The sequence below is a fragment of the Paenibacillus sp. FSL A5-0031 genome (assembly GCF_001956295.1).
Lineage (GTDB): Bacteria > Bacillota > Bacilli > Paenibacillales > Paenibacillaceae > Pristimantibacillus.
The window spans coordinates 57,672-115,342 of the sequence record NZ_MRTD01000008.1; the positions used below are offsets into that span (position 1 = coordinate 57,672).

Here is a 57,671-nt window from a genome sequence, read left to right on the forward strand (position 1 = left end):
CTTCGCCTTGACCGCCTGTAACGATAGCGATGCCAGAGCTTGCTCCAATACGTGTTGCGCCCGCTGCGAACATTTGCAGAGCAGTTTCCCGGTCGCGTACGCCGCCCGATGCTTTCACACCGAGGTCAGGACCTACCGTACGGCGCATCAGCGCGATATCCTCTACCGTAGCGCCGCCCTTGCCAAAACCTGTCGATGTCTTCACGAAATCTGCGCCAGCCTGTTTGCAAATTTCACATGCGGCAACCTTTTCTTCATCCGTTAGAAGTCCCGTTTCAAGAATAACTTTAAGCAGGGCTTGTCCTTTAACCGCCGCAGCTACACCCTCAACATCACGCTTCACGCCTTCAAGATCGCCTGATTTCATCAAGCCGATATTTAGTACCATATCCACTTCCGTTGCTCCAGCTTCAATAGCAAACTTCGCTTCTGCTGCCTTAGATGCCGTCATCGTCGCTCCTAATGGGAAACCAACGACTGTCGTTATGCCTACTCCCGATCCCTTTAGTTCTTCAGCAGCTGTTGCTACCCAGCCTGCATTTACGCAAACCGTCGCAAATTGATACTGCTTAGCCTCGCGGCAAATTTGAAGTACCTCATCCTTTGTTGCATCGGCTTTAAGTATTGTATGATCGATCATCGCCGCTATTTGCGCTGGCGATAAATTCATATCGTTGCTCATTTTGCTGCTCCCCCTCTATCATTTTGATTGACCCAAATATTGCTCTGCCGGTACGTCTCATCCCTATCCTATCCAAACGAATGGGCGAGATACGCATGATACGTTTCATTATACGAAGCTTTGTTCAAAACAACAATAATATAGCGCCGAAAATACCACATGCTTACTTTTTTGCAGACGATCTTTCCTACAGAAGTCATGTGGACAAACGGATGGTTGTGTTCTATTCTTTACTATGTACTAACAAACTTATCCAGTCTGAACCGCAGAGAGGTGCGCAGCTTGACCTTGTTTTCGAAATCAAAGCGCGAAGCTGATTTATTCGGCAGCGCTTTTCATTATGCCTCAATAGGCATGGCATTAGTAGATTTAGATGGTCGTTTTATCGTAGCCAACCCTTCCGCTCAAACGATGCTGGGTTATGAGGAGAAAGAGCTTATCAATCTTACGTTTGGCCAAATTACCCATCCGGATGACTTGGAAGAGGATTACCGCTACGTGAAACAGCTGCTCGAGGGCGAAATCGACACCTTTCAAATGGAGAAGAGATACTTCAAAAAGACCGGCGACATTGTAACCGTGCTTCTTTCCGTATCCCTTGTATATGATAGGCATGGCGCCCCACGTCATTTTATATCGCAAATGATGGACATTACAGAGAAGACGCAAGCCGTGTCGGAAGTAAGGCAGCTTACGATGCGTATCTCCACTATTTTGGAGAGTATCTCAGATGCATTTTTCTCACTGGATCATGAATTTAGGTTTATCTATACGAACAATGCGGCTCAAGAACTATTTAAACGAAACAAGGAACAAATGATTGGTTATAGCATATGGGAGCTATTCCCTTGGCTCGCAGAGTCCATAAGCCATCTAGAATATAGATTGTCTATGGAAACCAATCAGCACCGCATGTACGAGCAATTTATTCCACGGCTTAATAATTGGTTTGAGTCGAATTTATACCCGTCCGAATTTGGGCTCTCCGTTCATTTTCGCCAAATTACTGAGAGGAAGCGAATCGCTGACAAGCTTCTGGAGAGCGAGAAGAGCTTCCGGCTGTTAGCTGAGAATTCAAGCGACATGATCTCCAAGCATGATCGAGATGGGTTATTTACTTATGTATCCCCTGCTTGCTATATGCTGCTAGGCTTTCGCGATGACGAGCTGATTGGATCGTCACCGTTTGTTTTGTATCATCCTGATGACAGAGGGAGAATGCTCGAAAATCAGGAGCTCATTTACAGCAACGTTGAAGCCAATACCATTACGTATCGCATGCGCCGCAAGGAAGGCGTTTATCGCTGGCTCGAAACGACCTCCCGCGTCATTTATCATGATGGTGATCGCACGCAGACGATCGTTTCTGTCTCCAGAGACGTAACCCCTCGCAAAGAAAATGAGTTGAAAATGATTGAGAAATATCAATTATTGCATAAGCTCTCGCATGTGGATGAGTTGACTAATATTGCAAATCGGCGAGTGTTTGATGAGTCTTGGAACAAGGAATGGCTGGAAGCACAGCATCACCATATGCCGATCACGCTGATGCTTGGCGATATCGACAACTTCAAATTATTCAATGATACGTTCGGGCATCAAAAAGGCGACGAATGTCTCAGACAAATCGCCGCCGCATTGCGAAGCGCCCTGAAGCGTCCGCTTGATATTGTCGCCCGCTATGGGGGCGAGGAATTTGGATTTATTTTACCTCAAACGAGTGAAGAACGTGCCGCCAATATTGCATCTAGACTTCTGGAAGCGGTCAGACAATTGAAAATACCGCATGCAGAATTATCCGGCTGCCAACAGGTTACGATAAGCTTGGGCTCAGCAACATGGAAGCCTGGCTGCTCCGCTAAGCAAGATGAGCTGTTTACCCATGCGGACAAAGCGCTGTACCAGGCGAAGCGCGAAGGAAAAGATCGATACGTATCACACTAATTCCACGCGATCGTCGCTGCTGTTCTTCTCGGCTACGATCGCTTTACTATTTTCGCCAAACCCGCTTGCTTAAGCTGCTTCTCATATATGAAATATACAACTAAGTAAATGACGAAGAACAGACTGGATACGAGATACATCGTCGCATAATTCGACCATGTCGCGACTAGACCAAGCAGCATGGCTCCGCTTCCGATTCCGATATCGAATGCATTATAAAAAGTTGCAGTCGCCACCCCTCTTCGCTGCGGCTCCACCCTGTCAATCACCCAAGCCTGCAAGCCTGGGAAAATAGCCCCGAAGCCCGCTCCATAAAACACCGCTGCAAGCAGCAATGTTCCAGTAGATTTCGTCATATAAAGGATTATGCAGCCCACGATACAAGATATTGCCGCAGGAAACAGTACCCAGAATCTCCCCTTCGAATCGAAAATCCGTCCGCTGATAAAACGTATTAAAAATTCGCTTATAGCAAGGACAAGGAAGAAAAATCCTATATTTTGCACGCCTGTTTCTTTGCCGAACAATGTGATAAAGCTGATAACACCGCCCAGGGACAAACCTACAAGCAGTCCTAATAAAGAAGGCATAAGTGCTTTCGGCTCAATAAACCGCAGCATGAATGAGGTTTCCGTGGCGGACGCGATTTGCGCCTTTGCCCTCTCCTCTTTGGTGTCACCTTTGACGAAGGCCGTACAAACCATCGCAATCAGCAGTATACATGCGCCAACAATGAACAATACGGAGAAACCAAACTCCTCCATCAACCATATGCCAAGGAAGGGCCCGAGCGAAATGGCTACAGCATTTCCTGTACCAAAAAACCCCATGCCCTCTCCTCTGCGGGAGGCAGGTATTATGTCTGATGCAACCGTCCCGTACAGGGTTGTTGAAATACCGAAGCCTACACCATGTACGATACGAAGCATAAGCATCATCGTAATCGTCACTGCGGCGTAATAGCTGGCCGTACCGATTAAACAAATGGCTACACCGACGAGGAGAAGCAGTTTTTTGCCAAACTTATCTGAAGCCATACCAACAAAAGGTCTTAATAAAACAGCTGAAAAAGTAAATAAACCAATAATGAGTCCGATCTCAGCATCCGAGCCGCCTTTATTTGCCGCAAACATCGGAAGTGTAGGCAGCAGCATCTCCAGTGATAAGAACAAAAATAAATTAGATAAAATCAACAAAACAAACGGTTTGGTCCAGAGTGATTCCTTCACCTTATTAATTCCTCTCTTGTTGCTAATAGTCGTGCCTATATTTCCTATAATGGCAAATTGATCTTCTGCACAAAATGGCACTCCTACATGATATCAGCAAAATTGATGTTCGTGACGATGTTTTATTCAAAGAAGGCAAGCTGACCGACGAAGAGTTTGATCAAATCAAGCTCCATCTATTATATTAGGGAAAGAGTTCTGTTTGGAATAATATTTGACAGAACCTATTAAAAAAAGCTCCAAAAGGAGCCTTATCATTACTCTTCTAGTTCACCAGTTTATTTATAATACCATGTTATCGACATAAAGGATTACTCTGTTAATAATTTACTTTTTTTCGTTTGGAAGTAGCTGCAAAAAAACAAACGTCAGTCCATTATTGGTCTGACGTATGTATGTGAATATTATTTCAAGCCCGTATTGGCAATGCCTTCAATAAACTTATTTTGAGCCAGGAAGAAAACAACCAGAATCGGGACAGTTGCTATGGTCGAAGCGGCAAGCAGCAGCGGCCAGTCCACGCCGGTATCCGTAGTCAGCAGCGATAAGCCGATCGGCAGCGTGAACAATTCCTTCGTATTTAAATAAATTAGCGGTTCAAAAAACTCATTCCAGCTATTCATGAATGTAAAGATGCTTACGGTTGCCAATGCGGGCGTGGCAATCGGGAGCATAATCGACCTGAACGTGCGCCACGGCGAACACCCGTCTACTTTGGCTGCTTCATCCAGTTCAATAGGAACTGTAATTAGAAACTGACGTACGAGAAATACGCCAAACATCCCTCCCGCTCCAAGCATTGGCGGAAGAATCAGAGGAATATGCGTATCGATGAATCCGAGTTTTGATATCCAGCTGAATAATGGAATGGCCGTAACTTCCGTAGGAATCATCATCCCGCTGAGCAGGAACAGAAAGATCGCGTTTTTGAATGGAAAGTGCAATCTGGCAAACGCATAGCCTGCCAATGCGGACAAGAAACAAGTGCCTGCCGTGACGAGCACCGCGATATATATACTATTAAAAAAGTAGAGATGAAACGGCATTTCCGTAAACACGCGAATATAATTGAACCATTCCCAAGCTTCGGGTATCCACTGGGGCGGAAATAGAAACACCTCGGAATCCGTCTTCAAGGATGTGCTGACCATCCAAAAAAAAGGGAACAACACGATGAAGGAAACGATTGTTAGAACCAGATAGGATGCAAGGTTGGATGTTATCTTTTTATTGTTCATAATGTACCCATCTCTTTCTCAGTTTCCACTGTATCAAAGTCAGAACCAGGATAATGCTGAACAAAATAAATGCCAGTGCCGATGCATAACCGAATTCGTAGGAGCGGAACGCTTGTTTGAATATGTAGAAGACCATCACGTACGTGCTAGTTCCCGGCCCTCCGCCTGTCATCACATAGATTTGTCCGAACACTTTAAGAGAACCGATAACGGTTATTATCGTTACCATGAATACGGCTGGCGTAATCATTGGCAATGTAATGGATTTAAAGGTTTCCCAGCGCGAAGCACCGTCAATTTTGGAAGCCTCGTAATAATCCTTCGGCACATCGTGCAGTGCAGCCAGGAAGATGACCATGTTCATACCCACGCCTTTGAGCGCACTGACCACTATAACGGTAGGCATCGTCCAAGTTTCCGAGAAAAGCCAGGCAATCTCCGTTCCGCCAAACGTTCGGATCAGCAGATTGACTAATCCGCCGTCCGTAGAGAAAATAAACTTCCATACGATCCCCCAAACCACGAGGGAAACGACTACCGGCGTAAAGATCGCGGTCCGAAACAAGCCGATGCCCCAGATTTTCCGTTTCAGTAGCATGGCCAGCAAAAGCGATAAAACAATGTTCAGCGGGACCAAGCCCGCCGAGAAATATACGGTATTCACGACCGTATCCCAGAAGACGGGATCATCGCGCATGGCGTAAATATAGTTATCTAAACCAATGTACGCTGTATTTCCAAATAACGACCAATTGGTAAAGCTCATCATGAAAGCGTACACGATCGGGCCAAACAGAAAGATTATATATCCTGCCACAATAGGCAGTATGAATAAATATCCCATCCACATTTCTTTTGATTTCAAAGATGCTAAACCCGCAGACTTACCTCCGGCCATTCGCGCCTACCTCCTGTTGTCAATATGACGCAACCCTCCCTATAATTTACGAGATCGCCCTATTGTTCATATGGCGATCTCGCAATGCTCCATCGTTCTGGAGGGTTATTTCAATAGTGGATTAATGCTGTCTTCCATCATTTTCAACGCTTGCTCGGTTGTCGTGGAACCGAGCAAAATCGCATCCATGTTTAATGTCACCTGCTCGTCAATCTTGACCCAGTTCGGATGAGAAGGCCGGATTGTACCTTCAGCCAACCGATCATACGCAGCCACTTTCATCGTTTCAACAGTCGGGAATGGGAACTTGTTAAGATACTCATCGGAGTACAGGACAGACTTTCTCTGCGGCACAAAAAACTGGGCTACTTTAGCTGCATTTTCCTTATTACTAATAAATTTTAAATATTCCAATGCTTCTTCCGGATACTCTGCGTCTTTGAAGATCGAATAGCCTCCAAAGCCGATAGGCACCGTGACGCCATGGTCACCTTTCGGAAGCGGAGCAATATCCCATTCGAAATCGACTTTGTCACGGTAAGCGCTTGTACGGGTAACGTTCTCAAACGCCATACCAAGCTTACCTGTATCGAAAGTTAACTGCTCGCCGATGCTTGGATGCGCTTTCTTATCGAGCAGCCCTTTAAAGAGATTGATCGCTTTGGCTGTCTCCGGCGTGTTCATAGCGAATTGCGTTGTGTCTTCGTTAAATATTTCGCCACCCATCGCCCAAATCAATGGAATCAGATTGTCGGACCAGTTGGAGGAACTTTGTATGAACTTCACGCCGTATACCCCTTCTTGCGGTTTGGAGATCGCTTCGGACGCTTTGACCATCTCATCGTAAGTCCAGTTGCCCTCTTCATAAAGCTGCATTGGCGACTTCAACCCATTCGCTTCAAACAGTTTTTTATTGTAGAAAACGACCTGAGGCGGCGTGGAGAATGGAATGCCGTAGAGTTTGCCGTCCTTTTCAAATGCAGTGAGCGTGGATGGTATTATATCACCGAACGCATAAGCCGCGTCCTCTTTCACGGACGAAATATCGAGCAGCTGGCCCCCATTCATAAATTGCGGAATCATGCGCTCTGAGATCCATACGATATCAGGCGAGGTTTTGGTCGCTGCCATGATCGCTAGTTTCTGCTGGTAGTCCGCCCATGGAATCACGGAAGTTTTGACTGTCACATTCGGATGAAGCTTCTTGTATTCCTCAGCAAGCTCGTCATACAACGCCACCTGGGCATCACTGCCCCAAACGGACATCTTAAGCTCGATAGGATCTTTTGACTCAGCAGCCGCTTCCGCACTCAGCGTATTGTTCGCTTTTTCCTTTGCGGCGCCATTATTGTTATTGCCTTTTCCTCCACATGCGCTCAGCAACCCGAGCAGCAATACCATTGACAGCAAGACAAACCCGTATTTTTTCATTTTTATGCCCCTCTCTACGTTTGTAATCGCTTTCTATCACTAGTATAGATCTGATGGCTTCCAGAAAAAATAACGCGAAATCGAGAAAAACTATGTAAATTCGAGTACTTTAATAGAACCAGCTTAATAACAGAACTTCGGCCTAAGCCCGCGTAACAAGGACTTAGGCCGAGATGGTTCCTAATCGTTGACGAAGCCAACAAACACCTCATTGATTCTGGCCATCATATCGTTCAAATTGCCGTTGCCCCATGACGGACGGACAAAATGGAAGCGCAATGCAGTCGTCACGATTGGGTTTTCCAAATTCAACGTCGTATACTGACCCAAAAAAGCATCCTGATCATTATCTCGGACTTCAGCTATCGTCTTCCACTCTCCGTCTTCCAAAATCTGCAGATCAAAATCTCTGACATGCCAGTTGGCCGAGCCTATAACCGGCACATGTCCGCTCCACAGCTTCACTTGGTTAATCGTTTGCTCCGTTGTCCAGTCCAGCATCAGATAAGGCGTTTGGGAGCCTTTTGATATCCACCTTGTTTCCAAGCTTCCGTCAAGCACTCTATCTTTTGTATTTGTACCCAGCGTGGAGTCGACCGTCAACTGCGCAGTAATCGCCAGATTATTGGTTACATTAAGAACGAGCTCTCCAGTGCGAGCAACGCCATCCAAGACGACAGTTGCCTGTAATGCTGCTTCTCCAGCTTGAATCGCAGTAACCACGCCCGTATGATCAATAGTCACTAGATCCGGCGTCAGACTTATGAAAGATATGTCCGCATTTTCTAACGAAACGTGAGATCCTGTATTGTATGTGCCGGTCACATGCAGTTGGGTAGTCATGCCCGGCACCAGCTGCGAACGATCCGCCTTTACCGCTACGGCGGCAAGTTCGACAGGAGGGTAAGTTTCAACCCGCAGGTAAGGCCTATAGCTGGAGTCTTGTCCATTATATAGCTGCGTCAGATAACCGGTTTGATCGGCATCCTGCGCAAAAGCAAGCGATATCGTACGATCGCCGTCCAGTCGTTCTTGCACGAGCACAGACGCATCGAATACATACCAGGCGTTCTCGCTGTTATTATTCAGTTGCACAGTCGAAAGCTTCTGGCCAAGCTCTGGCGGAGACTGGAACGTATTCCATTGCATGGTATCGCTGTCCCAGTCATTGCTATCCACTGCATAAAGAAAAGTTGCAGCTCCCGTCTCTCCAGCAGGGCTCTCAAGCGCTTGTCCATACACGTAGAGCCATGCGGTAGCCAGCTTTCCTTCAATGGAATTCAGATCAAATTGCAGATAGCTTCTCGCCGATTCGCTATCATCTCCGCCTTTAATTAGTAAAAGATCTGCAACCGGAGCGTTCTGAGCATTTTGCTGTACGCTTGCCGCCTTGGTTGCCGGCAGCAGTTCGGAAACCGCCACTTGATTCTCATAATCCGTCCCGGTATTTCCGCTGATCTCATTGCCGGAGAGAAGAATATTCGTGCCGTGCGAAATCTTAACGCCATTCGTATTCCCCGTAACATGATTATCCTGAATGACAATATTCTCAGGTATGCCTGCGCCGTTCCCGGCGTTGGTCGGATCGCCGTCGTCTTTCATTGCAATGATACCCCAGAAGTCGGAAGCCGTATTGTTTACGATCTGATTGCCCTTCACAATCGTTCCGGGCGCATTTTTCAGACGTATTCCCTGGCTCCCCGCGTTCGTAAATCCGGTAATGATATTATTCTCGATAATCGTATCAGGAGATCCCAAGTACACCTGTACCCCATACCGTTTCACATTCTCGATTAAATTGTTATGAATGTAATTGCCTGGTCCAGCGGCATCATGCGTAGCGCCCGGATTGCCGACGCCGACAGCCGCTTCGCCGCCGCCAACGATATGATTGCCGCTTACTTCATTCATATACTCGTCTTCTCCGTGGAAATCGATAGCGTCTAATGCCGAGTTCAAGTAGTAGTTGTTTTCAATGAGATTGTTATGCGTGTAAGAATGCGCCATCGTTCCGTGACGCAGATAGGGACCGATAAACTCGTTGTTGCGAACGACATTGAAACGAGAGTCGTCCTCTCTGCCGAGCCGGCTTTCCTTGGATTTGCCTTCGATGGAAACGCCATATCCGTTTCCGCCCTCGGCTAAGTTCGTCGCATTGCGAAAAAGCGAATTTTCCACAATAACATCATGACTGTTCGTAATGACAACGCCGATCCGTTGAAACTTCTCGATCGTCAGTCCGTCCAGCGTAATGTTATATGACGGTTTGCCGGAAGCGGCGGTAATCATGATCACCTGCTTAGGTCCGCCCCGTTCGGGATTCGCAACCGACGTATTCGTTGAATAATTCAAGTCCCAGCTGGACGTAATTGTCATGTTGCTGATCTTAATATTGTTTTGTCCGGCCATGCGGAATACGATGCCTTCAACCGTAGCATATTCTTCCTGTTCATTAGCATGGTCGGAGACAAGCAGAACGCCATCCTGGCTCTCGCCGCGCATCTGCACGCCGGATTTCATAATGAAATGGGTAACTCCGTCCATATCGGTGCTCGTTAGCTGATAGTGTCCGTTCGGAAGATACACTTCGTCCCCAAGCTTCGCTGCAGCCAGTGCAGCCCGGATAGCTTGCGCGTCATCTATTCCGTTATCGGCAGGATCGGCGCCGAAGTCCAGGACATTATACGTAGAGCCGGTCACTGTCTGAGCCTCATGCGGTACATGCGGTGTGCCATCCGCATAATAGAGACCAGCTTTGGTCGGAATTGGGGAATCCGGATCCGGTCCCGTTGGCGGAATCTCCACATCCCTTAATATAAATCCGTCCACATGGGGAGGGTAAACCTGAATTTCTGAAATGCTTGTCCATTCGCTTGCTCCGCGCCCGACAACCCGTACATAACGGGCGGTGACGGATTCAAAACCAAAGGCCTCAACCTGGATCGTAGTGCCGCTGCTATCGCCGCTGTATACGCGGCTCCAGTTGGTCTGGTCGTTCGAAACCTCGATAGCAATGGTCTTGCTGCGATTGTCTCCCCGGTAGAAAGCGACTCCCAGATAAGAAATCAGCTGTTCCGAGCCCAGATCCAGTTCGATCCATTGCCCGTCATCATACGCCGACCACCTTGTCTGAATATCACCGTCAATGGCATATTCCGGAATATTGGAATCGCTGCCGCTGGCCCGATAACCCGCGATCGTCAGCGGGGTTGCACTCGTCGTCTCCATGACGTGAACAACGAATGATGGTTCCGCCTCAACACTGTAATCGTCCGAAGCGCCGTTCTCGAAATCCTCCAATACAATTCGGTTGGCAGACTCCGCTTCGGCTTCGGCCTGCACGCGGCTCGAGCCCATCAAACCCGTAAACAGCATACTCAGGATTAATAATAACACTGTAGATCTTTTTGTAAGACTAGTCATTATCCACCACATCCTTTCTTTCATGTCATTTCATTAGCTCTTCTCTTGCGGTCTTATTGTAAACGCTTCCAACAAAAACCAGCCCAAGCTTCCTCTTACACCTCCCGAATATCCGAATGTAATCATTCTGTCGCAATAGATGAAGTCTCTGCACCAATTGGGAGCGCTTAACAATAAGTATACAAGTCAGCCTGTCAGTGAAAAACAATGCATTTTCGAGAAAAACTACGATATTCATAGCATCTGTTTTGTTTTGTGCTCAATGATCTGACCGGCCTAACTCAGCGGCCTTTTTCTATATTCGGTAGGCTTCGCTCCGCAATGCTGCCGAAACACGGCCATAAAGTGATTGGCGCTGGCATAGCCGCAAAGGTTGGCGACCTCGTAAATTTTCAGATGTGTATGGGTCAGCAGCTCCTTGGCTTTACTCATCCGGCAGGCCGTCACATAATCAGAATAGTTTTGTCCGGTTTTCACTTTAAACAATGTGGATAAATATTGATGATTCAAATGCACCTGCTCCGCGATGAATGGAAGTGAAACATCCTGATCCAGACAAGAGACGACCAGTTCCTTCACTCTTCGAATTGTCAGATCTTCATGGGCTGCTTCGGCGTTAGGCATCTCTACCGCCCGCTCGCGGTCCAGCCGCGCTTTCAAATTCAATAGAAAATGGGAAAGCTCAATCCGGTCCACCGGCTTCAGGATGTAATCCGACGCATTGTGACGCATCGCCGCCTTGGCATAAGTGAAATCCTCATAACCGCTGATGATTAATACAGGAAGGCTCGGATACAATCCCCGGACATGCCGCAATAACTCGATTCCGTTCATCTGGGGCATACGGATATCCGTAATCAGCAAATCCACCGATTGCATTCTGAGAAGCTCCAGCGCAGCGAAACCGTGTTCCGCTTCTGCGGTTACCCTGTAACTGCCGATCACTTCCTCGATCATTATTTTCAACCCTTCCTGAATTTTCTTCTCGTCTTCTACCAGCATCACATTGTACATTCCATTTCCCCCTATCGTAATGGCAGCCGAATTCTCCATTGTGTTCCGGAAGCCTCATCGCTCTCCACGCTTAAGCCGTATTCCGCGCCATAAAGCAGTTGAATGCGATGGTGAATATTTTTGATGGCATAACCTTTAAGCGTATCTCCAAACTTTGGACGGCTGCCGTCCCGCTCCGGCTTGCACAACATCTGATGGCGAACCGCCAATAAACGTTGCGGCGGCATCCCCACCCCATTATCCTGTACAGTCAGGAGTAAGTCCTGATCCAGAACGGATGCCCTGATCGTTATCGTTAATCCGCTATTGCCCATTCCGTGCTCCAATGCATTCTCAACCAGCGGCTGAAGCAGCAGCTTTGGTACAAGACAAGATTCGAAGGAAGGATCCACATACATTTCCGAACTCAGCTTCTCGCCATGCCTGGATAACTGAATTTGCAAATAAGCGTTAACGAACCGTATCTCCTCCTTCAATTGCACCGGTCGTTCCTGTTTGTCAACCGTGTATCTCAGCATTCTCCCCAAACTGGCAACAATGTCGCTGATTTCGAGATTTCTCTCCTTCAGCGCCTGCATGCTGACCAACTCCAACGTGTTGTACAGAAAATGTGGATTAATCTGGCTTTGCAGAGCCGACAGCTCGGCTTCGCGTTCGCGCAGTTTCGTTTCATATACCTCCTTGACCAGCCGCTCCACTTCCGTCACCATCAGATTGAAACCCTGGGCCAATTGCCCGATTTCATCGCGATTCATCAAGCTCAAATCTGCCCGTTCGCTGAAAGCCCCGTCCTTTACCCGCCGCATGCGCGATTGAAGATAACGGATCGGCCTGACCAGCCGCTCTGACGTGAAAATCGCAAACAAATAGGCAATGATAAGCGATATGGCTGAAATGAGAACCGTAAATCCGACGATTTCCTTGCCGCCCCGTTGCAAATCAGCCATCGGGATAAGTCCGTGAATATTCACTTTCGTTGATTTGGAGTGCATGGTTGTGTACAGATAAGTCTGACCGTTCCAATCTATCGTTCCGTCCCCCGGACCATTATCCGGGAAATTAACCGGTTTATCCGGAAATAACAGCTCGCCGTTATCCTTTGTCAAGTAAAACTGGCTGTTTTCGCTGAGCCATACTTCTGACAATAACGCCTCGAGCTCTTTCATGTTAAAATCAATTTTGACGACCCCAATGCTTTGGCCCGTTGCAGGGTGATTCAACGCTCTGGCAGCGGAAATAACCCGTTCCGATCGTTTGTAATAAGTCGTCTCGTGAGGTTCGATAATGACAAGCCTACCTTCCGCATCCAGCACCTCCTGCATCCAGCTATTCCCTTTCTCGTTCCAATAGCGCTGCGTCAGTTTTTCTTGGACGCTGTACATAATGCCGTCGCGGGTGAAAAAGATCATTCGTTCAATTCCGGGCTGATCCAATGTGAGCGAAGCCGCTACTCTTGCCATTTTGGTAATTTCCGCCGACGGAATAAGCTTCTCCTCGCCTGGTTCTTCATAACTGTGCTTCTCCAGAATCCGCAGCACGTCTTCGTTATACAAGGGAGCCACAGTTATTCTGTCCGCGTCTTTTATCGTATTTTCCAAATTAATTTTCACTTGATTCATAATTTGCATGGAGTACGCCCTGGAGTTTTTTTCGGTTTCCTCCGCAAATTTATTGTAAGTGCTGATTCCACTTATCAGGAATGGAATGGTGATAAGCAGAACGAACATGGTAATAAATTTGGCTCGTATCGAAATATACCGCTTCATTCACCCATTCCCCCTGACAGATTCTAAACGCACACATGTACTATCTCATGGTAAAAAAGGCCGCTCATCCGGTAGAATGTTTGTTTTCCAACAAACTTCCGATACGAGGCGACCTTATGAGAAAGTCTACCATGGCCCAATTATTACTTCAATTGAATTTAGCCGTTATCTCGCTGGCGGATGCGCGCTATACAGTCTGCCCACTGCGCAGCAGCGCGCCGTTATGAATTAGACGCTCCTGCAGTTGTCCAATGTCGATTTTTCCCGGTGATATCCCCTGCTCCCATGCCATTGCTGCCGCCGTACCCGCAGCCTGTCCCGTCGCCATGCAGCTAGGTGTCAGACGCGTCGTTGCCAGTGCCTCATGCGTCGTCGAGATGCAGCGGCCTGCTACGAGCAGATTGTCAATCCGCTTCGGCAGCAAACAGCGGTAAGGAATATCGTACGCCCCGTCGCCCTGTACCCATGCGGCCTGTACGCCCTTGCCGGACGGATCGTGAATGTCGATGGGATAGCCGCTTCGTGCAATGCAATCATCGAACGCGCGTCCTTCTACAACATCCTGTACCTGGAGTGAATAGCAGCCGTCTATTCTGCGGCTTTCACGTATGCCGATTTGCGCTCCGACCGAAGAAATGGAAGCGTTCTCGAAGCCTGGCAAGCAGCGGGTCATGAAATCCGCGACCATGCGCACCTGCTTCCTGCCCTGCACTTCTCCTTCCGTCAAATCCTCCAATTCAGTTCCGTCCAGCCCTTGAACACGAGTCGTATTGACAAGCACTTCGTCCGGCCCCGGACCTGTGAAAAAAAGGACCTGGTCTCTGTTAATGGGCAGATCAGCCTCCTTCCAATGCTTGAAGTAACCCAATACGCCGGACAATGGCAGTTCCTCCAGCTCATCGAAAGGCGTCTTCTTGTAAAACTCGTCCGGATGGTCGATCATATACCGTTTAACTCTCGCCAGGTCAACGCCTCTCATTCGGAACTTCATCGTCATCGGCTGCGTCAATTTATCGCTGTCGCGTCCTTGCAAGCACGGCGCACCTGAAAGATAGGCCAGATCGGCGTCCCCTGTCGCATCGATGAACTGCTTCGCCGAAATTTCGTACTTCCCGGACTTAGTAGCGAGTCGTACCGTTTCAATGAGGCCTTCCCCGGTCTGCACTTCGTCCATGAAGCTGTGCAGCAGCACCTTCACGCCCGCCTCGCGCAGCATATCAATAATTAACACCTTATACACTTCAGGATCATAAGGGGTGATCGTCTTTACAAAGCCTACCGTATCACGAACGTGTCCGGGCGATGCTCCCTCGGCCATCAAGCGGTCTACAATTTCCTGCGCCGTTCCGGCAATGACCTGTTTGCCATCCATCGTGTGAAAGGTCATCCATGGATAGACCAGAGCTGCAGTCGACATGCCGCCAAGAAAACCGTATCGTTCAATCAGCAGCGTTCGTGCCCCGCTTCTTCCAGCTGCCAGCGCCGCATTGATCCCCGCCGGCCCTCCGCCGCATACCACAATATCGGTCTCTATTTTTCTCATGCTTAACCCCTCCTCTGAAAGTACTCTCATTATAGGAGCGGGGGGGACTTCTAAAGTAGTTTAACTTTAGTTTAAAATAGAACTGTCGAGCGTTAGCGTGGACGATAGCTTTACGTACGCATCCCCTAACCAAACGGAGAAAAGAGGAAGGCGGTTTTGAAATTGGGAACTCGTAAATCGATTACTCTGCACGATCTTTCCAAAGAACTTGGTCTTTCGATTCAGACCCTATCCAAGGCGCTGAGCGGACGAGCCGGCATGTCCGAGGAAACGCGGAGCCGCATTATTCGAACAGCCTTCGTACGCGGCTATTTGACTGTATTTCAGGCACGTGAGATGGTCAGCCGCGGCATCACGCCCTATCCTACCTTCCAGTTTCGATTTGTATTGATACAATCCCGGCAATCTATGAATTACAACGTATTGTTGACAGAGGGGATAAGAGAGAGGCTCGATCAATTGGAGCATCGACTGGATAGTTATGTGCTGGATGAGGATGTGCCGGATCACGCATTCTCGGACTGGATGGAGCAGCGCAATTTGCCGACGGCCGACGGTCTGTTCATCGCGCCCCGACTACTCTCGGACTCCACGGAGCGCAAGCTGTTCGAGCTGCCTTTACCCAAGGTGCTGATTAATTATCCGAGACCGCTTTCCCGAATCGACAGCGTAATCTGGGATGTGTTCGAAGCCGTCTGCATGGCCGTGGACCGACTCGCGCAGCTTGGCCATACCCGTATTATGTACGTAGGAGATATTCACAGCCAGCGGGGGTATACAAGAAGGTGGCAGGCGTTTGAGGAAATGATGGGTGAGCTTCAGTTGGATCATAAAGCAGATCTGCATATAACGGACGTTTGGGACGAGTGCATGCTGATTAACAAGCTGCGCATCAGCCAACCAACAGCAATCATTGCCGGCATCGATGAAGATATCGTAAGGCTGTACGACAGCCTTACCTCCCTCGGCTATCGCATCCCGGAGGACATCTCCCTAGTCGGCTTGGCCAACGGACCGGTGGCGGCGCTACCGCATTTAAGCCGCCCCCAGCTTCTGATCAAGGAGACCGGATATAAAGCGGCTGACAAAATGCTGTGGCGCCTCGCCAACAATGGCGAGCCTTGCGAGCATATCCGTATTGCCGGCCCTTTCCATAACGGGCAAACCATCCGGCGCTTCAGCTGAGAAGCGCCGTTATCGTTTGATGTTCGGACGAGCATTAGGTTGCAGATTTGACATTAAATGATATAGATTGGTAAAGCTAGTTTGCACGCAGCTCATCGGTGCTGTTCTGCAAACATCCTGTTCTACTACGTACCACTCGACTCCATTCTCCTCTCCCCAGCGAATAATCGGTTCGAATTCAATCGATCCTGTACCGATTTCCGCGAATGCCTGCTCACCGTCTGCGGTCATATCCTTCATATGGATAATCGGCATTCTGTCCGCGTAGGGCTTGAAGAATGATGCAGGCTCAAAACCGCCCTTCTGAAGCCAATATACATCCAGCTCTGCAAGGATTTCATTGTCTACACCAGGCTCAAGCAAGTACGAAAGCGCATCCTGCCCCTCTATCACCGTTTCAAATTCAAAAGCATGATTGTGATAGCTGATTCGGAAGCCTTCACCCTTCAGCTGCTTCGCAATACCGTTTAAATCTTTCTTCAGTTGTTTGTATCCGCCTTCGTTTCGCAGCTCAGCGGGAATACTCGGGCAAATAATATCCCTTGTGCCAAACAGCCTGGCGTCCGAGACCACTTTGCTTGTGTTCGCAACAATGTCATGGAAACCAACATGCATGCCTGCGGTCTTCAATCCAACTTCGTCCAAAACCGCTTTGAGTTCCTGTGGGTCATAGCCTTGAAAGCCCGCAAACTGTACGCCGCCATAGCCAATTTGACTTATTTTACGAAGAACTCCCGGGAAATCTGCAAGGCATTCCTCGCGAAGCGTATACAATTGAACCGCAATCTTATCCTTCAACAAACTATCATCTCCCTTCACTTCATTAATCCCCAGTATAGTGACAACTGATTTAGAAGTGAATATCCGATTCTCTGCTTGTTGACTTATTTTGCAATATTTATGATAGTAGAAATAGTTTACTCACTTGGAGGTGGCAGCAAATGATGGACGCATCGTGGATCGATTGCCTGTTGATCGGCTATTCTCATCATACTTCTCCATTCACCGGCTCCTTGCAAAAAGGCACATACGACAATCGCTTGCTCCTGCGCTTCCAGGTAAAAGGGACATGCCGTGTCGAGATTAATGATGAGACATATGTCGTACAGCCCGGTGATCTAATCATCCGCAAGCCAGGGGAATACTACCGATTAGTGGTTGAGGCCGATAAAGACACTGAAGATTCTCAGCCAATTGAGAGTGCCGATTACTACTTATCCTGCAGCGGAGTATGGGCTCAGCAGTGGTGCATCAGAAATGATTTTCCAAGCAAGGTTCATCTGGATACAGCGGAAGACTTCTTGGCATTGTGGAGAAAACTGATTTATGAGAAGCGGAATATTCATGGGGATAATGCGGAAATGATGGACGCTTTGATCAAAGTTTTATGTCTAACTATCGAGAGGTATGTAAAGATGGCGGCGGCCTCCAGACCGGAGCTCAACATTCCTTACAAAATGAAGCAGTATTTGGAGAAGCATGCTACCGATCCGCTGAAGCTGACCCATATCGCCGAACGTTATGGCATCAGCGTATCGACAGCCTCCCACTTGTTCAAGCAAGCGTTCGGGCAATCTCCAATGCGTTATGTCATTGAGATCAGGCTGTCTATTGCCTCGGAGAGAATTCTATATAGTGACATGAAACTGGAAGATATCGCCGAAGCCGCCGGGTTTCACAGCTATCCTTATTTTAGCCGCGCCTTCCGGAATCATTTTCACACCAGTCCCAGCAAATACCGCGTTCGGAACCAGCTTCGCAAGGCAGAGAATCCTTAATTGGAACGAAGCATCTATTCTATTACCGCTGCTCCCCGCTACAGCCTAAGGCGGTATTGATGCGGAGATACGCCCATAATCCGTTTGAACAGGCTAATAAAATAAGAGGTGCTCGTAAACCCTACCTGCTCGCCGATCACTTCTACGGATTTGTTCGTCGTTTGAAGCAGACTGCAAGCCTGCTGCATTCTGCGGGCTGTCAAATAACCGGTAATGCTGCTACCCGTCTCTTGCCGAAACAGCCGGGACAAATAAGATTTTGACATATGAAGCTCGTCCGCAAGCAACTCAAGCTGAAAGGGCTCCCCGTAATGATTTTCAATCCATGCCATAACACGTTCCGATTGGCGAATCGGCTTCATATATTCATCCTGCTTGGGCCCCGGAATAACCTTTCGTTTAATTAACGACAACACCTTTAACAAATAAAGCGCGCTCTGTTCTTCTTGGCTGCTGGCGGAGGAAGCGAGTAGGCCATTCTGGAATGCGGAGCAAGCGGCATTCAACTCTTCATTGCAATCGATCATATCTATGCCCTGCAAAGCGATAAGCCCTTGAAGCATTCGTTTATAGACGTCATAAAGAGCCGGAAACGTTCTTAAGTAGCCCTTCATAACTACAGGGTCGAAATGAAAGACGCTGCGTTCATATGGCCGGCTTTCATCCACTTCCACATAAACATTATGCAGCTGATAGGGCTCGAAATAAAACAGCATGCCTGGCTTAAGCTCGTACGTCTTCTGATTAACGGTAACCATGCCGTGTCCCTGATGCACAGCCAGCACCTCGAAACCCCTATGAAAGTGGTAGTACCCCTCGAAATCTTGCTGCGACCAGTTGCGATATGACCAAAGAAAAGACAGTCCCCCATAGTCCATTTCCTGAAACAGCGTCCCCTTCACTGACTGCACCCCTTCATTTCAACAAGTCAACAGAACAACATTTTTAATCATTGTAGCGTAACTTTGTCCATTTGTCAGAGACTATAATGATAGCAAGCAGCTTAACCACAATCATGGGTCAACGAGGAGGCTTACTACAAAATGAATCAGGCATACAAAGAAAAAATATTGGTGCAATTAACCGAAAAGGTAGAGCACATGATAAACCAAATTGGAGATAAAACGCCTCATGCGGCAAAAACCAACGGCATCTATGACAACACAGACGATAACTGGTGGACGTCCGGCTTCTGGCCCGGCATGCTCTGGGTTATGCATGATGTAACAGGGAAAGAGTCATTCAAAGCAGCTGCTTGGGAATGGGACGCCAAGCTGGAGCGCTGCTTCTGCGAGCATCCGGTACAATTGCATCACGATGTCGGCTTTCAGTTTCTGCCGACTGCTGTTATCAAATACGAATTAACGGGCGATCAGGAAGGTCTGCGAATCGGTTTGGAGGCGGCAAACTTCCTAGCGGGCCGCTTCAACGTGAATGGCGAGTTTATTCGTGCGTGGAACGTGCAAGAGGCTCTCGGCTGGGCCATTGTTGATTGCATGATGAATATCCCCCTATTGTTCTGGGCAAGTCGCACGACAGGCGACCCTCGTTACAAGCATATCGCGATACGTCACGCGGATACCTTCCTCCGTTACGCCATTCGCGAGGACGGCTCGGTATGTCATATTTTATCTTTTGATCCGGAGACGGGCGCGTTTATAGAACCGCTGGGCGGTCAAGGCTTTTCCAGCTCTTCGGCGTGGAGCCGAGGCAATGCCTGGGCACTTTATGGCCTCGCGATTGCTTACCGATGCACCGGGCTTGAGCGTTATTTGCATGCAGCGAAGCGGGTAGCGCATTACTTTGTCGCCGCCCTGCCGGAAGACTATGTGCCGTATTGGGATTTTCGCGTAGAAAACATAGAAAATGAGCCGCGCGATACTTCCGCTGCCGCCATCGCAGCATCCGGTCTGCTTGAACTTACCGAGCTGGTTCCATTCGCGGAACGCCGGATCTATAACGCGGCTGCCGAGAGAATCCTGTACTCACTAAGCGTGAATTATGCGACCTGGGACAATCCGGACCATGAAGCAATTCTTCTCCAAGGCACCGGACATAAGCCTGAAAACGCCAACATCAACGTATCACTTATTTACGGAGACTACTACTTCGTAGAGGCATTCGCCAAACTTAACGGCTGGAGCCACCGAATCTTTTAGCCAGCCTCGTTCCTTTGGTCATAGCAGGCCACGTACGAAGCTTCTTAATTGCAAAATAAGAGCCATCCGGGAAAGAAACTTTACTCCTCGGATGGCTCTTCAACATTTATTTAATGATCGTAATTATCGCTTAATGAGCTGGAAATCATCATAATGAAAACCCGGAGCAACGACACATGAAACAAGTACAGGCTCGTCCCCTAGCAGGTGGGACATTTGCCATTCGTTAGCCGGCACTAATGCTTGCGGCTGATGACCTGCCAGCACATCAGGTCCAACAATAATTTCTTTTCTAGTTTCCGGCGCATCTTCGGTACCGCCAAGCGTAAGCATTAATGGACTGCCCGAATGCCACATCCACAGCTCGTCTGAATAAACCTTATGCCAATCTGAAAACTCACCTGGATGAAGCATAAAATAAATTGATGATGCTGCGAAGCGTGGTCCTGAATAAGGAGCTCCAAGCACCTCCTGCGGTATTGTGAAACCAGCCTTCCAAATTTCCTTGTACCAGCCACCCTCGATATGCTCCTTCAAACCAAGCGTTTGTACGAGCGGTGACAATTGTTTCACTTCTGCTCCCATCCATTTCAACCTTCTTTCTCTCTTTTTCGTTCTATTCGCCTTAAAAAAATCGTTTACTTATTTTATAACGCTTATGGTTTATCGTCAATTTATTAAACAGCTGGGAATAGAGGGCAATAACCAATTTTTCTTTGTTAATATGTAACATCGCCTTTTTAATTTTCAATTTATAAGTTATACTTATATTAACGAAATCTTTGGAGGTGGACAGATGAACAATGGCGTACATGATTTCAGCCCTATTAGCCGCAAGCATTTAATGAACTTGTTCCTTATTGTTCCGCTGCTGCTCGCAGCGCTGTTCGCCTACCAAGCAGGCAATATGTTTGAGTTAACAGCTGGTGCAAGCCGCATTACTGCGGCAGCCAAATATGCGACGTCAACCGTACGCAAACAGAGCACCACTGCCACAACATTTTTACCTGAAAACGCACTCGTTGCCGCCTATATGCATGCTCTCATGCTTATCTATTGGCGTTCCACAACCCTATCCGCACTCGTCACTACTTATCGACAGAGATTGCGCGATCTGCTCATGACTCCGATTAAATTCACTTCTCATTTCGTTGGTTAATCCTCTCATTTTGTTCGTATACTAACAACAAATGAGGAGGCATACACAATGAATATTAGAGAATCCGATCTGCCCGGCATTGGCCGAAAGTACCAAGTTATGGCGAGGAGCGGCGATAAGTTTGTCATTATTATTCATGATGACGGACGCCGTGAGATGTATCACTTTGACTATGAGGATCCAGACGATAGCATTTCCATGGTTACCCTAGAGGATGAAGAAGCAAGACAAGTCGCTGCCATCATTGGCGGTATGACCTACAAGCCGAAAGCGCTTGAAACGATTGAAGTTGCACTTGATGATCTAACGATTGAGTGGTACAAGATTGAACCAAATGCTGCATGCATTGGCAGAACGATCGGTCAGGCCGATATTCGCCAAACGACTGGAGCGACCATTATCGCTGCGGTTGAGAAGGAAGAAAAACATATTAATCCCGGCCCCGACTATATATTCAAAGCGGATACTACCCTCATTGTTGCAGGTGAACGCCAGCATCTGAAGCTTCTTAAGCTGATGCTGCAAAATGGGAGCCGTTAATTATGGATCACATGGTGCTGGAGATCGGTCTTGCTGTTATACTCATCGCCTTAGTCGGGCTGTTAGCTGCAAAAATTCGGTTTTCCGTCATCCCGTTTTATATATTAATCGGCATGGCCGTAGGTCCACATGCTCCGCACGTAGGCATACTGGACTTTAGGTTTATTCATAGTGCAGAACTAATTGAATTCATGGGGCGGCTAGGCGTGCTGTTCCTCCTGTTCTATTTAGGTCTGGAGTTTTCTGTGGGTCGATTAATGAAATCGGGTCGCTCAATAGCGGTAGGCGGAACGATCTATATTCTAATCAACTTTTCACTTGGCTTATTATTTGGCTGGATCAACGACTTCCCTGTAGCGGAAACCATGGTCATCGCCGGCATTACAACGATCTCATCGAGCGCTATCGTCGCGAAGGTGCTCGTCGATTTAAAGAGGACTGCCAACCCGGAGACAGAAATGATTCTCGGCATCATTATGTTCGAGGATATCTTCCTTGCTGTATATATTTCCGTGCTCTCCGGACTCGTGCTCAGTGATTCATCGTCTTTAGGCGGAGTACTCCTGTCTGCTTCCTATGCATTAGGATTCATGCTGCTCTTCTTGATTATCGGCAGGAAGGCTGCACCGCTTCTGAACAAAATTCTCAATATTCGCTCGAATGAGCTGTTTCTGCTGCTCGTATTCGGCTTCTTGTTCCTCGTAGCAGGCTTCTCCGAAACGATTCACGTAGCTGAGGCGATCGGTGCTTTGCTTGTAGGCTTAGTACTAGCTGAGACTGTTCACATGAAGCGGATTGAGCATATGATTTTGCCTTTCCGTGACTTCTTCGGTGCTTTATTTTTCTTTAGCTTCGGACTGACCATCGACCCATTCGCACTTGGCGGAGCCGTATGGCTGTCACTTGGTGCGGTTGCCGTTACACTATTCGGCAACTTCTTGGCAGGCATGTTAGCCGGTAAAAGTGCTGGCTTAACGCCGAAGGCATCGGCTAATATAGGTTTGACCATCGTATCTCGCGGCGAGTTCTCCATCATTATGGCGAACCTCGGCAAAGCAGGCGGCTTGCTTGAGCTCCTGCAGCCATTCGCTGCCTTGTATGTACTCATTCTGGCGATATTGGGACCACTTCTGACTAAGGAGTCGAAGTGGGTATTCAAAGTATTAAACAAAGTATTTAGGTGGGAAAAAGGAAAGAAAGCACGGGAGCCTGGAAGCAAGGGCTGACCACGCAATGAATAGAAAGGGATCTAGCCGTTGTCGGCTAGGTCCCTTTCTTTATTTTCAAATAAATTCCTATTGCTTATCTACATCAAACGCTGCTTATGGTATGCATTCCGCCAAGCTCTGCCGTATAATCGAAGCAGACCAGTTAAAATAAGGAATCAAAATGAATGAACGAAAGGAAATTTATAAAAATGACGGCATCACTGCTATATATTGAAGATGATATCGAAATCGGAAGCTTTGTCTCACAGCATTTGCAAGAGCAAGGCTATAAGGTTGAATGGTTAAAAAACGGCGAGCATGCACTCGAGGCCGCTGCAGGCTGCAGACTCGTCATCCTAGACGTTATGCTGCCGGGACTCGATGGTTTTACTATTGGACAACGGCTGAAAAAAGCAGCGCCGGATGTCCCGATTCTTATGCTTTCAGCGCGCACCTCCATCGATGATAAGCTACAAGGGCTGCAGTTCGCTGACGACTACCTCACCAAGCCATTCCATCCCGACGAGCTGACCGCACGCATCGAAGTGCTCCTTCGCAGGTCAGGCGCACGGCTTGCAGAACCTTTGGCTATTAAGCATCTGCTTGTCTATGAGCAGCAAAACCGGGTGGAAAACCGCGAGACCGGGGAAGAAATTATGCTGACAGGCAAACAGTTTCACATTTTCAGCTATCTACTGCGCCATTTGGGACAATTGCTTACGAAAGAGCAAATCTATGAGGCCGTATGGGGAGAATCTTTTATTGATGGAGATAAAACGTTGATGGTTCATATCCGCTATTTGAGGGAAAAAATCGAGCGAAACCCCGCTGCTCCTGAAATTATTGAGACGGTACGCGGCATTGGCTATCGGGTGCGCGCATGAAGAAGTCCAAACCACACACGGGAGGCATGAAGTTTCGCCAAACCTTGTTATCTCGCTACCTGCTTATCATTTTGTTTGCTTTTCTGTTTATTCCAATCATATTTCCGGTAGCTTCTATTCTTTATATGCTTATTCAAGAAAATACGCAAACCGCTAATATGGACTATTTAAAGTATGGCAGCGGAAAAGAATTAACCACAATATGGCATAATCAGGCTGCTGAATTAACAGAGAAGGATCCCGCTCAAATCGACAAAAGATTGCGCGAGCTAAAACAAACTTACCCCGAGGCTTCCCTCTTCTGGGTTGACTCTGCTGGATCAACAAGGCTGCAGCTTCCTGTACAAGAGCAGCTTCCAAACAAGTGGACGCCTGCCAGCTCCATTCAATTTATGAAAGCAAGCATCGACAGCGATCCCTTTACGGTCGTGTCCTTCCTTGGAGCGGACCATAAGGAACCTGGGTTTATGGTAATGCAGCTGCAGCGCTCCATCATTCAGCTCGATAAGCCGATCGGTTCAGGCACACCCTTTTATTTGGCGTTTCTATTTATTATGTTCGCCTTCTTCTTCTTGATATCGCTGCTGTTCTTCCGGCACATTCGCAAACGTCTGCTCAGTCTGCAATCAGCGATGACGCTGCATGGCGACAACGGTCTTCCGATGCCGATCCTTATTAACAAAAATGATGAGATCGGGCAGCTGGAGACAGCTTTTAATGAGATGGTTGAACAGCTTAAGGAGAGCAAGGAGCGCGAGCGTGCAGAGGAGGAGCTTCGCAAGCAGCTCATCGCCAGCCTGTCGCATGATCTGAGGACGCCCTTAACCGTCATGAACAGCCATTTGTATTCGCTGCATAAGGAACCGTTAAGTTTGAATGCTCAAACAGCTGTGAAGCAAATGGAGCAAAAAATAACCAGCTTAGACAGTCTCATTGAAAACTTACTTTCCTACACGCTCATGACAAGCGGACGATATCCACTTAAGCTGGAGCCACTGGATCTGCTGCGATTAGTTCGTGAAAGCGCCGCGTCTTGGTACCCTCTTTGGGAACAGGAAGGAATCGTCGCTGATGTGGAGCTGCCTGATGGCACTATGCTTCGTGTTGTCGATAAGGCAGGTTTCCGCCGCGTGCTGGATAATTTATTTCAAAATGTGACGAGGCATGCGAACGGCGGCAAATACATCGGCATTACCGTTGAGTATTACCAAGGCCAATCTGCGCTCATTATTCGCGATCATGGCAACGGGCTAGAGACTGCTCCGATGGGCAAAGGTGCAGGCATTGGGCTAGCCATTGTCGATTATCTTCTGAAAGAAATGAAGCTCGAATGGCATAGGGATACCCAAGCTAGTGGAACGACCATATACATTTATTCAAATTGATTTTATTTTTTTAAACAAAATTTAAACTTGGGGAGCCCTTCGTTTAACCTTCACCCGTTAATGTAAGTACTGAGGTGATTAACGTGAATGAATGGGTAATCGAAACGAAAGGACTAAGCAAACGTTATAAAGGGCGTTATGCGGTGTCCAATCTAAATTTGAAAATTGCAAAAGGAGATATATATGGCTTTCTTGGGCCGAATGGCGCTGGTAAAACGACGACAATCCGCATGCTGCTCGGATTAATCCAGCCCTCGGGCGGATCGGTCCATATTTTTGGGAAGTCATTGAATAAGGAAAGGTTATCCATATTACGCCGGGTCGGCTCGCTCGTCGAATACCCTTCGTATTATGGTCATTTAAGCGCCGTCGACAACCTCGAAGCTATTCGCCGCATACTCGGTGCTCCTGTCTCCAAAATTGCTGAAGTGCTCGACATCGTTGGACTGACCAAGGAAGCGCGGCGTCCAGTGAAAGGCTTCTCGCTTGGAATGAAGCAGCGACTAGGTATCGCAAGCGCATTGCTTGGCAGCCCGGAGCTGCTGCTGCTCGACGAGCCGACAAATGGACTAGATCCATCCGGCATATTGGAAATTCGTGAATTAATTAAAGAAATGCCTAAGCAGCATGGCATTACCGTCCTTATATCCAGCCATTTGTTAAGCGAGGTTGAGCTTACAGCAGGAACCGTCGGTATTATTCGTCAGGGGGAGCTTGTCTTCCAAGATACGATCAGCCATTTGCATGCACAGGCACAAGGCACAATATCGCTGGTCGTGTCTGAGCCAGAGCTAGCACTTGCTGCCTTGCAGCGGCAAGGTGTGGGCGCTGTACAAAATGGTTCCGCCATTATGCTGGAGCATACCGATAACCCTGCACTTGCACGCATTATCAAAAATCTCGTAGAGCGAGATCACTCTATCTACCGTGTCGAGGAGAAACGCAAATCACTGGAGGATCTCTTCCTGCAAATTGTCGGGGAGGGTAAGCTATGATGCTCAAAGCACTTTCAGCTGATTTTTTGAAAATACGCGGCAAAGGGCTATGGTTTCTTATCTTTATTGGTCCTATCGGATTGATTGCTATGCAAGCTCTTAATTACGGACTTCGATATGATTATTTAACGAACAAATATGCAGGAAGACTCTGGGAGGTCTTGCTTCAGGACATCCAAATGTTTGTTCCAATCTCGCTATTCCTTGGAGTGACACTTGTCTCTTCCCTGCTAGCAAATATCGAACATAACACAAATGCGTGGAAGCAGCTGCTCGCCCTTCCTATTTCCAAGGGTGCCGTGTTCCGCTCCAAATTTGCATTAAGCTTCTTGTTGCTGCTCTCGTCATGTGTTTTGCTGGCAATAGGTACCGCTGCGCTCGGTTTATCTTTGCGATTCGGGCTTAAAGAGATGCCAGTAATCGATATTTTGCGGCTTTGCTTCCTGCCGTTTATCGCATCGCTCCCGGCGCTTGCGCTGTTTGTATGGCTTTGCATGACCATGAAAAATCAAGCCATTCCTATTACGTTTGGCGTATTGATCGCAATCAGCTCCATATTCACAGGCCTGATTTCAAAGGATTGGTCAAAGCTGCTGCCCTTAAACTGGCCAATGCTAGGTTATATGGACCCCCAGCGAGAGCTATTCGTAGGTGGAGGCTTTCTGCTCGGATGCATCCTTCTACTTGTTGGAGCCTTTCATTTCATCAAAAAGGATGTGAATTGAAATGATGGGTTTCCTACGTTTAGTCGCTGCGGAACGGATTAAGTTATTCAAAACGTTTATTTGGATACTCATCCCGCTCAGCTCGCTGCTGTCACTTGCTCTTGGCATGTTAATATCGTTTGATTCGCCGGATGCGTCCGCTCAATATGCCCTGCTCATTGCTTCGATGGCTTCGTTCCACGCCATGCTGTTCTTACCAATATTAACGGGCATTCTGTCCGCTTTCGTATGCAGATATGAGCATGTAGGAGGAGGGTGGAAGCAGCTGCTAACGCTGCCTGTGTCTAGAATCGGACTCTACTTCGCCAAATTTAGCGTAGTCGCCGTACTCCTAGCCATAACGCAGCTGCTGTTTCTAGGAGCAGTTATTATTGCAGCGACCTATCAAGGCATCGACGGCCCGCTTCCATGGGCGATGCTCCTGAAAGGAGTTGGCAGCGGCTGGCTTGCCTGCCTCCCGCTTGCCGCGCTTCAACTGCTCGTATCTGTAAGCTGGAGCAGCTTTGCCGCTCCACTCGTCATTAATGTGATGCTTACGCTGCCTAATATGCTTATCGTTAATTCTGAACGCTTCGCTCCCTTCTACCCATGGGCACAACCAATGCTGGCGATGCTAAGCTTCGAAGGCGACAATTTCGGCGCTTTTGCGCTCCCTTTAGAAAACTTGCTCATTACGATAACGAGCAGCTTTGTTTTGTTTTTTGCAATTGGTCTCCTTTATTTTACTCGCAAAGAAGTGTAAGGGGCTTAGATACAAACGAAAAACGGTCAATCCCACTGCTGAGGCGGGATTGACCGTTTTTTATTACTGTATTCAATCAACTCATTCTGTACGGCGTCCTGCCTTATTGGCTTCTAGAATACCAAACTAACAGGAATTTCTCCCGCTATCATTCGCTCTTTTCCGATAAAAACCAAGTTAACGGGAAATTCTCCCGCTAAACCAGGCAATATTTTAGGAAACAGCCCATTTCCATTGATTTAACGGTACAAATTCCTTCTAATTCAGCATATACGGGCATAATCGCAAAATTAGCTGGAGATTTTCCTGTTCATTATGATTTCTACCTGCAATCCCAGCTTGCTTGGTTAAAAGGTTATGAATCCCATCGCACGCTTCGCTTTAAGAAGCGTTATTTGAGCCGTTTCCGAGGCTCTCATCGCTCCTTCTTTAAGGATACGGATCAGCTCGTCTGAATCGATAATATCTGTATATCTCTCTTGTATAGGTACTAGCTTCTCGACGACGACCTCGGCTAAATCCTTCTTAAACCCGCCATATCCTTGGCCCTCGTAACGCCTTTCAATCGTCTCGGTGGACTCTCCTGAGAACACCGCATAGATCTCGATCAAATTGCTGACCGCAGGTTTATTGTCCCAATCATATCGCACAGACATTTCTGAATCGGTAACAGCTCTTGCGAGCTTTTTACGAATATCAGCTGGCGAGTCAAGTAGCAGCACGTAGCTATTTTTATTTGGGTTGCTCTTGCTCATTTTTTTAGTTGGATCATCAAGCCCCATAATACGGGAGCCAATAGTGGGGATGATTGGTTCAGGAATTACAAATGTTTTTTCAAAACGACTATTAAATCGCGCAGCTAAATCTCTAGTCATCTCTAAATGCTGCTTCTGATCCTCCCCGACAGGTACATGGGTCGCTTGATAAAGGAGAATGTCCGCTGCCATCAAGGCAGGGTACGTAAACAAAGCAGAGCTGACAGAATCTTTCCCATCTGATTTCTCTTTGAACTGCGTCATTCTGCTCAGCTCTCCAAAGTGAACCTGAGTCTCCATTATCCATCCCAGCTCAACATGCGCAGGCACATGCGATTGTATAAAAATCGTCGCTTTTTTAGGATCAATTCCAGCAGCAATATAAAATGCGGCAATGTCCTTTGAACGCTGAAATAATTCTTTCGGGTCCTGAGGAACAGTCACCGCATGAAGATCCGGCACAAAGAAAAAGCATTCAAAGTCATGCTGCATTTTCACAAATTGATGCAAGGCACCTCCATAACCGCCTATATTAAGCTCCCCACTTGGTTTTATTCCTGAAAGGATACGTTTCATGTTACTTCCTCCTTATTTGCGGCTAATCATTATTGGAGATGTTCTTGCTCCAAGCGCATCGTGAGGTCGGTACTACAAAAGATAGAACTATTGCGATATTCGGTATAACGTTATGCTTTAGGGGTACAGAGCTTCCATACTCACAGAAGAGGTGTTGTCCCCATGAAACAAAAGCTATTTTACGTTTTAGTTGCTATAGCCAGCTATTTTGCAGGTGTACTCGCTTATTTAGGTTATTTGGCGCTCGTGTACGATCAGAGCCTCGGAAGTGATTCGAGCAAGCTTATCGGCTGGACGCTTCCTTCGTATCTATTCCTTATTCTCCCGTTTTACACCCTGATGTTCCGCTGGAGAAAATCGGCTATTTTGCTGCGCACTACCCTGCTAATTGTTCTAAGTATCATTGCCGCAGCTTCCGTTACCGTTATGATGGGCTTAGGAATATGGGGATTACAGGATCTCTTTTCTCCTGAGTTCGGACTGTTTATTTTACTATTTGCCAGCTCTGCAATTGTATTCTCTGTAGGTTCTCTTGTTGCTATAAAAGAGAAGGGCTATCTCATCTTCTTTCTTGCTTCACTTATAATCATATATCTGCCGATCAACATGCTGGTCTCAGAGGTTGAGAAAAACAGACCAGTTATCCATCACATTCCGCAAAGCTTTCACGGCACTGTTGTCATTCATTTTGGCGATTCAAGCTCTCCGCCTATCTCTAAGAAAAAAGGATATGAAGTCATTAATATTTCGGAAAATGGTATCTATAAAACGTCTAGTCCTCGGCCTGTGCGAGGCATTAAGCATGTATTAGTGGACAAGCTGGGCAATGAAGTAAAGGAAATTTCGATCTCTGGCGAAACCATGAAATACGGCTCCGATCCTGGAGTAACGATTAGCGAGTATGCTGTGCCTTAACAAAATAAGGCCCTAATTCAGACTCATGGGTTACGACATAGGTCCACTTAAAATGCTCATCTACAATATAGATGTCCTGCTCGCCTTCCACATCCTCAGGCATTAAACGCGCTGCATCTTCTAAAAACAACACTAAATCATGCTGCTGATAGAAGACATAACACGCCTTTTTAGGCTCATTACGGAATGCTTCGACCGCTTGTTCATCGCTTAAGCATGGTTTTTTTGTATAGCTGAAAACATGCCATAAATATTGTTCCATATAAATGTTCGTCTTTTCTTCGGCATCCAAACCCTCTGCAAAAACGTCTTCCCACTCGCGCTTCATGTCACGACCCTCATGCTCTGCCTCAGCCACAATCATAGACTTAACTTCAAGTTTGGGTATCAACTCAAGATGCTCAATCCTCACCTTACGATCATCAAACAAAAAACGCTTTATATTGTCCTTCAATTCGTCGCTGGCATGCTCCAGCATTTCGTATAGTCTTCCTGCTTGACGCATTACGATATCAGAGTTAATCATTGGCTCGTTTTCGAAGAAACCGTCAGGATATTGTCTAACATTCGGTGCCTGAACCGAGCCAAAATATTTAAATAAATACTCGAATGTATTTTGTTCCATACTCTCATCAATAATTTTCTCAATATGTGCTCGACTTACTTGATCGACAATAATCAAATTTTCTTCTGACCAGACGAACGTATTTTCCCCTCTGCTCAGCCGATCGTTACGGATGGATTCGATACATTTTATCGTATAAAAATTAGCTACCCATCGGGAGTAATCTGGAAATGTGACATAAACACAGACGCTAGCATCTGTTTCGTCCTCAATGGAGCATTCCCAATCTATCCTCACATGCCTCTTTTTCGAAAACAATCCCTTACCCCCTTAAGTGTTAGGCCTGCTATTAAAATATTTCTTCATCGTACCACAAAGTTTTTGGGCTATGTTTACAATTGACTGAACTTATGTTAAATTTATCGTATAACGTAATTACGTAAAACAATAACATTAAGAGGTGATGCTATTTGTCAGCTTCTAGAGACTACGGTACTGAGCTTGATTTACTTACCAAAGAGATGAACGAGCTCAAACAAATGTTAACTCAGGTCATTAATACTCGTCCTTCTCCAAAACAAGCATTAACCATGAATGTAAATGAGAACTCATTAAATGATGAAGCCCCGCATGATTTGGGCAGCCTCTTTTATTCCGGGCAATATCGCGGGCACAATGGCTTCAGGTGGGACCCTAGGCAGCAAGAAGTCCATCACTTACTTGGTCTTGACACCGATAAAGCAGCAAAAGTTTTGGCAGCACTCGGGAATAAGCAGAGGCTCGACATCCTGCTTGCTGTATTGCTGGAGCCTCTCTCCGGCTCAGATATCGTAGAACGACTAAACCTCGGAACGACGGGGCAGCTTTACCACCATACCAAAGCCTTACTCGGGGCTGACCTTTTGGTTCAAGAGGAACGTGGTGGCAAGTATTCTCTGCCTGCTCATCGAACGCTTCCGCTGCTGCTTTTGTTGACCGCTATTACTGATCTGCTCGATACGAGCCATTATATGGAGCTTACTGAGGCTAGAAATAACGTTGAAGAGTATTTAGGCGAAAATAAAGAGGGGTACGATCCGAATCATCTTTTATGGTCCGTCATTGATAACTCGGTGTTAGAACACCAAGCAGGCTATAGTACGGAGCTATGTATCGTACTTCACAGCGATACAAGTATTACCGTCTCTGATAATGGTCGAGGCATTCCGATTCAAGCCTTCCCTCAGTCGAAGACAACTCCAGTACAAACCGTGCTTACGGAGCTTGGGCATTACAATAAAAGCGCATCCGTTGTAGCTTCCGAAGGGTTAAAAGGCATAAACATGCCTGTAGTTAACGCTTTGTCTGAACAGCTTTCTGTAGAGGTTCGCCGTGAAGGAAAAGTATTTCGTCAAGACTTTAAACACGGCATACCGCAAAGTGAACTGCTTGTCTTAGGCATGACGAAGGAAACAGGCACAAGCATTACCTTTAAGCCGAATCCGGACATTTTTAAATATCCATTTGATAAGGCAGCACTACTAGATCGTTTAGCAGATCTGCAAGGTCGTTTCCCTGACCTAAAGGTTGAGATGCTATAGCTGCTTCAAACTTGAAGCTGCGCTAGCGAGATGCAGAAGACGGTGGAATATGTCCACTATCTTCTGCATCAGCACTATTCATGAGTTGGAATGTAAACATCAACTTCTTCGGGGAAACATTACCTCAAAATTAAAATGTGCACTTATGTATCGTTCAGGGTACAGAATATGTTGAATTTCAACTCTACGTTCTTCGACTCTCTCTCTTGCCTGCTTCAGCTTTTCTCAAGACTTAATTGCCATGAAACGCCAAACTTATCTGCAACCCAGCCAAACTTCTCACTAAACGGATAAGCGGCCAGCGGCATGAGTATACTGCCCTCAAGTGATAGGCTTTCAAAAACCTGGTCTATTTCCTCTTCCGTATCGCAGGTAACGAACAAAGATATTGAAGGTGTGAACGTAAAGCCATGGTTGACTCCGCTATCGATACACATAAACTGTTGTCCTTTTAGAGAAAATGTAGCTTTCATCACGGTTCCTTCAGGGCCTGTCTCATTCGCTCCGTATCGCTGGATGCTTATGATTTCGGATTGATCGAATAATGAAGTGTAGAAGTTCATAGCCTCCTCCGCTCTGCCTTCAAACATAAAAAATGTTTTAATTTTTTGATTTGCTTTCTCCATTGTTTCGTCTCGTCCTTTCATGTCTTTTTTTGCTTTATAATGCCCCTTTATATGCGGTTTCTTTCCTTATAAGGGAAATGACATATAAAATGAGAACCGCTGCATAGAGATTCCAAATACTCGGTATAGATGCTGCAGATAAATAAATGCCATACGGCAACGACCAGATGAGTACCACTAGCATTAACATTCGGTTTCTCAAAATTGCAGCTAAAATTCCTATACAAGCTGGAAGGATCAACATCATAAACACGATAAGAATCGTTTTATCATTCACCGGTATTTCCGTGTAAGGGTTCCAAAACAATAAAAGGCAGCTCAACATGATACATCCCACAGATGCCGCCCCTGCACAAAAGGAATATTTCATATGAATGCATACCTCCTCTGTACTATTTTATAAATTGGAACCCCTATTGCTATCCAACGTTTAGCCTCATCAAAAACTAACCTCGTTAATCATTCTTTATGTTGTACGTAGTATAGCTCATTGCACCTTTATCGTCGAAATTGTTATTTTATGCGAAATCCCGAGGTGGTTATATTTGATCGTGATTGATTCAATCGTTTGCTTATCCCCTATTGTTAGGGCATAGGTATGATCCGCATCTGTGACCTTGCCTTTATTCTCTTTGGCCGTCTGTGCCTGTGGAGATGTTCCTGTTGGAATGGTCACTTCATTCAGATCCTTAAATGAGTAATCCTTTTCTTCCGTCTCATCGAAGCGGTCGGTTACAATAAAACCTTTAGCAGGACTGCTAACTTGTATTTTGACTCGCTCAGGCACGGCGCCATCATTTATTAATACTTCATTAATATCGATAGATCCAACTACACTTTTATTGCCGATTATCACTAAAACAATTTGTCTATCGTTTGTTGAAGAGAACGCCTGTGCTGTTAAAGGCGGCTTCGCTTTCGAGTAGACATAAGAACCACCAAATACGAGGAAACAGCAAACAATGAGTAAAATGATTTTTTTCAGAATGGATCACTCCTTCTTTAGCGTCATTTCACATTATGTGCTAACATCATGGATTGCCACGTTTTATCAAATATTATCTCATTATCCACTATTTATAACTTAGCATGTTGTGCAGACATAATCGAGTTAAAAGTGTTACTGCTATTCCCTCTCCCCATTCTGTTGCAGCTTATTGTCCAGCAATCGAAAAGCTTCAAAAAGCGTTTCTTTAGGAGCCGCATCATACCGATCGCCAATATTAACCTCAAAATAGCAGCCTTCCTCGCCTTTATCACGAACAGACTGCGACAAGCCGATGCCTGTTTTCGCTGCGATATCGATTAGGATTGAATCAAGCTGCTCCTTCTTTGCTGTGGTATGAACATGAAACATATTGGAAACAGGCACCTCCGGGATGGTCTTCATACCCTCGCACCCGTTATATAATGCAGCAAGCTCCTGCGCTTCCCTGTAGTACTTCTTCATATGCGGAAGTCGCCGCTCCATGTAATAATCAGCAGCAATAATATAGGGATATAAGCTGATGAGATCACCGCCGTGGCGTCTTTTCCAAATTTTCGATTTCTCTGTAAAGCTGCGATCTCCGGCTAATATCGCTCCTGCAATACCGCCAATCCCTTTATAAAATGAGATATACACACTGTCGAAGAGTGCGCACACCTCTTGAGCAGACTTATCATAATACGGAAGAATCTCGAACAGCCTCGCTCCATCCAGATGAAGCTTAATTCCTCTCTCCCGGCAAAATGCCGACATAGCCTTGAGCTCTGCAAATTCCGGCAGCTGTCCGCCAATTTCGCGCTGCGGCAGCTCCAGCAGCAAACAAGCGATATTTTCCTCTAGACCAATCAAATCATGGAGGAGGACAGGCCTTTCTACATCCGCCAGCAGTACAGCTTCAAGGTGATGCAGCTCTTTCATGCCGTCTTTCTCATGAATCTCTAGATGGCTTAAGGGATGATAACCGACCTTCTTATTTCCTTTTTCGTCACACCATATACGAAGTGCAATTTGCTGAGCCATTGTACCGCTGGGGAAAAATACAGTCGATTCCTTGCCTAGCAGTTTAGCCATTTTTTCCTCAAAATTCTCAATTATCGCTCCATTTCCGTACATATCGCTATCCTGCTCTGCGTCCCACTGCTCTAGCGCTTCTTTCAGAACTTGTACATTCCGCTTTCCATGACCGATTAACGGATAGCTGGCTTGATTATATGCTTCAATTAATGTTTTTGTTTGTTCCATCCTATAAGTCCCCTTTACTCCGTTAATCGTTTATTCCTTAGGCAGTATGGTTTTGTTCATAACAGGAGAAGAGAGAATGACCGACGTGTTGACATTGCCGAAAGGCATAAGCCTCTCTACAAGCTCGCTTAGACCATCCATCCCCGTTATCGCTGCTTTAAGAACATAGCTGACCGTTCCTGTAACCCGGTGGCATTCTATAATCTCATCATCATTCATGATGCGCTTCTCAAACTCCATCGGAAATACTTTCAATTCGCTCATTTGAATGATGACCTGTATGTTTCTGCCGATAGCAGCAGGCGATACTCGAGCACCGAATCCAGTAATGATGCCTTTCTCCTGCAAGCGCAGCAGACGCTCAGATATGCTGGGGCGGCTGAGAGACAATCGTTTGGACAGCTCGCTCACCGTGACTCGGCCATCCTCCTGCAGCAATTGGAGAAGCATTCGGTCCAATTGATCCATGATCACAACCCCCTTCATTTTGCAGGAAAAACAATAAAAATTCGTTCAATGTTATATAAATTCACATCAATTTCATTCTGTTTATCATATATACGACTGATGCTGTTTTGTATTCTTATAGTAACAAACTTAAGCAGGCGGTGCATGTGCGATGTTACGGATATTGGATAACAAAATGAAGGAAAATATCAGCAAATGGCTTCATATTGCAATAGGCTGCTTCGTTACTGTGGGCGGATTAGTCATTTTAAAGCATTCACATATCGTAACTGGAGGAACAGCAGGACTCTCTTTAAGCTTATCACCCCAGCTGCAAGTCTCATTCCACTATTTGTTTTTATTGCTCAATCTTCCATTTCTAATTTTCTCCTACTTTTACATGGGCAAATCCTTTACCTTCAAAACCATTGGTGCGATCGCGCTGCTTTCCTCGTTAAGTGCAATAAACGATATCTTGCCTGCCTTTACGATTCCTCCGCTAATCGGAGCGATCGTCGGAGGATTATTCATCGGTGCAGGCATCACTGCCTTGTTCCGCAACGGTGCTTCACTCGGAGGCGCGACGATACTGGCCATCTATTTGCACAAAAAACATGGCGTCAACCCCGGCATTACCAACTTCGCATTCGATTTTTTAGTTGTCCTCACTAGCCTATCCGTATTTTCGCTTAAAAGCGGATTGTACTCTGCCTTATCAATTGCGGTTACATCGGCCTTCTTGTCGTTTTATAAGAGAAGGAAAACAGGCGCAGAGAAAGACAAACAAGAAGTATTGTCAGGCGCCGCGAATACCATTTAAACAAGACCGAACCATTAGCTCCTTTAGCATGGAGCGAAGTAAGTTGTAATGCTCGATGCTTCGGTTTAATGGGTGGGGTTGTGTTGGGTGAATTTAATGCCTAGTAGTGCCTGTAAGTTTCATTCTAGCGGCTAGTGATAAAGCACCTCGGCTGCTTTGTTAATAAAAAAAAAGCTGCCGATTCAACGATATCGGCAGCCTTCATTCAAATTCAGATTATCTATTGCCAAACTGCGCATGATGCAAGCGGCTGTAAATGCCACCCGCCGATACGAGTTCTTCGTGACGGCCTTGCTCGGTAATTCCTTGCTCCGTTACAACAACAATGCGATCCGCATTTTTGATCGTAGCGAGGCGATGTGCAATAACGAGCGTTGTGCGGCCTACGGACAGTTCAGCCAGCGACTGCTGGATTGCCGCTTCCGTTTCGGTGTCGAGTGCCGAAGTTGCTTCGTCGAGAATAAGAATAGGCGGGTTTTTGAGGAACATCCGCGCAATCGCAAGCCGCTGCTTCTGTCCGCCAGACAGCTTAACGCCGCGTTCGCCTACTACCGTTTCCAGTCCGTCCGGCTGCGCGTGGATGAATTCTTCCAGCTTCGCTCTGCGCGCGGCTTCCCAAATATCTGTATCCGATGCGCCAAGCTTGCCGTAACTGATGTTTTCTCTAATCGTACCGGCGAACAGGAACACATCCTGCTGTACGATACCGATCTGCTTCCGCAGCGAATCCAGCTTCAAATCGCGAGTATCATAGCCATCGACGGAGATGCTTCCGCCTTCAATTTCATAGAAACGCGGCAGCAAGCTGCAAAGCGTCGTTTTGCCGGCGCCGGAAGGTCCAACAAAGGCAATTGTCTCACCTGCACGAATAGTAAGATCGATATTTTGAAGCACCTTCGCTTCGCCTTCATAACCAAACGTAACATTCCGATATTCAATATTCCCGCTTAAGCGGTTAACCTCTTTCGCATTGGGTTTATCCGCAACATCAGGTGCTGTCTCCAGCAGCTGAACATAACGTTTAAAGCCGGCAATGCCTTTTGGGTAGCTTTCGATAACTGCATTGATTTTTTCAATCGGTTTAAAGAAGATGTTCGTAAGCAAAACAAAGCTAATAAATTCGCCGTACTTCAGATCACCTTTAATAACGAACCAAGTGCCTGCAATCAATACGAATACAGATACAAGTCTCATCAGCATGTAGGTAATCGAAGAGTTCAAACCAATGATTTTGTAGGAAATGAGCTTCGCTTCACGGAAACGCAGGTTGTTCACCTTGAATAGCTTTTTCTCATGGCTTTCGTTCGAGAAAGCTTGAACAACACGAATCCCGCCAACCGTATCCTCAACCCGAGCATTAAAATCGGCCATATCCGAGAACAACCGATTCGCAGCTTTCGTCATTTTACCGTTGAACATCAGAACGAGCCAGATAATGATCGGCACAATAACAAAAGTAAGAATGGCTAATTCCAAATTAATATACGCCATAATGCCGAACGCTCCGACGAGCGTCATCGCAGCTATAAACATATCCTCTGGGCCATGATGGGCAACCTCGCCAATCTCGAATAAATCATTCGTTAGACGCGAGATTAGATGACCGGTCTTCGTGTTATCGAAGAAACGGAAGGACAGCTTCTGTACGTGGTCGAACAGCTTCTTACGCATGTCCGTCTCAATATTAATACCAAGCATATGGCCCCAATAGGTGACCACATACTGCAACAGTGTATTAATAATATAAATCAGAAGCAAGATAGCACAGGCAGTAACAATAAGGCCCCAGTTCTCGTCAGGCAACAGCGTATCTATTACATAGCTGACTGCCAAGGGGAAGCACAGCTCAAGAATCGCCAGCACTACTGCACAACAGAAATCAAGCAGAAAAAGCTTCTTGTAAGGCTTGTAATAAGCAAAAAAGCGTAAAAGCATCATAAACTCCTTCTTCTCACATGGTGATAATCATTTTCATTTAAAATGATATACAATCACTACCATGCTGTCAATCCATCGCCGAAATCGATTCGGTCATGATGGGTATATACATTCATCTCTCCGCCTCTAATAAAACCGACGCAGGTAATGCCTAAATCCTCTGCCAAACGAAGAGCAAGATCAGTAGGCGCCGACTTACTGAGCATGATACCGCAGCCGATTTTGGCCGCTTTCAGCACCGCCTCCGAGGAGAGCCTGCCGCTGAATGCAATCACTTTATCCGAAGTTCGAACACGGTGCAGCAAACAATAGCCGAAGAGCTTATCGAGCGCATTGTGGCGGCCAATATCCGTTCTTACTGCAAGCAGCTCCGATGGCGTTCCAATGGCTGCATTATGAACACCGCCCGTGCTGCGAAATTCCGAGGATGCCTCCTGAAGCTCGCGCATAAAGCGAATACATTGCTCAGCCGATATTTTGGTGCGGGTCATGATCGTTTTGGCCGTCAGCATATCATTGTGAAAATAAAACTGCCTACTCTTGCCGCAGCATGATCCGATAAAACGTTTCGCGTAATGATCCTGACTTAACGTATGCTTATGCTCTAGCTCGACATAGGCAAAACCCGTATCCTCTTCGATCCTCAGCGATTTCACCTGACCGGCAGCTCGTATAACCCCTTCGGAAGCGAGGAAACCAATGACCAGCTCCTGCAAATGTGATGGCGAGCATACCATCGTTGCAAACTCCTCACCATCCAGCTTCAGAGTAAGCGGATATTCCGCAGCGATGTCGTCATCCTTCTCCCAGTGGCCGCTGCTATCGTATTTGAGTATGCGCCATTTTGTCGTGTTCGAAAGATCCATTCGAATACTCCCCTTCCACGCTCAGCTTGCTTATGCATCATTACGACCACAGCAGTTCTACGCCGGCGGCTCGATTTCCAGCTCCACAATCCGCTTCTCCATATACTTGGTATCCTTAAAGGCATGATAGGTTTCAGCCTTCTCCACGATAACGGAAGCATTATACTCTGGTATGCCTGCAAACGGCTCATATACTCCTTTTGGAAATAGACTATTTCCTTCCGGCCAATACAACTCGATATTGCCTGGCGCAATATCCGCTGGTTTCGCCCTGCCATGGAAGCTCCCGCTGCGGTTATATACAACAATCGCATCACCTTCGGCGATCGCAAGCTCCGACAAATTCGCTTCATTCATCAGCACGTCGTAGCGCCCTGCATCGTTAAATGCATCCTTCTCGCCATAAATCATAGAGTTAAACTGCTTTCCGCGCCTTGTCGTTGCATAGAAATGCCCTTCCGGTATACGCAGCTCTGGCAATTCAATAGGCAGCAGGCTGCCCTTCCCGTCAGAAGTTGGACAAAAACCACCCTCGCACAGCCACGCCCCGCCCCATTGGAATACGTCACCTTGGTTCCGCAGCAGCTCTACGCCCTCATAGTTCGGTGAAGCCATCGCAATCTCTTCCCTCACGCTAGCAGCGTCTTTGAACGCGATAGCCGCTTTGAGCTCCGGCCTAATGCGTGCAGCTAAATCCGCATAGATTTGCCACTCCGCACGCGCTTCCTCAATCCTCGGCCCTTCAATAGTTGGCGAAAAATAAACCATTCGTTCCGTTGAAGTTGACGTACCTCCGCCTGGCTGCTCATACCTTGTCATGGCAGGCAGTATGATAACTTCCTCCTGCGCATCTACAAGTGTCGAGCTGTTCAGCACGATATCCTGATGCACCCGCAATTCGACGCTCTCTAAGCAGCGCTTCACAAAATCAGGATCAGGCATCGTCTCGATAAAATTGCCGCCTGATGTATAGAACAGCTTCAGCTTGCGATCCGCATGCTCCTTCAACATTGCGTTTTCAAGCGATACGCCAACAATGTCCCCTTGCCAATCCGGCAGCTTGAAGCCCCAAAGCTCCTCTAAACGGCGGATATCCGCTCCTTTGAACTCACCGCCAGGCAGACTGAAGGGGTCAGCCCCCATTTCGCCTGAGCCTTGAACGCCGCTATGACCGCGAATCGGCATCAAGCCGCAATGCTCCCGCCCGAGAAAACCTCGGAGCAGCGCAAGATTGGCAACCTGCGAAATATTGTCCGTGCCGAATCGATGCTGCGTCAGTCCCATGCTCCATACGAATACGCCTGACTTCGCCTCGGCAAGCAAAGCAGCGAAAGCCTGCATCCGCTCTCTCGTCAGCCCGGATGATTTCTCCAGCAGCTCCCAGTCCTGCTGCTGAATATGAGCCCTCAGCTCCTCGTACCCCTTCGTATGCGCGCTTACAAAAGCATGATCAATCGCTGAGCCTGGCTGCTCCTCCTCCATCTCAAACCAGCACTTCATGACGCCGTGCATGAAAGCAATGTCACCGCCGATATTCACTTGATAGAAATCGTCTGCCAGCTTCGTGCCAAAGAGAGCTGATTCCGGTATAGATGGTATCCAGTAGCCCTCCATTGCCGGTTCGCGATAGGGGTTGATCACGATGATTTTGGTACCCTTGCGCTTAGCTGCGTACATATACTTAGTCGATACAGGCTGATTGTTCGCTGCTACACTGCCCCAAAAAACGAGCACATCCGTACCAATCCAGTCCTTATAATTGCAGGTAGAGGCGCCTACCCCAATAGAGCGCTTCATCGCTGTTTTGGATGGAGAGTGGCAAATGCGGGAAGCGTTATCGATATTGTTCGTCCCAATGAGCCGAGCCGCCTTTGCTGCCACATAATAGGATTCATTCGTTATCCCGCGCGCAGTTAAGTAAAATGCCATCTGCTTAGGGTCTATTGCCCTCGCTTTGGCAGCGATGCGGTCTAATGCCTCATCCCATGAAATTCTGCGAAAGCTTCTTTCTCCCTTGCTTCTTATAAGTGGGTACGGCAGCCTTCCCAGCTTGCGCAATTGCGTGCTATCGAGCTTCCGCAGCTCCTCAATATCGCCATGCAGTACATCCGCTTTGATAGCAGGCATCGTATTCAGCCGCAGGACGTTCAATCTCGTCGTACAAATATGAGGTCCTTCCAGCGTCTGATCATATAAACCGGACACGCCAAGCGCACAGCCGTCACATACACCCTGCGTCAAAATCCGATACGCATACGGCAAGCTGTCTCGGTTATCCCACGCTACCTTGAGCGTGTCACGAATATGATGCGGCTTAATGCGTCCTAGCCCAAACGGTGCTTTGCTCACCCACAGCTTAGGGTCTGGCAGCCTCGGCAGCTTGATTGGTCCTGTATGCAATGTTTTCTTCATTAATGATTCACCCCGTTAATGATCATTATGGAACGATTGCCATTCTACTTACTAAGCTACCACAAATGAGTAAGCGCATACATTTCGATTTTGAAAATAGATGCAAGCCAAGAAGCCTTCGAATCAATCACCCTATCAGCTAACCTATATGTAGCCTTAGGAGAAAGCTGTTGCCTCCTCCTGTTAACCCCTGTTGTCGCCACCTTTAGAAAGGCTTTATACGCAATAGATACACCGCTGCTTACCTGTCACCTTCAACCTACCTTTATAAAGGCAGCACCTGCACCGCCGCTTGCTTCCCGCTTACTTGTATGCCGGATTGCTTCTTGCCGCTCTCCTCTAGATCCTTCAGCATGCGCTCCAGCAGCTCCTTCGCTCTGGGAGCTTCCTTGCCTTGAATTTTTACAACGAGCTGCACGCCGTTGCCTGAACCAAGAAGCTTCGCTGCCTGCCGCAGCTTCGTATCATAATCATGATCCTCTATATGCGCGGTCAAGCGGAGCTCTTTTATTTTGCTAGGCTGCTCCTTTACTTTTGCCCCGCGCTTCTCTTGGTCAGCCTGTTTCTTCGCTTGCCCTTTGGCTACCAGCTGGCATGGCGGAGGACTGCTCATAAGCGAGGTGCAGACCAAATCCACTTTCAATTCCTTTGCTTTTGCCAGCGCTTCATCACGCGAGACAATGCCTAAATCCTCGCCTCGCAAGCCAGTCAAGTGCACCTCGGAGGCGCGTATTTTTTCATTCATAATAACCATCGATGCCATATCCGTTAATCGCTCCCTTGCCGTGAATACGGAAAACAGCAGCCTTCACTTGCGAAGCCGCTGTCTATTCCTTCCTCTATTATACGCTTTTATTAGATATCCAGCGCGGTTTGTTTATGTGTTTTTCCACTAATGCCGCTCTCTGCACTTCGCTTCGCTTCGGCCTCATCCCGCTCTGCTCTGCGCAGAAACTTCTGACCTCTCCAGCGAATTAAAGACAATATACCGCGGATGTACTCATCTAAGATCATGCAGGCATATATCCCGATCAAGCCCCAACCAAGTTGAATTCCCACAAAATAAGCTAATCCCGTCGCAATCAGCCACATCGAGAATACCGAAGTCCACATCGTAAAACGGGTATCGCCTACCGCATTTAATGAATTGCCGAGCGCCATATTAATCATTTTGCCCGGCTGCAGCAGTAGATTCATTCCGAGCAGAGACACGCCTAGCGCTACGATTTCTTTGTTTTCCGTAAACATGCCCAGCAGCTGCTTGCCAAACAAATAAATAAGAAACGCGTTAACCGTCACCACCGCAAGCCCAATCCACATCGCTCGGAAAGCGATATGGTACGCCTCTTTGACCTTGCCCGCTCCAAATAGATGGGCAATCTGAATTTGAACTGCCAGTGCAATCGAATAACCAAGCATGAAGCAAAACGATTCCAACGTATTCATATACGTCCGTGCCGCCAGCTCATTCGAGCCGAGAATAGCCAAAAAGGTGAAAATAAGCAGCTGCGTAAATACCCAGCAAGACATATTTACGCCAAGCGGCCATCCAATACGGAGAATTTCGCCGAACAGCTTACGATTAAATACATTAAAGTCACGAAGAGCAATCGTACGTTCAAAAGAGCTAAGGAACATGATGAACAGCACAATCGTAGCGAGCAAGCGGCATAACACGGTTGAAATGGCTACGCCCATCAAGCCCCATTTTGGAAAACCGAATGCCCCGAAGATGAACGCATAGTTGAAAAAAACATGCACAACGTTCATTCCAATTGCCGTATACATAGGTCCCTTTGTATTTCCCGTATTCCGAATCGATGTGCTAAGCGCCGACATCAACGCAATCAATACCATTCCGCCGCCGACTATCGAGATATACGTCTTTGCCAGTGGAATTAAATTTTCTGGAAGCTGCAGCACCGCAGCGATCTCGCCTGGAATGAGGATGAGCAGCCCGCTAAGCAAAAGCCCAATGATGGCACTTACTTTCACCGCCATTATCGCGATTGTGCGAGCATCCTCGCCATTTTTGGAGCCTATTTTTTGTGCAATGAGTATGCCTGCTCCACTCGCGACAGTTATAAATAAAGTCGTCAACGCTTGAAACAGCTGGTTAGAGAAGCCTACTACCGCTACTGCATCATCCGATATCCTGCTCACCATCAGCGTATCCGCCGCACCCAGCAAAAATTGTAAAAACAGCTCTATGAATATTGGCCACGCCAGCATCCAGAGCGAAATCTTTTTGTTAGATAAAGCCATCCTGTTGTCCTCCTGCATCGGCTGCCTAATAGCGGCCGTATCCGTTGTCTTATCATCAATCGTCATATCAAATTATAGATGCTATACTGAGCTTGATGTATCACTTTTACAACTGAAAGTATAACGATTCAAACTTCAATTTTTGAAGGAGAAAATCCTAACATGACCATCATTCATATGACGATTCCACCGCTGCCGCATTATATCATTGGGGGTTATACGGTTGCCCCTTCTGGCCGCAAGCATCCAAGCAGATGCAACATTAATGTGTTTGATTTGCTCGTTGTAACGCGGGGCTGCTTATACATGGGGGAAGAAGATCAGCATTATGAAGTGAGCGCAGGGCACGCGCTTATTCTCAGGCCGGATGCCCATCATTACGCAACGCGTGCATGCGAGGAGCAGACCGCTTATTACTGGATTCATTTTCAGACGACTGGGATGTGGAGTATAACAGATCAATCCATGCCTGAGGTGCCGCCTGACAGTTCCAAAACAAGAATACTGAACACCAACATTTATACGGCACAAACCTTTGCCAAACAGCTTCCCCAGTTTGCTAAACTGCTGCAGCCCTCCAAGATGGACAGTCTGCTGCGCCAGTTGGTTCAGCTTAATATGAATGACCATATTCCCAGCGTAAAATGGAAGCAGCAGCTTGTATTCCAAGAGGTTATCGAGCATTTATCTGCATCAATGGAAGCCGAGGGGCCTTCTCCCTCTATTTTATGCGCAGAGCAGGCAGCTTCCTATTTGCGAGAGCATTATCGTGATAGCATAACCGCGCAGGAGCTGGGAGACAGCATTAACTTTCATCCCGTTTATATCGCAAGATGCATGCAGAAGGAGTTTGGCTGCGCGCCATTCGATTACCTCATGCGTTTCCGGATTGAACAAGCAAAGCTGCTGCTGCTTCAAACGGATCTGCCTATCGCCCGCATAGGAGAACAGGTCGGCTTTAATCACGCTGCCTATTTCACCTCTTGCTTTGCCAAATACGAGAGCATCTCGCCGCGCAAATATAGACAACGATTTTCTCATGGGTAAGGATGGGTGCATTCCCTCCAAAACATTACATCGAACATCAGGCTTTTCCTTCGACATCAGTCACTTGCCTGCTTGCTCATAAAAAAGGAACGGCTCCCACTAAGGGAACCGCTCCTTCCTTATGCCCTATTGATTATGCACCGGTCGATACGCCATCACTGCCGCTTACAGCAGCCGTACTTGGCTTCTTGCCCCAGCCAGTAAGCCACTTGCCTAACCGAATGGATGGCAGCTCTATGAAATAGTAGCTTAGCGCCCCGGCTCCGAATGAAGCAACAAAGGCGAGTATCACAATAAACGTTGTTTCCAGCTCGCCATTCAGCAGATGGATGAGCGACAACAGGATGATCATATGATACAAATAGAGACTGTATGAGATTTTACCTAAAAACAATAACGGCTTTCGCTGCAGCTGCCTCGATAAACGAACGGATGATAGCGCTGTAATAATGAAGATCGAAGCGCCGATAGCCGTCATCCAATCGCCGCTGTGCGGCATGAGCATGTCATGGAAGTCCTCGCCATAACCGATCCATTTGAACGAATAGAAGCACAATCCGATAATAAGCATCAGCATAACCCGCCAACCATGCAACCGTGAAAATGCTGACTTCAGCTCTTTCTGATATTTGGCCAACAGCGCCCCTATAATGAAGAAAGAGGCATAATGCAGCGAGATCACAAAGTTTGTCATATATTTCGTTTCAAAATTTTCAAGCATAATTTCAGCGCCAATGGATAAGACGAGTGCCAGCGGCAGCCCTACCTTCCAGCTGCTTTTTACAATAATGAACATAATAAACGGGAACAATAACGAGATACGCATTTCATGAACGAGCGTCCACAAAATCGGATCATACCTCGTCGTATTGTAGTTTCCTACAAACAGCAAATGATGAATAATTGAGGTCACATTAGGGGGGATCACCCACAGATTGTTATAATAGCTCGTCAAATTCGTCAGCTTCGATACATAGACGATTTCCCTCATTAATATGGCGATCAGTAATGCGACGAGAAAAGGAATGTAAATACGGCAAATCCGCTTAATTACATATTTTGAATAGGATTGCTGGCGGTTGCTGAAAAACGGCAAGGAAAGTACAAACCCGCTGAGCAGAAAAAACATAATGACCGCTTCATGACCGCCCCATATCGCATGCAGCGGTGTGTATTTAAACAGGTTTAGCGGGTAATCAAAAAAGCTGAGGTCCGACGTATTTTGCGCAATAGGCGCAAATACCAATAAGAAATGACCAATCATTACGGCTAATGCCGCCAATCCCCTAAGTGAATCTAATTCCTCATAGCGCTGCAAGCTGCAATTCCCCCACATTTACCGAATCTATACAATGTCAAAGACGATTATAATGGATAGCAGCCTGCTTTGTCCGCAACTATTTTTGCATCACTTACAAACGGTATTGAGATCTATTCCTTGACCTTGAACGCCACAGCTTCACCAATCCTAAAATACACAAGCAGATAAGTAGTCCCGCACATCCCCCTACAAAATCAAGAACGACATCAGTTGCGTTACCTGTACGCTCATCAGAGCCTAATTGATTCCACTCATCCATAGCCGGGACAGCAATGGCAACCATCAGCGTAAGTATAATGGAAAGGAACCAGCGTCCGCGGGTCAGTGCTCGCAGGAACATAAACATCAACGCAGCAAAAGTCGCATACACAAACAAATGCGCGCCCTTTCGAAACAAAAATTCGATAAAGCTATAAGGCCGATCATGTGAATTAACGATGCTCGTTCGATAGGTAATCGTAACATCCGGCAGCCATCTCACGAGCTGATCGTATGTAAAGTGACTGCGCAAAAACGGCTGAATACTTTGTTGCTCATAGGTTTGGGATGAAAATAGGAATAAAAGCCCAAGCCACCCTACTAATAATAGCCCCCACAGAATAGTCGGCTTCCATCTAGCAGGTCTATACATATTCAATTGCACCTCCTGTAAAGCAACCAGCTTCCAATTTATTATCCCTCTATCATACTTGAAAAAAACACCCAAACAAAATGCGAGCATAGGAGTGCTAAAATAGGCATGCCAAAGAACGGCTTGCTCGTAAAAGCGAAGCAGCCGGCGGCGCTGAAATTTTTAACTGAAAAATAAAGAAATATAATCCATCAATTATCAATATAAATGATATAAAAGTCCTATTTCAATATAGTCAATAAGCCTAAAGTTTGGTATTATAACTAAAAAGAAGTGAAATGAGGGCGATAGACATGTCTAGTTATTTAATGTTTACTGAGCTATCAACGCCATTGAAATGGTTTGGAATTCGGATTTTCAAGGATGAGAACGGCAGCTACTGGTATAAATACAAACAAAATAAACGTAAACGTATTTTTAAATAGAGCTATCGTCATCTAATAGTGCACGTGATGCACAATTTTCCTCATTCATGCAGCCTCTCTCAAATCTTACGCAATCATAGCAATTAAGAACAAGATCAAGCGCCCTGCTTGCTCCCAACACTTCATCAGCTTGATAAGACTGGCACACTAATAGCTTATCGATCATTTCCTGCCGCAGCAGCTCAATCGTCTGCTCTAGCTTTATTTTGTGTAGAACAGTATCTCTATTAATGGTCCCTCACCTCTCCCTGAGCATGCGTATTACGAACGGTATCACCATTTAGTTCCTCGCTATACATATTGCTGATCCTTCTCATTACTTGACTAGCCGCTGCAAAATCGCCATCTTTTTTATAGCTATCCGCGAGTGATTCAACAAGTCCCAGCAGCATGTATTCCAGCCTGCTTCGTTCCTGAACCGCCCAATTATCGTACAAGCCTGCGAGCATTTCTTCTACAGGATAGACAAGCAATTCTTTAATAAGAATAAATTTCCTTAGCGCTCTTTTCTCCATATGAGCTTCTTCAAGCGACTGAATCCATTTCAGCAAATCACACACGACAACCGCGTTCAGCTTAACATGGCTGCGATTAGCAACAATCGGATTCGTCCCCGCCGTATCGAACAATCCCTTTAAATGAGAAAGACTAACTCGCAGCAAATTACTTGCTTTGCTAATCTCTGCAAGTGGCCATAACGCATCGCATAACTTTTCTCTGGTCGGATTCGGGTAAAACATTAAATAAACAAGCAATCTCTTCGCATTACGCTGCTGCCAGCCACTCGGTAATTCCTGGCCATTAATAAATACACGAAACGACCCAATTAGCTTGACCTCGAGCAGCACATCCTTGCTTGGAGTACTCTTATAGGCATCGCCAAACATTTTAATCGCATCGATTCTCATTAACCCAAGCAGCGGATCTCCGACATTAGTGCTCTCCGTGCCACTTAAAGGGTTGGAGAGGAAATCTAATATCTTCTGAGCGGCATAGGTCTGATTATCTATAAACACCAAGCTAGCTGCATCAGGCACCGTTACCGAGAACGCATTCGGAATAAACTGCGCCGTAATCTTCGACATATAGGATGGATATATCGTATCTTTGTCCCCCGCCATAACGAGGCAAGGCTTATTAATTGCGGATAAGTCATCCAAAGGATTCTCGGCTGCAAAGAGCTCAATTAATTTAAAGTACACATCCATGTCGCACTGCAAGTACGCCTCTTTTACCCATCTTGTCTCTTCCCTATCCTGAGGCAGACAGGTTACTAAACTAGCCATCTGCTCCGCCAGTGCAGCTGCCACACCGTTCTCAGCATAGCTCCGGCGCAGCTCAACCGAACGCTCCATTGCCTCCGGAGGATAAAACCCAATCGTCGAAATAAGAACAAACGACTTCACTCGCTCTGGGCGGCTCATTCCATACCTTGCAGCAAGATTACCGCCAAGTCCATGACCGACCAAATGTGCTTCCGTTATGCTATATAAGTGGAAAATGTCATCAAGATCATTGCAAAGCAGCTCCCATGTTAACTGAGAACCATCATGTGATCGCTCCCCATGCCCGCGCAAATCATACCGTACAACATGATACCGTTCAGTTAGCACAGCAGCCAGCGGCTCCCACACACGAGCATTTAGACCTAAACCGTGTAAGAGTACTACAACTTCAGCATCAGGATCAGAAGTGCACTGATTGAATTGGTAGAACAAATTAAATATGTCCATAGTCCCCCTACATTACCACTACTGTATGATTTTAGGTTAGTCTGTAATGCTAGTGTAATGCAAATTTTAGTACTATGGTAGTGGCTTTGCTAGTGAAATGAGTCATTTTTTTACATTTTACAACAAATTCTTGTAAGGGGAGACAAAAAACATGCAAAACAAGATGTTCAAAAGCGGCTTTCTGCTGCTGATGACAATGCTGCTTGCTTTGGGTAATGCTTTTACCGTTATGGCAGCAAGCTCTGTAGAAATCATCTCGACGACTACACAGCAGGACGGCACCAAAAATGTCGTACTAAATAGTACAATCGATGTTGAGAAAGAAGATTTCGGAGCAATGATGGGTGGAAAATCCATCGAGTTTACGTTGATCGATGCCGAGGATAAAAAAGTCGGTAGTGCTATCACAAAACAAATCCAGGAGAATGAGGTTACGGTTTCTGGTTCGACGTATTCCATCCCCTTCTCTGGACTGGAATTTTCCAGTCTGAAGCCTGGCGCATCCTATACACTAAAAGCGGCTTTCCACAGTAATGTAAAGCCTCTTGCATGGGAGCAAACCGTAAACATTTTACCTTCTAGCTACAGCTTCAAGATTGAGCGCACGCCGAAAGGCGAAACCAAATCCACTATGGCCATCAATGACACAATTCGTTCGGATGACGATAAAGTTATGGTAACGCTGCTTGATGAATATGGTAAGCCGGTTGCCGGGAAGCAAGTTAGCGTCCTTAACCATGCTACCCATACAACGAATGCTGAGGGGCAGTTCCCTTTAATCGGCTCCTCTATTATCCAACCAAATTATTTCAACCCGGTACTCTTCTTACAGGTCGATCAAAATAAAGATACCTACACAGTTGGTACCGTCTATCTTCAAGACGTTCTAGATAATCGCTATCCGAATTATAAAGTAACTGAGCTGCGCTATTTGGATAAGAACAGTAAGCTGTTCCAAGGAACCAACATCCGCGGTTGGTTTAGTAATAGCCAAGGAGACCGCGCAGAATTCTCTGCCCCAAGCGTTATGGTAGCCTTGACGAATGGAAAGTTCGGCAATTATCAAGTAATGATTAAACCGCAATCCAACACAGATACCTATTTGTACAGCTTGAGCAATGAAGAGCTCACGCCTGCAACAGGTGAGCAGCGCAAAACGACTATCCTCAACGCGGCTGCATACAGCAAGCAATCTTTCGCTTATAGCTGGAACAATGAACCTGTAGGAGTAGAATCGCTTAGCCTCATTAATAACAGCGGCTTTAAGCAGGTTTACTATCAAAAAGACGATACTCTTGCAAATGTAGATTCACTCTATATTGCAAAAGGAACTGCCTACCAATTCATTGCTACCCTTAATCTCCCTAATGGCGATAAAGCGGTTGTGAAGGATTTGCTTAAAACGAATGAGGCATCACATACATTTGCAAATCAACTGAATAAAGATAACTTTTCTGCACTCAGCATCGCTGCTGATTATAAAACCGCAGCTGACATTACCGCACTGCGTATTGCTTATTTAAATGACAGATACAACTATCAAGAACAGACCATAAATCTTGCAAGCAATAATCAGCTTTATGTAGAGAAGAATAAGCAAATTTATAAGCTGAACGCTGCGATTAACAGCAATCGAGATGAGGCTATTCTCGACTCCTACTTTACACCGACGGATAATAATTATTCCTACAAATCCGGTAAAAGCATTAACACAGAGATAACTGCAGGCGTAGAAAAGAGAAACATTTTGGAGGAGCGTACCGAGCTTATCTTAGGTGAAACGTTCAAGCTCAAAGCACTACTAAAAGATGAAAATGGTCAAACCATTGACCGTAGAAGTGATCTCAAAATACTCGTCTCGAAAAACAATGCATCGTACCTGGAGTATAACTACCTGAGCTGGTCTAGTGACAAGCAAAACGGTAAATTGACTCAAGTATATAATAACGAATTCCGTCCTACGGAAACGGGAAATTATATAGTTAAAATTATGCAAAGAAGTAATCAAGAAAATTGGATTGAACGCAGCAGCACTGGCTTTACTGTTGGACCAAAGCATGAATTCGACTTAGAAATTCGCGATCAGAATGGCAACCTTGTAGATATGGTTAACAAGCCTTATCTCACATCTGATATTGTTGAGAAATTATCCATTACTGTTCGTGAACATAAATCCGGTATGGTCGGAGATCCCGTTGAAGGTGTGTCCCTCTTCTTATATGGCCAAGAACATACAAGCAAGTCAGATGCTAACGGCATTATAACTTTATCAAAAATTTATGCCGGTGGTCACAATGATCTCACATTCAGCAAAACTGGCTATTTGGACAAAACCATTGATCTCATGGCTATTAATTCAGAGAAGCAAGCTGTCATCCGTGTTTCTGGGCTCGATAAGCGTGAAGAAAGCGATAAGCTGAATGTAGTTGGTGGAGTGCCAATGAAGAATGCTACCGTATTTGCTACTATTCAGTCTGGTGATACCGTTCAAAAACAACAAGATTATCTTAATGAAGATGAAACGGTAAGCTATTTGATTGTTCCATCACCATCAACCGTAAACTTGGATTTTGTTCGCAGTGTTAATATGAGCAGCAGCAATAGCGGTTCACCTTTTGGCTATTATATGCTGGGCTCCGTGAAGACCGAACCAGGCAAAGACTACAATGTTGTACTCGATGCAAGGCAACCTCTTCAGCAGGTGTCTACCGTCAATTTAACCAAACAAATGGACGAAGTAACGATTGCACGCAAAGAACTCTCTGGTGTCGAATATCTACCTTACCTCATCGACGATAACCAAGGAGAAAACAACCGTTTCTATGCAACAAAGGGAACTTATAACGTAGTAGCAAGAACCATGGAAGGCAATATCATTTATTTGGAAAATGTTGAGCTGAACCAAGATGTGAATACACTTGATATTCCAACCCAATCAAGCTCCCTCGCCCGAGTAAAGGTGCTTGGAGACGCAACAATTAATTCTGTAGCCTATATTACAGATAAGCAAACCAAACTAAGCGGATATGTACATTTTGAGGAAAACTTCGTTAATTTGACGCCGGGCAACGTAGCCGTTTCCATTAATGGATTTGACGGTTCGAAGCAATATCAATATGATGTGCGTTTGACGAAGGATGATTTAAAGGCGGGTACACAAAAAGAAATCACAACTTCCGCTCTTAAAGGAATTGATATTTTCGGTCTCGATCAATCCGGAAAAATTATGCTTCCTGTAGATCAACGCTGGATTAAACTCGGACTGGTTAATGAGAATGGCAATGAAGTACAGCTGTACAGTACGCCAGAGCTTATTGTATTTAACAATAGCTGGAGCAAAAGCTCAAATAATATTTTGCCGGAGGCTTCAAAAATTGTCATTAAGAACAGCAGTGGAACAGTTGTTCAAGACAGTACAGAAAATGAATACCTTCCTCAGTGGATATATATTGAAGAGGACGGCGAGTATACAATAACCGCATCCGTGACAATGGAAGGTAAGACATTCACGTTAAATAAAACAATTAAAGTGAGCACTGTTGGTGAAGAAGTTACAGAACCGGAAACGAAACCAACTCCAGACACTGGACCTGGACCGGGAACTGGACCAGGAGTTATCCCAACACCATCTCCAACACCAGTAAATGTAGACAAAGGTTTACAAGATCTGCTAGAGAACAGCAAGACCGATAAAGACAAAGCTGACAAAGCAGCGGATCTCATTAACACTCTTGTTAACTCAGTAAAGGATGTCAAGGATAGCAAAGAAGCTGAAAAGTCTGTTCAGAATGTATCAGCAACGCTTGCTTCGGCATCTAAACTGCTTGAATCTATGCAAACAGCTAGTGAGAAAGCTAAAGTAGCGGCAACTATTACAGAGATGGTTAACAATACTAAATATGCTTTTGAACAAGTTGAGAATGGTCCGAAAGCGATCGAACTAGCTAAAGCTATCATCAAGGACACTGCTTCTGTTCTGAAAAACCTAGGTAACATAGATGCAGCACAGATCGATGCACTTAAAGATTCGCTTGTTTCACTTAGTAAAAAAGCAGTAGATAAAGCTGCAACCGTCACTCTGGATAACAAGGATGTCAAAGTAGATGGCAATGCGCTTACGACAACGCTTGATGCGAAGAAAATCGGACAACAGCTAGAAACAACGAAAAAAGCTTTGGATGAAACGATGAGAGACCTTACAGGCGCAGTCGGAGCAGACAAAGCAACGAGCATCAATCCAGTTGTAACCATTAATATTCCAAAACAAAGCGAGAACGTCACTAAACTCGCTGCTGAGCTGCCTTCTGAGATTTACCAAGCTGTGAAGGATAGCGGTCTTGCGGGACTTAAGCTCTCAATGGGCAACGTCGGCTTCACTGTTGAACCAGAAACATTCGGAAACGTAGCTAGCGGCCAAACGATCTCACTAGCAGCAGAAGTCGTGCATAATTTAACCGTAACTGCTCCAACATCAGCTAAGCAAGTAGCAAACATACCTGTTATGGAGTTTAATGCATCGGTAGATGGCAAGAAGGTAGAAGCATTCAACAAACCAATTCCAGTAACATTTGATGTATCCAATATTGATACGACTAAATACTCGGAAGCGGATCTAGCAAACCTTACCGTTTACTTGTTAAATGAAAAAACGTTAACTTGGGAGCCTGTAGGCGGACTTTATGATCCGATTACAAAAACCGTTAACGTAAATCGTGGACATTTCAGTAAATACACAGTTATGAAGGCTGGCCAAACGTTCACAGATATCGCAACAACACACTGGGCAGCGACAGCTGTAAATAGCCTTCTTAACAAAGGTGTACTTGATCAAACGACTACATTTAGTCCAAGCAAAAAAGTAACACGCGAGCAATTCGCTGCATGGCTCGTTCGCTCTTACGGTCTTGATGGCACTGGCCTGAGCCTCCCATTCAAAGACGTAGCTAAGGACAGCGTGTATTACGATGAAATCGCTGTGGCTTACGAACAAGGCCTGATTCAAGGTAAATCGGCAACTGCTTTTGAACCTAAAGCAGAAATTACACGTCAAGAAATTGCTACACTCTTATCCAGAGCACTTACAACTTTCAACAGCAAGAAATTAACTAGCGCAAGCACTGAACAGCTTAAAGGCTTCAAGGACAGCTCATCTATTGCCAGCTGGGCAAAAGATGGCGTTGCACTTCTTAAGCAGCAGAAGCTAGTAACAGGCTACCAAGACGGTACTTATAAGCCGAACCAAACCACGACCAAAGCGGAAGCGGCAGCACTTATCTACCGCATTTACACGGGTCAATAACACAAACTAAAGAGGCAGTAGAGAAGTCAATTAGACTTCACTACTGCCTCTTTTCTGTTCTTTTAGGCTAATTAAAACTATATGTATAGAAGCAATACTACATCAAACCTTCTGCAATAGCTCTTCCTGCTTCAAGCTCTTTGTTAAAAGCTTCTCTGTAAGAAGCAAGAACGTCTGTGCTATACCCATTCGTCGTCAGCTTAGCTTTCGTATCGGTCATGATAACTTCAAATTTTGCAGAGCAATTGTCTACTTCTTGAAGTCCTTTAGCTTTAAGCTGAGCTTGAACCGTCTTATCCGTTGCCGCTACATACTGCAGTCCAATATCCATTAGAGTTACCTTGCAGCTTTCTTTCAGCGCAGCGAGCTTGTTCTCTGCTTCTGCCGTAATTTGCTCATAAGTCGGTTTAACTGGTACGCCACCACCGCCGGCATTACCCGTACCGCCTGTACCACCTGAGCCTCCAGTTCCACCACCCGTGCCTGGAAGAACGACTCCGCCGCCACCTTGCTCAGCTCGATATGCCGCTGACTCACCGCTAACTGTTTTCGTCACCGGATCGTAGCTAATCTGCGTGCCTACTGATTCTGACAAGAAACGAATGGGCACATAGATCGAGCCTTTATAGGCGTAGAGGGATTGACCAGCCGGCAATGCCTTCGTCTTTCCATTAAACACAAGAGTTGCATTAACTGGCTGTATCGCAATTGTAACGCTCGTTTGCGGCTTCTGGCTGCCCGTAGCGGCACTCTGCAATTGTTTCTTCAGCGCAGCAAGCTCTTTCTCTGTTGGCTCGGAGATCGTTGCTTTAGCCCCATCCCAATTCACTGTTTTTAGCAGCGCGTAAGAAATATAACGAATCGGTACGTATGTACTTCCTTGATGAATAAATGAATATTGTCCATCGGGCAGTTTAAGCGCTTGTCCATCAAATTGCAGCTTAATGGGCTGTGTCTTTGTCTTAATCGTTTCGGTTGCTGCGGATGCAGCCGTTGCAAGTACGGATGACAACATCATTACAACCAGAAAAATAGATAGAATACGTGACTTTTTCATAGAGCCTCCTCAGAATAGTAAAGCTTACTTGTTTAGCGAGCTTGCAATTACTGCAAGCGCATTGGCTCTAGCACCAGCCTTCGCACTCTCGTATTGCGCGCTCCAATCCGGAAAGCTTTGCTCACCTAGATCGGCTGCTTTATACTCGCTCTTGGCATTGCTTATTAATTGATTGAACCTGGCATCACAATCGGCTTCCGCAGAAAATACCTTATTCAGGTATTTACTTTGAATAGTAGCAAGCGTGGCTTCTTCATCCCCGCTAAGCTCTTTCGCTATCTGCTTAACCAAGCTATTGCTGGTTGCTTGACACGAAGATTTCAGTTTTTCCAGCTTTGCTGTAACCGATGCATCAATCTCTTTTTTCTTCTGGGACTTATTTTCGGAGTTTGTAGATCCCTTATCCGGCTTTTGTCCCTTGTCTACATTATTAGACGCTTCATCTGGCGGCAAAGTTGCGCTCGGACTAGGTTTTAGGACTTCATCTGGCTGCGTCGTTGGAACTAGATCAGGCTCTTGTGATGGAGTAGCATCAGGTTCTGAAGTCTGACCTGTCTGATTAGAAGGTTGTTCATCTGGCTGCTCCGTAATATTCGGCGAGTCTTGTCCTGTATTACTATCTGCAGCTTCTTCAATACGCCCATTCAGTTCATCTACCTGATTTAACTTCGAATAGAGACTCATGCTTCCATAAATGACAATACCGATAACAACGAGAGCACCTGCAATAATCATTAGTGTTTTGTTCGTTTTTTTCATTGTTTTGGTTTCATATGAGCCACTAAAGAAGCAATGATTGCATATGAATCTCCTTCTTAGATTTTAAAATAAAAAAGCTGACGCTTCATAGTGACGGGGCGTCAGCTTGCGGATATAGCGTTTTCAGATCTGTTAACGACGCCCTACGTGCTAGTTCATGAGACAGCTGCTAGTTTATTTTTGTGATAAACAATCCTCAAATAAATCTCCATGCGCTTTTTCTCATCTAAGCAATCTTCCCACAGCAATTCATTGAATCCCATACAGAGCTGATGCCATTCACGTACAACGTTTGCGCGCATGAACATAATAATAACCTCCATGTTTCCACATAAACCACGCGGGAGGCACGATATTCGGTAGCTGGCTGGCAGTCTTTTAAAAGATAAGCCCCTGTAGCTTTGCGTCACCACTTTTCAATGGTTTTGCCTTTATCGTGTGGTTATGCGGTTGTTTTGTTTAATGGTATGGTAACAAAATTGTTGGGAAATGTATATGATACACTAATCTACACTATCTAAGGCTAATTAGTTCTTGCTGTGCAAAATTCGTATTTTTCTTAGTCTCATCAGTTTCCGCTATTACCTCTTTTATCTCTTTCTATTATTGATGTTATTCCCCTATATAGCTTTGTTATTGTAACTTTCATAGTATTTCTTTCAAATACAAAACCAAAAACTAATACAACCACACCAACCCATATTGATACTATAATCGCAGCTAGGAACCACTCCATTAAATTATGTGGATTTAACGGGATCCAAATAAGAAAAGGAGCAACTGCAAAACCGCCAATTACAAATATTCTTAATATTCTTATGAATGTATTTTTAAACCCAATATCTGTAATTCTCTTTATATAAAATAAATCTATAGATCTATATACTAAGCCTATTATACTACCAATAAGAGCACCAATTAATCCAAAGTAGATTACTAAGATAGTAGATGCCACAAGTGTAATAACAGCTTCTAATATTGCCCTATTCCTTGTTTCCTTATAATGACCAGCTGCATTAATAATAGTACTCTGAGGTAACTTCCAATTATTTAGAATTCCAATAATTATAAATAAATATAAGATTAATGGATCGACGTAGTTTACATCAGTAATATTCTTAGTATAGATTTCTATGAAAGGAATGCCCAAGATTAATACACAAGAATATACAAAAGTTATAATATTGTAAAATGCGAATTCATACTGAGAATACGTTTTTTTTAATTTGATGTGATCTTTTTGAGCAATTATCTGCCCGAAACCTGCTGTAAACCCACTATTAAATACACCTACTATCATATTAATGCCCCAAAATATCATCGAGTATATTGAGTAGACACTAACATCTTCCAATGTACAAATTAGTGTGAGTAAAATTACAGGAGATCCAAATACCACCATAGCAGAGATTTGATGAAGTAATACATCATATCTTTTAGAGATTGCAGAATTATCCGGCTTTACATTAAGATCAA

Annotated in this window: 49 protein-coding genes and 1 riboswitch (2 of these 50 cut by a window edge); of the genes, 18 read left to right on the top strand and 31 right to left on the bottom strand. The window is 46.0% G+C overall.

Going from position 1 to position 57,671, the window contains the following annotated elements:
- Nucleotides 1-682 carry the 5' portion of a deoxyribose-phosphate aldolase gene (deoC, locus tag BK120_RS15570; protein WP_083682025.1) on the bottom strand. Its footprint begins 8 nt before the window's first position, so 682 of the gene's 690 nt are visible here — the first part of the coding sequence; the start codon lies at nt 680-682; its stop codon lies beyond the left edge, outside the window.
- Nucleotides 683-964: 282 nt separating this feature from the next.
- Here deoC and BK120_RS15575 point away from each other — a divergent pair, with 282 nt between their 5' ends.
- Entirely contained in the window at nt 965-2,626 is a 1,662-nt protein-coding gene (locus BK120_RS15575) for a PAS domain S-box protein (protein WP_076268418.1), read from the top strand.
- A 32-nt stretch (nt 2,627-2,658) separates the two neighbouring features.
- Here BK120_RS15575 and BK120_RS15580 read toward each other — a convergent pair whose 3' ends face one another.
- From BK120_RS15580 to BK120_RS15615, 8 genes are all read right to left on the bottom strand, one after another.
- Nucleotides 2,659-3,855 (bottom strand): MFS transporter, encoded by a 1,197-nt coding sequence (locus BK120_RS15580; protein WP_083682029.1) that lies wholly within the window; start codon nt 3,853-3,855, stop codon nt 2,659-2,661.
- 404 nt (nt 3,856-4,259) lie between these two features.
- On the bottom strand, nt 4,260-5,093 hold the full coding sequence (locus BK120_RS15585) for a carbohydrate ABC transporter permease (RefSeq protein WP_076268419.1): 834 nt from the start codon (nt 5,091-5,093) through the stop codon (nt 4,260-4,262).
- A complete protein-coding gene (locus BK120_RS15590; protein ID WP_076268420.1) occupies nt 5,083-5,991 on the bottom strand; it encodes a carbohydrate ABC transporter permease in 909 nt (302 codons plus the stop codon). The genes BK120_RS15585 and BK120_RS15590 overlap by 11 nt, the downstream gene beginning before the upstream one ends.
- A gap of 105 nt (nt 5,992-6,096) precedes the next feature.
- A complete protein-coding gene (locus BK120_RS15595) occupies nt 6,097-7,422 on the bottom strand; it encodes an ABC transporter substrate-binding protein (protein WP_076268421.1) in 1,326 nt (441 codons plus the stop codon).
- A gap of 180 nt (nt 7,423-7,602) precedes the next feature.
- Nucleotides 7,603-10,845, bottom strand: coding sequence for a galactose-binding domain-containing protein (locus BK120_RS15600; RefSeq protein WP_076268422.1), 3,243 nt, complete (start codon nt 10,843-10,845; stop codon nt 7,603-7,605).
- 276 nt (nt 10,846-11,121) lie between these two features.
- Nucleotides 11,122-11,859 carry a response regulator transcription factor gene (locus BK120_RS15605; RefSeq protein ID WP_076268423.1) on the bottom strand — a complete coding sequence of 246 codons (738 nt, stop codon included), beginning with the start codon at nt 11,857-11,859 and terminating at the stop codon, nt 11,122-11,124.
- 11 nt (nt 11,860-11,870) lie between these two features.
- Complete coding sequence (locus BK120_RS15610; protein WP_076268424.1) at nt 11,871-13,625, bottom strand: cache domain-containing sensor histidine kinase; 1,755 nt, start codon at nt 13,623-13,625, stop codon at nt 11,871-11,873.
- A gap of 187 nt (nt 13,626-13,812) precedes the next feature.
- Nucleotides 13,813-15,168 carry an FAD-dependent oxidoreductase gene (locus BK120_RS15615; protein ID WP_076268425.1) on the bottom strand — a complete coding sequence of 452 codons (1,356 nt, stop codon included), beginning with the start codon at nt 15,166-15,168 and terminating at the stop codon, nt 13,813-13,815.
- A gap of 156 nt (nt 15,169-15,324) precedes the next feature.
- On the opposite strand from BK120_RS15615, the gene BK120_RS15620 reads away from it, so the two are divergent.
- Nucleotides 15,325-16,353: a LacI family DNA-binding transcriptional regulator gene (locus tag BK120_RS15620; RefSeq protein ID WP_076268426.1), complete on the top strand. Its 1,029-nt coding sequence runs from the start codon at nt 15,325-15,327 to the stop codon at nt 16,351-16,353.
- 9 nt (nt 16,354-16,362) lie between these two features.
- Here the strand turns inward: BK120_RS15620 and BK120_RS15625 are convergent, their stop codons facing one another.
- Nucleotides 16,363-17,154, bottom strand: coding sequence for a sugar phosphate isomerase/epimerase family protein (locus BK120_RS15625; RefSeq protein WP_256710909.1), 792 nt, complete (start codon nt 17,152-17,154; stop codon nt 16,363-16,365).
- Nucleotides 17,155-17,294: 140 nt separating this feature from the next.
- Between BK120_RS15625 and BK120_RS15630 the strand changes: the two genes are divergently transcribed.
- Nucleotides 17,295-18,131, top strand: coding sequence for an AraC family transcriptional regulator (locus BK120_RS15630; RefSeq protein WP_076268427.1), 837 nt, complete (start codon nt 17,295-17,297; stop codon nt 18,129-18,131).
- A 38-nt stretch (nt 18,132-18,169) separates the two neighbouring features.
- Here the strand turns inward: BK120_RS15630 and BK120_RS15635 are convergent, their stop codons facing one another.
- The gene (locus tag BK120_RS15635) at nt 18,170-19,033 is read right to left on the bottom strand and encodes a helix-turn-helix domain-containing protein (protein WP_076268428.1); all 864 of its coding nucleotides are present in this window, start codon (nt 19,031-19,033) and stop codon (nt 18,170-18,172) included.
- 141 nt (nt 19,034-19,174) lie between these two features.
- On the opposite strand from BK120_RS15635, the gene BK120_RS15640 reads away from it, so the two are divergent.
- A complete protein-coding gene (locus BK120_RS15640) occupies nt 19,175-20,290 on the top strand; it encodes a glycoside hydrolase family 88 protein (protein WP_076268429.1) in 1,116 nt (371 codons plus the stop codon).
- 123 nt (nt 20,291-20,413) lie between these two features.
- Here the strand turns inward: BK120_RS15640 and BK120_RS15645 are convergent, their stop codons facing one another.
- Nucleotides 20,414-20,875, bottom strand: coding sequence for a cupin domain-containing protein (locus tag BK120_RS15645; RefSeq protein WP_076268430.1), 462 nt, complete (start codon nt 20,873-20,875; stop codon nt 20,414-20,416).
- A gap of 211 nt (nt 20,876-21,086) precedes the next feature.
- Between BK120_RS15645 and BK120_RS15650 the strand changes: the two genes are divergently transcribed.
- The 8 genes from BK120_RS15650 (at nt 21,087) to BK120_RS15685 (ending at nt 27,928) form a co-directional block, all read left to right on the top strand.
- On the top strand, nt 21,087-21,449 hold the full coding sequence (locus BK120_RS15650) for a hypothetical protein (RefSeq protein ID WP_076268431.1): 363 nt from the start codon (nt 21,087-21,089) through the stop codon (nt 21,447-21,449).
- A 48-nt stretch (nt 21,450-21,497) separates the two neighbouring features.
- Nucleotides 21,498-21,989: a cation:proton antiporter regulatory subunit gene (locus BK120_RS15655; RefSeq protein ID WP_076268432.1), complete on the top strand. Its 492-nt coding sequence runs from the start codon at nt 21,498-21,500 to the stop codon at nt 21,987-21,989.
- A 2-nt stretch (nt 21,990-21,991) separates the two neighbouring features.
- Nucleotides 21,992-23,215 carry a cation:proton antiporter gene (locus BK120_RS15660; RefSeq protein WP_076268433.1) on the top strand — a complete coding sequence of 408 codons (1,224 nt, stop codon included), beginning with the start codon at nt 21,992-21,994 and terminating at the stop codon, nt 23,213-23,215.
- Nucleotides 23,216-23,406: 191 nt separating this feature from the next.
- Nucleotides 23,407-24,081 carry a response regulator transcription factor gene (locus tag BK120_RS15665; protein ID WP_076268628.1) on the top strand — a complete coding sequence of 225 codons (675 nt, stop codon included), beginning with the start codon at nt 23,407-23,409 and terminating at the stop codon, nt 24,079-24,081.
- A 26-nt stretch (nt 24,082-24,107) separates the two neighbouring features.
- Nucleotides 24,108-25,466, top strand: a complete 1,359-nt coding sequence (locus BK120_RS15670) for a HAMP domain-containing sensor histidine kinase (RefSeq protein WP_076268434.1) — start codon at nt 24,108-24,110, stop codon at nt 25,464-25,466.
- Nucleotides 25,467-25,549: 83 nt separating this feature from the next.
- Complete coding sequence (locus BK120_RS15675) at nt 25,550-26,461, top strand: ATP-binding cassette domain-containing protein (protein WP_076268435.1); 912 nt, start codon at nt 25,550-25,552, stop codon at nt 26,459-26,461.
- Complete coding sequence (locus BK120_RS15680) at nt 26,458-27,186, top strand: ABC transporter permease (protein ID WP_076268436.1); 729 nt, start codon at nt 26,458-26,460, stop codon at nt 27,184-27,186. Before BK120_RS15675 ends, BK120_RS15680 begins: the two co-directional genes overlap by 4 nt.
- Before the next feature lies 1 nt (nt 27,187).
- Nucleotides 27,188-27,928, top strand: coding sequence for an ABC transporter permease (locus BK120_RS15685; protein WP_076268437.1), 741 nt, complete (start codon nt 27,188-27,190; stop codon nt 27,926-27,928).
- Nucleotides 27,929-28,275: 347 nt separating this feature from the next.
- Here the strand turns inward: BK120_RS15685 and trpS are convergent, their stop codons facing one another.
- A complete protein-coding gene (gene trpS / locus BK120_RS15690) occupies nt 28,276-29,259 on the bottom strand; it encodes a tryptophan--tRNA ligase (RefSeq protein ID WP_076268438.1) in 984 nt (327 codons plus the stop codon).
- A gap of 162 nt (nt 29,260-29,421) precedes the next feature.
- Between trpS and BK120_RS15695 the strand changes: the two genes are divergently transcribed.
- Nucleotides 29,422-30,174, top strand: a complete 753-nt coding sequence (locus BK120_RS15695; RefSeq protein WP_076268439.1) for a DUF6843 domain-containing protein — start codon at nt 29,422-29,424, stop codon at nt 30,172-30,174.
- Here BK120_RS15695 and BK120_RS35955 read toward each other — a convergent pair.
- Nucleotides 30,152-31,057: a DUF4275 family protein gene (locus tag BK120_RS35955; RefSeq protein WP_256710910.1), complete on the bottom strand. Its 906-nt coding sequence runs from the start codon at nt 31,055-31,057 to the stop codon at nt 30,152-30,154. The two genes, BK120_RS15695 and BK120_RS35955, sit on opposite strands and share 23 nt — an antisense overlap.
- A 152-nt stretch (nt 31,058-31,209) precedes the next feature.
- On the opposite strand from BK120_RS35955, the gene BK120_RS15705 reads away from it, so the two are divergent.
- On the top strand, nt 31,210-32,319 hold the full coding sequence (locus tag BK120_RS15705) for an ATP-binding protein (protein WP_144376775.1): 1,110 nt from the start codon (nt 31,210-31,212) through the stop codon (nt 32,317-32,319).
- 215 nt (nt 32,320-32,534) lie between these two features.
- Here the strand turns inward: BK120_RS15705 and BK120_RS15710 are convergent, their stop codons facing one another.
- The 5 genes from BK120_RS15710 to BK120_RS15730 all read right to left on the bottom strand — a co-directional run bounded on the left by BK120_RS15710 (nt 32,535) and on the right by BK120_RS15730 (nt 35,643).
- On the bottom strand, nt 32,535-32,945 hold the full coding sequence (locus tag BK120_RS15710) for a VOC family protein (RefSeq protein ID WP_076268440.1): 411 nt from the start codon (nt 32,943-32,945) through the stop codon (nt 32,535-32,537).
- A gap of 34 nt (nt 32,946-32,979) precedes the next feature.
- A complete protein-coding gene (locus BK120_RS15715) occupies nt 32,980-33,315 on the bottom strand; it encodes a hypothetical protein (RefSeq protein ID WP_076268441.1) in 336 nt (111 codons plus the stop codon).
- 117 nt (nt 33,316-33,432) lie between these two features.
- Nucleotides 33,433-33,801 (bottom strand): hypothetical protein, encoded by a 369-nt coding sequence (locus BK120_RS15720; RefSeq protein WP_076268442.1) that lies wholly within the window; start codon nt 33,799-33,801, stop codon nt 33,433-33,435.
- A gap of 270 nt (nt 33,802-34,071) precedes the next feature.
- On the bottom strand, nt 34,072-35,175 hold the full coding sequence (locus tag BK120_RS15725; RefSeq protein ID WP_076268443.1) for a threonine aldolase family protein: 1,104 nt from the start codon (nt 35,173-35,175) through the stop codon (nt 34,072-34,074).
- A gap of 30 nt (nt 35,176-35,205) precedes the next feature.
- Nucleotides 35,206-35,643, bottom strand: a complete 438-nt coding sequence (locus BK120_RS15730) for an Lrp/AsnC family transcriptional regulator (protein ID WP_076268444.1) — start codon at nt 35,641-35,643, stop codon at nt 35,206-35,208.
- 151 nt (nt 35,644-35,794) lie between these two features.
- On the opposite strand from BK120_RS15730, the gene BK120_RS15735 reads away from it, so the two are divergent.
- Nucleotides 35,795-36,442: a YitT family protein gene (locus tag BK120_RS15735; RefSeq protein WP_144376776.1), complete on the top strand. Its 648-nt coding sequence runs from the start codon at nt 35,795-35,797 to the stop codon at nt 36,440-36,442.
- A gap of 216 nt (nt 36,443-36,658) precedes the next feature.
- Here the strand turns inward: BK120_RS15735 and BK120_RS15740 are convergent, their stop codons facing one another.
- The 5 genes from BK120_RS15740 to BK120_RS15760 form a co-directional block, all read right to left on the bottom strand.
- A complete protein-coding gene (locus BK120_RS15740; RefSeq protein ID WP_076268445.1) occupies nt 36,659-38,377 on the bottom strand; it encodes an ABC transporter ATP-binding protein in 1,719 nt (572 codons plus the stop codon).
- Between the two features lie 59 nt (nt 38,378-38,436).
- Nucleotides 38,437-39,246: a formate dehydrogenase accessory sulfurtransferase FdhD gene (gene fdhD, locus BK120_RS15745; RefSeq protein WP_076268446.1), complete on the bottom strand. Its 810-nt coding sequence runs from the start codon at nt 39,244-39,246 to the stop codon at nt 38,437-38,439.
- Nucleotides 39,247-39,303: 57 nt separating this feature from the next.
- Nucleotides 39,304-41,658: an FdhF/YdeP family oxidoreductase gene (locus BK120_RS15750; RefSeq protein ID WP_076268447.1), complete on the bottom strand. Its 2,355-nt coding sequence runs from the start codon at nt 41,656-41,658 to the stop codon at nt 39,304-39,306.
- A gap of 265 nt (nt 41,659-41,923) precedes the next feature.
- Nucleotides 41,924-42,412: a translation initiation factor IF-3 gene (infC, locus tag BK120_RS15755; protein WP_076268632.1), complete on the bottom strand. Its 489-nt coding sequence runs from the start codon at nt 42,410-42,412 to the stop codon at nt 41,924-41,926.
- A gap of 101 nt (nt 42,413-42,513) precedes the next feature.
- The gene (locus BK120_RS15760) at nt 42,514-43,923 is read right to left on the bottom strand and encodes an MATE family efflux transporter (RefSeq protein WP_076268448.1); all 1,410 of its coding nucleotides are present in this window, start codon (nt 43,921-43,923) and stop codon (nt 42,514-42,516) included.
- Between the two features lie 162 nt (nt 43,924-44,085).
- Here BK120_RS15760 and BK120_RS15765 point away from each other — a divergent pair, with 162 nt between their 5' ends.
- Nucleotides 44,086-44,970 carry an AraC family transcriptional regulator gene (locus tag BK120_RS15765; RefSeq protein WP_076268449.1) on the top strand — a complete coding sequence of 295 codons (885 nt, stop codon included), beginning with the start codon at nt 44,086-44,088 and terminating at the stop codon, nt 44,968-44,970.
- 133 nt (nt 44,971-45,103) lie between these two features.
- Here the strand turns inward: BK120_RS15765 and BK120_RS15770 are convergent, their stop codons facing one another.
- Nucleotides 45,104-46,288: an acyltransferase family protein gene (locus tag BK120_RS15770; RefSeq protein WP_076268450.1), complete on the bottom strand. Its 1,185-nt coding sequence runs from the start codon at nt 46,286-46,288 to the stop codon at nt 45,104-45,106.
- Nucleotides 46,289-46,382: 94 nt separating this feature from the next.
- Nucleotides 46,383-46,922, bottom strand: a complete 540-nt coding sequence (locus BK120_RS15775; RefSeq protein WP_076268451.1) for a VanZ family protein — start codon at nt 46,920-46,922, stop codon at nt 46,383-46,385.
- Between the two features lie 293 nt (nt 46,923-47,215).
- Here BK120_RS15775 and BK120_RS35960 point away from each other — a divergent pair, with 293 nt between their 5' ends.
- On the top strand, nt 47,216-47,347 hold the full coding sequence (locus tag BK120_RS35960) for a hypothetical protein (RefSeq protein ID WP_256710911.1): 132 nt from the start codon (nt 47,216-47,218) through the stop codon (nt 47,345-47,347).
- Here the strand turns inward: BK120_RS35960 and BK120_RS36415 are convergent.
- Together BK120_RS36415 and BK120_RS15785 are read right to left on the bottom strand one after the other, a co-directional pair.
- Nucleotides 47,340-47,579, bottom strand: a complete 240-nt coding sequence (locus BK120_RS36415) for an aspartyl-phosphate phosphatase Spo0E family protein (RefSeq protein WP_372238999.1) — start codon at nt 47,577-47,579, stop codon at nt 47,340-47,342. The two genes, BK120_RS35960 and BK120_RS36415, sit on opposite strands and share 8 nt — an antisense overlap.
- Nucleotides 47,575-49,080: an alpha/beta fold hydrolase gene (locus tag BK120_RS15785; protein WP_076268452.1), complete on the bottom strand. Its 1,506-nt coding sequence runs from the start codon at nt 49,078-49,080 to the stop codon at nt 47,575-47,577. Before BK120_RS15785 ends, BK120_RS36415 begins: the two co-directional genes overlap by 5 nt.
- A gap of 151 nt (nt 49,081-49,231) precedes the next feature.
- Between BK120_RS15785 and BK120_RS15790 the strand changes: the two genes are divergently transcribed.
- Complete coding sequence (locus tag BK120_RS15790; RefSeq protein WP_076268453.1) at nt 49,232-54,379, top strand: S-layer homology domain-containing protein; 5,148 nt, start codon at nt 49,232-49,234, stop codon at nt 54,377-54,379.
- A 97-nt stretch (nt 54,380-54,476) separates the two neighbouring features.
- Here the strand turns inward: BK120_RS15790 and BK120_RS15795 are convergent, their stop codons facing one another.
- The 3 genes from BK120_RS15795 to BK120_RS15805 form a co-directional block, all read right to left on the bottom strand.
- On the bottom strand, nt 54,477-55,436 hold the full coding sequence (locus tag BK120_RS15795; protein WP_076268454.1) for a copper amine oxidase N-terminal domain-containing protein: 960 nt from the start codon (nt 55,434-55,436) through the stop codon (nt 54,477-54,479).
- 24 nt (nt 55,437-55,460) lie between these two features.
- A complete protein-coding gene (locus BK120_RS15800) occupies nt 55,461-56,195 on the bottom strand; it encodes a hypothetical protein (RefSeq protein WP_076268455.1) in 735 nt (244 codons plus the stop codon).
- Between the two features lie 355 nt (nt 56,196-56,550).
- Nucleotides 56,551-56,635: riboswitch (cyclic di-GMP riboswitch) on the bottom strand.
- Between the two features lie 128 nt (nt 56,636-56,763).
- Nucleotides 56,764-57,671, bottom strand: the 3' portion of a protein-coding gene (locus BK120_RS15805) for a lipopolysaccharide biosynthesis protein (RefSeq protein WP_076268456.1). The gene runs 631 nt beyond the window's last position; only the last 908 of its 1,539 coding nucleotides appear in the window; its start codon lies beyond the right edge, outside the window; its stop codon occupies nt 56,764-56,766.

Bases quoted from the DNA above. Each gene is read 5' to 3' on its own strand.
- BK120_RS15610 (WP_076268424.1), bottom strand. From the start codon at position 13,625: ATGAAGCGGTATATTTCGATACGAGCCAAATTTATTACCATGTTCGTT.
- BK120_RS15600 (WP_076268422.1), bottom strand. From the start codon at position 10,845: ATGACTAGTCTTACAAAAAGATCTACAGTGTTATTATTAATCCTGAGT.
- BK120_RS15665 (WP_076268628.1), top strand. From the start codon at position 23,407: ATGACGGCATCACTGCTATATATTGAAGATGATATCGAAATCGGAAGC.
- BK120_RS15800 (WP_076268455.1), bottom strand. From the start codon at position 56,195: ATGAAAAAAACGAACAAAACACTAATGATTATTGCAGGTGCTCTCGTT.
- BK120_RS15740 (WP_076268445.1), bottom strand. From the start codon at position 38,377: ATGCTTTTACGCTTTTTTGCTTATTACAAGCCTTACAAGAAGCTTTTT.
- BK120_RS15680 (WP_076268436.1), top strand. From the start codon at position 26,458: ATGATGCTCAAAGCACTTTCAGCTGATTTTTTGAAAATACGCGGCAAA.
- BK120_RS15590 (WP_076268420.1), bottom strand. From the start codon at position 5,991: ATGGCCGGAGGTAAGTCTGCGGGTTTAGCATCTTTGAAATCAAAAGAA.
- BK120_RS15735 (WP_144376776.1), top strand. From the start codon at position 35,795: ATGTTACGGATATTGGATAACAAAATGAAGGAAAATATCAGCAAATGG.
- BK120_RS15760 (WP_076268448.1), bottom strand. From the start codon at position 43,923: ATGGCTTTATCTAACAAAAAGATTTCGCTCTGGATGCTGGCGTGGCCA.
- BK120_RS15765 (WP_076268449.1), top strand. From the start codon at position 44,086: ATGACCATCATTCATATGACGATTCCACCGCTGCCGCATTATATCATT.
- BK120_RS15655 (WP_076268432.1), top strand. From the start codon at position 21,498: ATGAATATTAGAGAATCCGATCTGCCCGGCATTGGCCGAAAGTACCAA.
- BK120_RS15685 (WP_076268437.1), top strand. From the start codon at position 27,188: ATGATGGGTTTCCTACGTTTAGTCGCTGCGGAACGGATTAAGTTATTC.
- BK120_RS15595 (WP_076268421.1), bottom strand. From the start codon at position 7,422: ATGAAAAAATACGGGTTTGTCTTGCTGTCAATGGTATTGCTGCTCGGG.
- BK120_RS15650 (WP_076268431.1), top strand. From the start codon at position 21,087: ATGAACAATGGCGTACATGATTTCAGCCCTATTAGCCGCAAGCATTTA.
- BK120_RS15645 (WP_076268430.1), bottom strand. From the start codon at position 20,875: ATGGGAGCAGAAGTGAAACAATTGTCACCGCTCGTACAAACGCTTGGT.
- BK120_RS15710 (WP_076268440.1), bottom strand. From the start codon at position 32,945: ATGGAGAAAGCAAATCAAAAAATTAAAACATTTTTTATGTTTGAAGGC.
- BK120_RS15615 (WP_076268425.1), bottom strand. From the start codon at position 15,168: ATGAGAAAAATAGAGACCGATATTGTGGTATGCGGCGGAGGGCCGGCG.
- BK120_RS15730 (WP_076268444.1), bottom strand. From the start codon at position 35,643: ATGGATCAATTGGACCGAATGCTTCTCCAATTGCTGCAGGAGGATGGC.
- trpS (WP_076268438.1), bottom strand. From the start codon at position 29,259: ATGAAACGTATCCTTTCAGGAATAAAACCAAGTGGGGAGCTTAATATA.
- BK120_RS15750 (WP_076268447.1), bottom strand. From the start codon at position 41,658: ATGAAGAAAACATTGCATACAGGACCAATCAAGCTGCCGAGGCTGCCA.
- BK120_RS15785 (WP_076268452.1), bottom strand. From the start codon at position 49,080: ATGGACATATTTAATTTGTTCTACCAATTCAATCAGTGCACTTCTGAT.
- BK120_RS15660 (WP_076268433.1), top strand. From the start codon at position 21,992: ATGGATCACATGGTGCTGGAGATCGGTCTTGCTGTTATACTCATCGCC.
- BK120_RS35960 (WP_256710911.1), top strand. From the start codon at position 47,216: ATGTCTAGTTATTTAATGTTTACTGAGCTATCAACGCCATTGAAATGG.
- BK120_RS15670 (WP_076268434.1), top strand. From the start codon at position 24,108: ATGAAGTTTCGCCAAACCTTGTTATCTCGCTACCTGCTTATCATTTTG.
- BK120_RS15585 (WP_076268419.1), bottom strand. From the start codon at position 5,093: ATGAACAATAAAAAGATAACATCCAACCTTGCATCCTATCTGGTTCTA.
- BK120_RS15775 (WP_076268451.1), bottom strand. From the start codon at position 46,922: ATGTATAGACCTGCTAGATGGAAGCCGACTATTCTGTGGGGGCTATTA.
- BK120_RS15640 (WP_076268429.1), top strand. From the start codon at position 19,175: ATGAATCAGGCATACAAAGAAAAAATATTGGTGCAATTAACCGAAAAG.
- BK120_RS15715 (WP_076268441.1), bottom strand. From the start codon at position 33,315: ATGAAATATTCCTTTTGTGCAGGGGCGGCATCTGTGGGATGTATCATG.
- BK120_RS15630 (WP_076268427.1), top strand. From the start codon at position 17,295: ATGATGGACGCATCGTGGATCGATTGCCTGTTGATCGGCTATTCTCAT.
- BK120_RS15790 (WP_076268453.1), top strand. From the start codon at position 49,232: ATGCAAAACAAGATGTTCAAAAGCGGCTTTCTGCTGCTGATGACAATG.
- BK120_RS15795 (WP_076268454.1), bottom strand. From the start codon at position 55,436: ATGAAAAAGTCACGTATTCTATCTATTTTTCTGGTTGTAATGATGTTG.
- BK120_RS15605 (WP_076268423.1), bottom strand. From the start codon at position 11,859: ATGTACAATGTGATGCTGGTAGAAGACGAGAAGAAAATTCAGGAAGGG.
- BK120_RS15695 (WP_076268439.1), top strand. From the start codon at position 29,422: ATGAAACAAAAGCTATTTTACGTTTTAGTTGCTATAGCCAGCTATTTT.
- BK120_RS15725 (WP_076268443.1), bottom strand. From the start codon at position 35,175: ATGGAACAAACAAAAACATTAATTGAAGCATATAATCAAGCCAGCTAT.
- fdhD (WP_076268446.1), bottom strand. From the start codon at position 39,246: ATGGATCTTTCGAACACGACAAAATGGCGCATACTCAAATACGATAGC.
- infC (WP_076268632.1), bottom strand. From the start codon at position 42,412: ATGGTTATTATGAATGAAAAAATACGCGCCTCCGAGGTGCACTTGACT.